The 57,393-nt window shown below is 72.4% G+C and carries 48 protein-coding genes and 1 riboswitch (1 of these 49 running past the window's edge); of the genes, 36 read left to right on the plus strand and 12 right to left on the minus strand.

Features of this window, described 5'->3' with window-relative positions:
- The 3 genes in view from E0F75_RS32710 to E0F75_RS32720 are tightly spaced (at most 33 nt apart) and all read left to right on the plus strand, a layout consistent with a single transcriptional unit that may run on beyond the window.
- On the plus strand, positions 1-484 hold the end of the coding sequence (locus tag E0F75_RS32710; protein WP_229314583.1) for an ABC-F family ATP-binding cassette domain-containing protein. Its footprint begins 1,127 nt before the window's first position; the window shows 484 of its 1,611 coding nt (coding positions 1,128-1,611); its start codon lies off the left edge, out of view; it ends in the stop codon at positions 482-484.
- A gap of 33 nt (positions 485-517) precedes the next feature.
- Positions 518-1,177, plus strand: coding sequence for a histidine phosphatase family protein (locus E0F75_RS32715; RefSeq protein WP_229314584.1), 660 nt, complete (start codon positions 518-520; stop codon positions 1,175-1,177).
- A gap of 12 nt (positions 1,178-1,189) precedes the next feature.
- Positions 1,190-2,098, plus strand: coding sequence for an ADP-ribosylglycohydrolase family protein (locus E0F75_RS32720; RefSeq protein ID WP_229314585.1), 909 nt, complete (start codon positions 1,190-1,192; stop codon positions 2,096-2,098).
- A gap of 55 nt (positions 2,099-2,153) precedes the next feature.
- Here E0F75_RS32720 and E0F75_RS32725 read toward each other — a convergent pair whose 3' ends face one another.
- Positions 2,154-3,707 carry an MFS transporter gene (locus E0F75_RS32725; protein WP_229314586.1) on the minus strand — a complete coding sequence of 518 codons (1,554 nt, stop codon included), beginning with the start codon at positions 3,705-3,707 and terminating at the stop codon, positions 2,154-2,156.
- A 133-nt stretch (positions 3,708-3,840) separates the two neighbouring features.
- Here E0F75_RS32725 and E0F75_RS32730 point away from each other — a divergent pair, with 133 nt between their 5' ends.
- The 3 genes from E0F75_RS32730 (at position 3,841) to E0F75_RS32740 (ending at position 6,035) form a co-directional block, all read left to right on the plus strand.
- A complete protein-coding gene (locus E0F75_RS32730) occupies positions 3,841-4,458 on the plus strand; it encodes a TetR/AcrR family transcriptional regulator (protein WP_229314587.1) in 618 nt (205 codons plus the stop codon).
- Between the two features lie 127 nt (positions 4,459-4,585).
- Positions 4,586-5,296, plus strand: coding sequence for a ribonuclease HII (locus tag E0F75_RS32735; RefSeq protein ID WP_229314588.1), 711 nt, complete (start codon positions 4,586-4,588; stop codon positions 5,294-5,296).
- Positions 5,297-5,402: 106 nt separating this feature from the next.
- Positions 5,403-6,035 (plus strand): hypothetical protein, encoded by a 633-nt coding sequence (locus tag E0F75_RS32740; protein WP_229314589.1) that lies wholly within the window; start codon positions 5,403-5,405, stop codon positions 6,033-6,035.
- Between the two features lie 57 nt (positions 6,036-6,092).
- Here E0F75_RS32740 and E0F75_RS32745 read toward each other — a convergent pair whose 3' ends face one another.
- Entirely contained in the window at positions 6,093-6,722 is a 630-nt protein-coding gene (locus E0F75_RS32745) for a hypothetical protein (protein WP_229314590.1), read from the minus strand.
- Positions 6,723-6,950: 228 nt separating this feature from the next.
- Entirely contained in the window at positions 6,951-9,134 is a 2,184-nt protein-coding gene (locus E0F75_RS32750; protein ID WP_229314591.1) for a RecQ family ATP-dependent DNA helicase, read from the minus strand.
- A gap of 141 nt (positions 9,135-9,275) precedes the next feature.
- On the opposite strand from E0F75_RS32750, the gene E0F75_RS32755 reads away from it, so the two are divergent.
- The 5 genes from E0F75_RS32755 to E0F75_RS32775 all read left to right on the plus strand — a co-directional run bounded on the left by E0F75_RS32755 (position 9,276) and on the right by E0F75_RS32775 (position 16,876).
- Positions 9,276-10,694: a DUF4192 domain-containing protein gene (locus E0F75_RS32755; RefSeq protein ID WP_229314592.1), complete on the plus strand. Its 1,419-nt coding sequence runs from the start codon at positions 9,276-9,278 to the stop codon at positions 10,692-10,694.
- Between the two features lie 115 nt (positions 10,695-10,809).
- Positions 10,810-12,900 (plus strand): glycogen debranching N-terminal domain-containing protein, encoded by a 2,091-nt coding sequence (locus E0F75_RS32760; protein ID WP_229314593.1) that lies wholly within the window; start codon positions 10,810-10,812, stop codon positions 12,898-12,900.
- A 109-nt stretch (positions 12,901-13,009) separates the two neighbouring features.
- Positions 13,010-13,849 (plus strand): NUDIX domain-containing protein, encoded by an 840-nt coding sequence (locus E0F75_RS32765; protein ID WP_229314594.1) that lies wholly within the window; start codon positions 13,010-13,012, stop codon positions 13,847-13,849.
- 122 nt (positions 13,850-13,971) lie between these two features.
- Positions 13,972-15,828 carry an ATP-binding cassette domain-containing protein gene (locus E0F75_RS32770; protein WP_229314595.1) on the plus strand — a complete coding sequence of 619 codons (1,857 nt, stop codon included), beginning with the start codon at positions 13,972-13,974 and terminating at the stop codon, positions 15,826-15,828.
- A gap of 160 nt (positions 15,829-15,988) precedes the next feature.
- Positions 15,989-16,876: a FadR/GntR family transcriptional regulator gene (locus E0F75_RS32775; protein ID WP_229314596.1), complete on the plus strand. Its 888-nt coding sequence runs from the start codon at positions 15,989-15,991 to the stop codon at positions 16,874-16,876.
- A 216-nt stretch (positions 16,877-17,092) separates the two neighbouring features.
- Here E0F75_RS32775 and E0F75_RS32780 read toward each other — a convergent pair whose 3' ends face one another.
- Positions 17,093-17,323, minus strand: a complete 231-nt coding sequence (locus E0F75_RS32780) for a hypothetical protein (protein ID WP_188266940.1) — start codon at positions 17,321-17,323, stop codon at positions 17,093-17,095.
- Between E0F75_RS32780 and E0F75_RS32785 the strand changes: the two genes are divergently transcribed.
- Both E0F75_RS32785 and E0F75_RS32790 read left to right on the plus strand, forming a co-directional pair.
- Entirely contained in the window at positions 17,256-18,803 is a 1,548-nt protein-coding gene (locus E0F75_RS32785) for an RNA polymerase sigma factor (RefSeq protein WP_229314597.1), read from the plus strand. The genes E0F75_RS32780 and E0F75_RS32785 overlap by 68 nt on opposite strands.
- Before the next feature lie 169 nt (positions 18,804-18,972).
- On the plus strand, positions 18,973-19,791 hold the full coding sequence (locus tag E0F75_RS32790; protein ID WP_229314598.1) for a serine protease: 819 nt from the start codon (positions 18,973-18,975) through the stop codon (positions 19,789-19,791).
- Between the two features lie 114 nt (positions 19,792-19,905).
- Here E0F75_RS32790 and E0F75_RS32795 read toward each other — a convergent pair whose 3' ends face one another.
- Positions 19,906-20,136 carry a hypothetical protein gene (locus E0F75_RS32795; RefSeq protein WP_015036683.1) on the minus strand — a complete coding sequence of 77 codons (231 nt, stop codon included), beginning with the start codon at positions 20,134-20,136 and terminating at the stop codon, positions 19,906-19,908.
- Positions 20,137-20,568: 432 nt separating this feature from the next.
- Here E0F75_RS32795 and E0F75_RS32800 point away from each other — a divergent pair, with 432 nt between their 5' ends.
- The 5 genes from E0F75_RS32800 (at position 20,569) to E0F75_RS32820 (ending at position 26,959) form a co-directional block, all read left to right on the plus strand.
- Entirely contained in the window at positions 20,569-22,686 is a 2,118-nt protein-coding gene (locus E0F75_RS32800) for a type IIA DNA topoisomerase subunit B (RefSeq protein WP_229314599.1), read from the plus strand.
- A gap of 96 nt (positions 22,687-22,782) precedes the next feature.
- Positions 22,783-23,991: a sensor histidine kinase gene (locus E0F75_RS32805; protein ID WP_229314600.1), complete on the plus strand. Its 1,209-nt coding sequence runs from the start codon at positions 22,783-22,785 to the stop codon at positions 23,989-23,991.
- Entirely contained in the window at positions 23,988-24,785 is a 798-nt protein-coding gene (locus tag E0F75_RS32810) for a response regulator transcription factor (protein WP_267499841.1), read from the plus strand. Before E0F75_RS32805 ends, E0F75_RS32810 begins: the two co-directional genes overlap by 4 nt.
- A 99-nt stretch (positions 24,786-24,884) precedes the next feature.
- Positions 24,885-25,370, plus strand: a complete 486-nt coding sequence (locus E0F75_RS32815) for a DUF485 domain-containing protein (RefSeq protein WP_229314601.1) — start codon at positions 24,885-24,887, stop codon at positions 25,368-25,370.
- Complete coding sequence (locus E0F75_RS32820; RefSeq protein WP_229314602.1) at positions 25,367-26,959, plus strand: cation acetate symporter; 1,593 nt, start codon at positions 25,367-25,369, stop codon at positions 26,957-26,959. Before E0F75_RS32815 ends, E0F75_RS32820 begins: the two co-directional genes overlap by 4 nt.
- Before the next feature lie 110 nt (positions 26,960-27,069).
- Here the strand turns inward: E0F75_RS32820 and E0F75_RS32825 are convergent, their stop codons facing one another.
- Together E0F75_RS32825 and E0F75_RS32830 are read right to left on the minus strand one after the other, a co-directional pair.
- Positions 27,070-27,759 carry a response regulator gene (locus E0F75_RS32825; RefSeq protein WP_229314603.1) on the minus strand — a complete coding sequence of 230 codons (690 nt, stop codon included), beginning with the start codon at positions 27,757-27,759 and terminating at the stop codon, positions 27,070-27,072.
- Positions 27,756-29,504 carry a sensor histidine kinase gene (locus E0F75_RS32830; RefSeq protein WP_229314604.1) on the minus strand — a complete coding sequence of 583 codons (1,749 nt, stop codon included), beginning with the start codon at positions 29,502-29,504 and terminating at the stop codon, positions 27,756-27,758. The genes E0F75_RS32825 and E0F75_RS32830 overlap by 4 nt, the downstream gene beginning before the upstream one ends.
- Positions 29,505-29,625: 121 nt before the next feature.
- On the opposite strand from E0F75_RS32830, the gene E0F75_RS32835 reads away from it, so the two are divergent.
- Positions 29,626-30,690, plus strand: a complete 1,065-nt coding sequence (locus E0F75_RS32835; RefSeq protein WP_229314605.1) for a GTP-binding protein — start codon at positions 29,626-29,628, stop codon at positions 30,688-30,690.
- Positions 30,691-30,837: 147 nt separating this feature from the next.
- Here E0F75_RS32835 and E0F75_RS32840 read toward each other — a convergent pair whose 3' ends face one another.
- Positions 30,838-33,297 carry a DNA topoisomerase (ATP-hydrolyzing) subunit A gene (locus E0F75_RS32840; RefSeq protein WP_229314606.1) on the minus strand — a complete coding sequence of 820 codons (2,460 nt, stop codon included), beginning with the start codon at positions 33,295-33,297 and terminating at the stop codon, positions 30,838-30,840.
- A gap of 181 nt (positions 33,298-33,478) precedes the next feature.
- Between E0F75_RS32840 and E0F75_RS32845 the strand changes: the two genes are divergently transcribed.
- From E0F75_RS32845 to E0F75_RS32860, 4 genes are all read left to right on the plus strand, one after another.
- Positions 33,479-34,837, plus strand: a complete 1,359-nt coding sequence (locus E0F75_RS32845) for a pitrilysin family protein (protein WP_229314607.1) — start codon at positions 33,479-33,481, stop codon at positions 34,835-34,837.
- Between the two features lie 26 nt (positions 34,838-34,863).
- Positions 34,864-36,231: a pitrilysin family protein gene (locus E0F75_RS32850; RefSeq protein ID WP_229314631.1), complete on the plus strand. Its 1,368-nt coding sequence runs from the start codon at positions 34,864-34,866 to the stop codon at positions 36,229-36,231.
- 200 nt (positions 36,232-36,431) lie between these two features.
- Positions 36,432-36,597: riboswitch (cyclic di-AMP (ydaO/yuaA leader) on the plus strand.
- 12 nt (positions 36,598-36,609) lie between these two features.
- Positions 36,610-37,380: a M23 family metallopeptidase gene (locus E0F75_RS32855; RefSeq protein WP_229314608.1), complete on the plus strand. Its 771-nt coding sequence runs from the start codon at positions 36,610-36,612 to the stop codon at positions 37,378-37,380.
- Positions 37,381-37,604: 224 nt separating this feature from the next.
- Positions 37,605-38,288 carry a GntR family transcriptional regulator gene (locus E0F75_RS32860; protein WP_229314609.1) on the plus strand — a complete coding sequence of 228 codons (684 nt, stop codon included), beginning with the start codon at positions 37,605-37,607 and terminating at the stop codon, positions 38,286-38,288.
- A 143-nt stretch (positions 38,289-38,431) separates the two neighbouring features.
- Here E0F75_RS32860 and E0F75_RS32865 read toward each other — a convergent pair whose 3' ends face one another.
- Positions 38,432-38,713 carry an HPr family phosphocarrier protein gene (locus E0F75_RS32865; protein ID WP_015036698.1) on the minus strand — a complete coding sequence of 94 codons (282 nt, stop codon included), beginning with the start codon at positions 38,711-38,713 and terminating at the stop codon, positions 38,432-38,434.
- A 243-nt stretch (positions 38,714-38,956) separates the two neighbouring features.
- Here E0F75_RS32865 and E0F75_RS32870 point away from each other — a divergent pair, with 243 nt between their 5' ends.
- From E0F75_RS32870 to E0F75_RS32895, 6 genes are all read left to right on the plus strand, one after another.
- Positions 38,957-42,082, plus strand: a complete 3,126-nt coding sequence (locus tag E0F75_RS32870; RefSeq protein ID WP_229314610.1) for a bifunctional GNAT family N-acetyltransferase/acetate--CoA ligase family protein — start codon at positions 38,957-38,959, stop codon at positions 42,080-42,082.
- Positions 42,083-42,122: 40 nt separating this feature from the next.
- Positions 42,123-42,719 (plus strand): DUF5998 family protein, encoded by a 597-nt coding sequence (locus E0F75_RS32875; protein WP_030325407.1) that lies wholly within the window; start codon positions 42,123-42,125, stop codon positions 42,717-42,719.
- Positions 42,719-43,924, plus strand: coding sequence for an alkaline phosphatase family protein (locus tag E0F75_RS32880; RefSeq protein WP_229314611.1), 1,206 nt, complete (start codon positions 42,719-42,721; stop codon positions 43,922-43,924). The genes E0F75_RS32875 and E0F75_RS32880 overlap by 1 nt, the downstream gene beginning before the upstream one ends.
- A 59-nt stretch (positions 43,925-43,983) precedes the next feature.
- Complete coding sequence (locus tag E0F75_RS32885; protein ID WP_229314612.1) at positions 43,984-44,631, plus strand: thymidine kinase; 648 nt, start codon at positions 43,984-43,986, stop codon at positions 44,629-44,631.
- A 103-nt stretch (positions 44,632-44,734) separates the two neighbouring features.
- Positions 44,735-45,169 carry a hypothetical protein gene (locus E0F75_RS32890; protein WP_229314613.1) on the plus strand — a complete coding sequence of 145 codons (435 nt, stop codon included), beginning with the start codon at positions 44,735-44,737 and terminating at the stop codon, positions 45,167-45,169.
- A gap of 220 nt (positions 45,170-45,389) precedes the next feature.
- Positions 45,390-45,809 (plus strand): hypothetical protein, encoded by a 420-nt coding sequence (locus tag E0F75_RS32895; RefSeq protein ID WP_229314614.1) that lies wholly within the window; start codon positions 45,390-45,392, stop codon positions 45,807-45,809.
- Positions 45,810-45,884: 75 nt separating this feature from the next.
- On the opposite strand, the gene E0F75_RS32900 is transcribed toward E0F75_RS32895, so the two are convergent.
- On the minus strand, positions 45,885-48,932 hold the full coding sequence (locus E0F75_RS32900; protein WP_229314615.1) for a BTAD domain-containing putative transcriptional regulator: 3,048 nt from the start codon (positions 48,930-48,932) through the stop codon (positions 45,885-45,887).
- Between the two features lie 193 nt (positions 48,933-49,125).
- On the opposite strand from E0F75_RS32900, the gene E0F75_RS32905 reads away from it, so the two are divergent.
- On the plus strand, positions 49,126-50,514 hold the full coding sequence (locus tag E0F75_RS32905) for a helix-turn-helix domain-containing protein (RefSeq protein ID WP_229314616.1): 1,389 nt from the start codon (positions 49,126-49,128) through the stop codon (positions 50,512-50,514).
- Between the two features lie 84 nt (positions 50,515-50,598).
- Positions 50,599-51,522, plus strand: a complete 924-nt coding sequence (locus tag E0F75_RS32910; RefSeq protein WP_229314617.1) for an ornithine carbamoyltransferase — start codon at positions 50,599-50,601, stop codon at positions 51,520-51,522.
- A gap of 90 nt (positions 51,523-51,612) precedes the next feature.
- On the opposite strand, the gene E0F75_RS32915 is transcribed toward E0F75_RS32910, so the two are convergent.
- On the minus strand, positions 51,613-51,825 hold the full coding sequence (locus E0F75_RS32915; RefSeq protein WP_229314618.1) for an MbtH family protein: 213 nt from the start codon (positions 51,823-51,825) through the stop codon (positions 51,613-51,615).
- 157 nt (positions 51,826-51,982) lie between these two features.
- A complete protein-coding gene (locus E0F75_RS32920) occupies positions 51,983-52,252 on the minus strand; it encodes a hypothetical protein (RefSeq protein WP_229314619.1) in 270 nt (89 codons plus the stop codon).
- Between the two features lie 261 nt (positions 52,253-52,513).
- Between E0F75_RS32920 and E0F75_RS32925 the strand changes: the two genes are divergently transcribed.
- From E0F75_RS32925 to E0F75_RS32945, 5 genes are all read left to right on the plus strand, one after another.
- Positions 52,514-53,089, plus strand: coding sequence for a cobalamin B12-binding domain-containing protein (locus E0F75_RS32925; protein WP_229314620.1), 576 nt, complete (start codon positions 52,514-52,516; stop codon positions 53,087-53,089).
- Positions 53,086-54,393, plus strand: coding sequence for a methylaspartate mutase (locus tag E0F75_RS32930; protein WP_229314621.1), 1,308 nt, complete (start codon positions 53,086-53,088; stop codon positions 54,391-54,393). The genes E0F75_RS32925 and E0F75_RS32930 overlap by 4 nt, the downstream gene beginning before the upstream one ends.
- Positions 54,390-55,412 (plus strand): asparagine synthetase A, encoded by a 1,023-nt coding sequence (locus E0F75_RS32935; protein WP_229314622.1) that lies wholly within the window; start codon positions 54,390-54,392, stop codon positions 55,410-55,412. The genes E0F75_RS32930 and E0F75_RS32935 overlap by 4 nt, the downstream gene beginning before the upstream one ends.
- Positions 55,409-56,704, plus strand: coding sequence for a glutamate synthase-related protein (locus tag E0F75_RS32940; RefSeq protein WP_229314623.1), 1,296 nt, complete (start codon positions 55,409-55,411; stop codon positions 56,702-56,704). Before E0F75_RS32935 ends, E0F75_RS32940 begins: the two co-directional genes overlap by 4 nt.
- 105 nt (positions 56,705-56,809) lie before the next feature.
- Positions 56,810-57,393, plus strand: a 584-nt coding sequence (locus tag E0F75_RS32945; RefSeq protein ID WP_229314624.1) for an AMP-binding protein, incomplete at its 3' end; no start/stop codon positions are given.

Genomic DNA, 57,393 nt, shown 5'->3' on the forward strand with positions numbered 1-57,393 from the left:
TGGCGGCAACGGTGCGGGGAAGTCCACGCTGCTGCGGCTCATGGCAGGGACGGTCGGCCCCGACGCCGGGGACGTCCGGCGCGCCGGACGGATCGGGTACCTGGCCCAGGACGTCACGGTCCGGCGCCCGGAGGAGCGGCTGCTGGCCTGTTTCGGACGCGGGCTCGCCCTCGCCGAGGACGAGCGGGCCGAACTGCTCCTGTCGTACGGACTGTTCCGCCCGGCCGACCTGAGTGTGCCGGTCGGCGGTCTCTCCGCGGGCCAGCTCCGCCGACTCGCGCTCGCCCGGCTGCTGGCCAGGCCCGCCGACCTCCTCCTGCTCGACGAGCCGGGCAATCACCTGGCCCTGGGGCTCGTGGAGGAGCTGGAAGCCGCGCTGGAGCAGTGGCCCGGGGCCCTTGTGGTGGTCTCGCACGACCGTGCGCTGCGCCGCCGTTTCACCGGGCACATACGCCGGATGGACTCCGGACGCCTCCTCGGTTGAGCCCGTCCAGTACCGGCGATCTAGGGTCGGGGTATGGCACGACCGCGGCGCATCGTTCTCGTACGGCACGGAGAGTCCGAGGGCAATGTCGATGACACGGTGTACGAACGGGAGCCCGACCACGCCCTGCGGCTCACGGAGACCGGGTGGCGACAGGCGGAGGAGACGGGGGAGCGGCTGCGGGACCTCTTCGGGGACGAGGCGGTGAGCGTCTATGTCTCGCCGTACCGCCGCACCCACGAGACCCTCCGTGCCTTCCGGCTGCCACCGGAGCAGGTCAGGGTGCGGGAGGAGCCCCGGCTGCGGGAGCAGGACTGGGGCAACTGGCAGGAGCGGGAGGACGTACGACTGCAGAAGGCCTATCGGGACGCGTACGGGCACTTCTTCTACCGCTTCGCCCAGGGCGAGTCGGGGGCGGACGTGTACGACAGGGTCGGGGCGTTCCTGGAGAGCCTCTACCGCAGCTTCGAGGCGCCCGACCATCCGCCCAACGTCCTGATCGTCACCCACGGGCTGACCATGCGGCTGTTCTGCATGCGCTGGTTCCACTGGACGGTCGCGGACTTCGAGTCGCTGTCGAACCCCGGCAACGCCGAGACCCGCATGCTCCTGCTCGATGCGGACGGCCGGTACCGACTGGACAGGCCGTTCGAACGCTGGCGTACCCCGGAACCGTACGGCCCTACCGGATAGAGTGGCAGACCGATGACCGCTGACTCCTCATTCGACCGGCGCTTCGACCGCGCCCTGGCCAGCCTGCGCGGGCTGTCCGTGGGAGACGCCCTGGGCTCCCAGTTCTTCGTACCCGCCAACTATCCCCTGCTGAAGCGGCGCGAGCTGCCCGACGGCCCCTGGCAGTGGACCGACGACACCGAGATGGCCTGCTCCGTCCTGGCCGTCCTCGCCCGCCACGAACGGATCGACCAGGACGCCCTGGCCATGTCCTTCGCTCAGCACCACGACTTCGACCGGGGCTACGGCCCCGCGGTCAACCGCATGCTCCGGCTCATCCGGGAGGGGGGCGACTGGCGGGAGCTTGCCGCCGCGCTCTTCCAGGGGCAGGGCTCCTGGGGCAACGGCGCCGCGATGCGGATCGCGCCGCTCGGAGCCTGGTACGCGGACGACCCGGAGCAGGCGACGCACCAGGCCGAGATCTCCGCCTACACGACGCACCAGCACCGTGAGGCCGTGGTGGGTGCCATGGCCGTCGCCGCCGCGGCCGCCCTGGCCGCCGACCCGGCCGGGCCGCCCACTCCGGAGGCGCTGCTCGACGGAGTCATCGCCCTGGTGCCGCGGAGTGCGGTCGGGGCGGGCCTGCGCAGGGCCCGCGACATGCTCGACTACGGCGACGCGGGCACGGTCGCCGCGGTCCTCGGCAGCGGCCGGCGGACGAGCGCACACGACACGGTTCCGTTCGCGCTCTGGTCGGCGGCCCGTGGTCTCGGTGACTTCGAGCGGGTGTTCTGGACGACCGCCCAGGTCGGTGGCGATGTCGACACGACCTGTGCCATCGCCGGAGGCGTGGTGGCCGCGGCGGCGACCGGCGTGCCGCCGGCGGAGTGGCTGCGGCAGACCGAGGACCTGCCGGAGTGGGTTCCGGTCGAGACGGCCTGAAACAGCATGATGGCCCCTGAGCCCCGGAAGGGATTCAGGGGCCATCGGCGCCTTCTCAGGCCACTGGCCCGGCGGCCTCCGCCCGGCCGCTGAGCGCTTCCAGGTCGCTCTTGCGGACCCGGATCACCAGGACGGCCGTCACCAGCGCGATCAGCACCATCGCGACGGCGGCCGTGAACGCCGACGAGATGCCCGAGGTCAGCACCTCGTGGCCCCAGGGCGGGGGCAGCTCCTGCGTCTTCATCGCCTCGGCCTGCTGCTGGGGCGTCGAGTTCGCGAGGAAACCGGGCATCTGCTTCTCGCCCTCCTCACGGCTCGCCGTGCCGAAGATCGTGACCAGGATGGACAGGCCCAGCGAACCACCGACCTGCTGGGTGGCGTTGAGCAGGCCCGACGCGGCTCCCGCCTCGTGCTGGGCCACTCCGGAGACGGCCGTGAGCGTGAGCGTCACGAAGTTGAGGCCCATGCCGAAGCCGAACAGGATCATCGGGCCGAGGACACCGCTCGCGTAGCTGCTGTCCGAGCTGATGAACGTCAGCCAGAACAGACCCGCGCCGGTGATCGCCGCACCGCTCACCATGAACGGCTTGGGGCCGAGCACCGGCAGCAGCCGCTGGGCGAGTCCCGCGCCCGCGCCGATCGCGAAGGTCACGGGAAGGAAGGCGAGTCCGGACTGGATCGGGGTGTAGCCCAGGACGTTCTGGACCCAGAGCACGATGAAGAAGAACATGCCGAACATGGCAGCCGCCAGGCTGAGCATGATGATGTACGTGCCCGAGCGGTTACGGTCCGCGAACATCCGCAGCGGGGTGATCGGTTCCTTCGCGCGCGACTCCACGACTGCGAAGGCGACGAGAAGGATGACCGCCGAGACGAAGGAACCGATGGTCAGCGCGTCCTCCCAGCCCTTCTCGGACGCGCGGATGAACCCGTAGACCAGCGCCGCCATACCGAGTGTCGAGGTCGCGGCTCCCACGATGTCGAACCGGCCGGGGTGACGCTCGGACTCTGCGATGTAGCGCGGGGTCAGGAAGACGATCAGCAGACCGATCGGGACGTTGACGAAGAGGACCCAGCGCCAGTCCAGCCACTCCGTGAGGACGCCGCCGGCGAGCAGGCCGATGGCGCCGCCACCGGCGGACACGGCGGCGAACACGCCGAACGCCCGGTTGCGTTCCGGCCCTTCGGGGAACGTCGTGGTGATCAGCGCGAGCGAGGTGGGCGAGGCGATGGCGCCGCCGACCCCCTGCAGGGCCCGCGCGGCAAGCAGATGCCAGGGTTCCTGGGCGAAGCCGCCGAGCAGCGAGGCGAAGGTGAAGAGCAGGATGCCGGCCATGAACACCCGGCGGCGCCCCAGGATGTCTCCGGCCCGTCCGCCGAGGAGCAGCAGACCACCGAAGGTGAGCGTGTAGGCGCTGAGCACCCACGACAGATCGGTGGTCGAGAAGGAGAGCGCGTCCTGGATGTGCGGCAGGGCGATGTTCACGATGGTGGCGTCGAGGACGACCATCAGCTGGCAGGCGGCGATGACCGTCAAGGCGATACCCGGCCGTCCTCCGGCGCGAGCTGGTCCGTCCTTGGTCTGTGTGTCGACCGGAGAAGTTGTCACTATGGATCCCCCACGGAAGAATTAGTGAACGCACCCGTTCACTGTTCATCACGGTAGTGAGTCCCCCGCAGTGAACGCAACCGTTCACTGCGCACTGCCGACGACATGACACCGCCTCAACGGAGAGATCCTGATGGTTACTTCGCGCTCCACGGCCGCCGCCCGGCCGGCAGGGGTGACGCTGCGACGCCGTGGTCCCGTACTCGAACGGGCCATCCTGGAGGCCGCGCTCGAGCAGCTCGGCAGCGTCGGCTGGAACGGTCTGACGATGGAAGGTGTCGCGGTCGGCGCGCAGACGGGCAAAGCAGCGGTGTACCGGCGATGGCCTTCGAAGGAAGACCTCGTCGCTGACGCGCTCCAGGCCGGACTTCCGGCCCTCGACGAGGCCCCGGACCTGGGAAGCGTGCGCGAGGAGCTGTACGAGCTGTGCCGCCGCGTCCGGGACGTCATGTACTCCAAGCCCGGCTTCGCCCTGCGTGCCGTCCTTCACGAATGCGACGCCGAGGCCGCCGAGAGGTTCCACGGCCTGATCGTCACCGGCGTCGTCGAGCCCTCGGCCCGACTCTTCCGGGATGTGCTGCGCCGCGGAATTGCAAGGGGTGAGGTGCGTGCGGACGCGAATAACGACCTGGTGGTCGACGTCGTACCGGCGATGATGATGTATCGCTCAAAGGTGTGCGCGAGCGAATGGCCGGACCGTGAGATCGCCGATTTGATCGACCGGATCATGGTGCCGCTGCTGCGCGCCTGACCTGGGTCGGGCGGCCTCCGAGGGGTGATGCGCACGGGCCCGGGGGTGCGCTGCGACAGCCCCTCGGGCGCCCGACGGGAATCCGGGTATCGCACCCGGCACCAAGCGGCGTAACCTGTCAGGCGCCATGCCGTACGAACCACCCACCCACACCGTAGAGCGATCGCTCCGAGCCACCACCGGCGCCAAGATCGTTGCCGGCGTCGACGAGGTCGGACGCGGAGCGTGGGCCGGCCCCGTCACCGTGTGCGCCGCCGTCACCGGACTGCGCCGGGCGCCCGAAGGGCTCACCGACTCCAAACTGCTCACCCCCAAGCGCCGTACCGCGCTCGCCGCGGAGCTGGAGCACTGGGTCACGGCGTACGCGCTGGGCGACGCCTCTCCGCAGGAGATAGACGAGCTCGGCATGACCGCCGCGCTGCGGCTCGCGGCCGTCCGTGCACTCGAAGGCCTCCCCGTGCGGCCCGACGCGGTGATCCTCGATGGCAAGCACGACTACCTCGGCAGCCCCTGGCAGGTCCGTACGGTGATCAAGGGTGACCAGTCCTGCATCGCCGTTGCCGCCGCCTCCGTGATCGCCAAGGTCCGGCGGGATGCCGCGATGGCGGAGCTGGGCATCGATGGCGAGAACTACGCGGCGTACGCCTTCGGTGCCAACGCGGGCTACCCTTCGCCGGTCCACAAAGCGGCGCTCGAAGAGCTGGGGCCCACCCCGCACCACCGTCTCTCCTGGTCGTACCTGGACGCGATGCCCAGGTGGCGCCACCTCAAAAAGGTCCGCCTCTCCGCCGAGGCGGTCGCGCTGGAAAGCGGGGGCCAACTCGGCTTCGACTTCTGAACTTCCGGTCGCGGGACCCTCCTCAAGGGCCTCCCATGCGGCCGGGGTGCACATCTGTGCCCACCCGCCGGTGCCTCGCGCAGCGGCGTTTGATAGACATCCACTCATGCCTCTCATCCCCGAGGAGCCTCAGATTCACGAGAGCGCCCAGGGTCCCCGCGCCACCGCGGCCGCCGGCCGCCCCGCGTCGACCCCCCGTCCCGTACCCGGCCCGCGTACCGCGGCCTCACCGCGTCCCGGACGCCCCGTTCCCGGCCCTGCCAGGCCCGCGGCGCCGCGCCCGCACCCCGGTCCCGGGCCGTCTCCGGCGAACGCCCCGGAGAATCGTTCCGATCAGCGATCCACGCCGCAGCTCCAGCTGATCCCGGCCTCCGTCGACGGCGCACTCGACGCCGCCGAAGAGGCCCTGGACCTGCTCCTGGAGAACGGCCGGGCGCCGGGCGAGGTCCTGGTGCTCACCACCGGCGACCCGCACCCGTGGGCCACGCACGAGCTGTCCTTCGGCGAGGCCGCCTACTGGGCCCAGCAGGACACCGGTGACGACGTGTTCTTCGCGCACGCCGCCGCCGTGGAGCGGGCGACCCCCCGCCCCGTGGTGATCGTCGCCGTCAACGGCGGAGACGACGCGGCGGCCGCCAAGGCCCTGCCGTCGGCCATGGACCGCGCCGGAGCCCTGCTCGTCGTCTGCGGTGACCCGCAGCGCGTCACGGCGCTCCTCGGAGCGGGCGCCGGAGTCTGACCGACTGCCCTTCCGCCGGACCGCACCCGGTCCGGCGGGGGCCGACGTCGTCCGCGATCAGCGCGCGGCGGCCCGACGCAGGGGCTCGGTCGCGCCGCTCGCGGTTCTCGGCGTCAGCCGGCCGAGCTCGGCCGACCCCTCGCCGAGCGGCAGGGGAAGGGAGTCGGAGCTCGGACGACGGCCGCCGCGGCCTTCACCGAGCACCTGCCAGCCCGCCCGGGTCAGCGTGATGTACGCGCCGCAGCGGAGACCGTGCAGGGTGCAGGCGTCGCGGAGCCCCCACATCCAGGCTCCGTCCTCCTCGGTCCAGCGCTCGTCGCCCTCGCGGCAGTACATCAGCACCGCGGTCCGTACGGGGGTGCGCCTGCGGAGGTCGTGCGGAATGACCCGCCGCAGATGTGCGAGCAGTGCGTTGCGGAACTCCCAGCCGTCCGCCGGAGTGGGGCGACGGACGAACGAGGCGCTGGCGGCGATCCGTTCCTCGTGGTCCAGGATCGCGAGGACCGCCATCGAGGGCGTCGGTGTGTGGCGCGAGTGCAGTCCGCCGACGACCTCACGCGGACTGCGCAACAGGGGGATCCCCGCCGCGGCCCACTCGGCCGGTTCGAGTATCCGAGCGAGGCGGTTGGCGGACTCGGACGACGATCTGAGCGAGGCGGCTGTGGGCGGAGCGAATCCGAGGGTCACGGTCCTCCCTTCGGATACGCGCCCGCGAGGCGGGCAAGGTCGGGTGAGGGCGCACCACAGCACAGCCCGTCCGGACCGCTGGCGGGGCGTGCGAGGCGGTTTCCCAATTCTTGCTGGCCCGTGGGCGAGCGGCAACGAGCAATTGAGGCCGCTGACGGGATTGCGTCGGTATGCCTTTCATATCCCTGCCCAGTTGCCCATTGTTCACTCCCCGTTTCCCCTCCCGTTTCACCCCTGGACGGCAAGTACCAGCGGATACACCCCTTCCGCTCCGGCCCGTCGCAGCAGGCGGGCCGCCACCGCCAAGGTCCAACCGCTGTCGGACAGATCGTCGACGAGGAGTACCGGCCCGCCCGCCGCGGCCAGCCGCTCGCCCAGTTCGGCGGAGACCGTCAGGGTGCGCTGCAGTCCCACCACCCGCTGGGCGCTGTTGGTCCGGGACAGTCGTACATCCTCCGCCTCGGGCGCGTACTCCACGGCTCCGAGCAGGGGCATTCTGCCGATCTCGGCGATCCGATGTCCGAGTGAACCCACCAGTCGAGGCCGCCGGTGGGAGGCGACCGTGACCACACCGGCCGGCCGGGCGGGCGCGTCGGGCGCCCCGGAGGCCCAACCGCCGGGCCCCTTCGCCCAGTCGGTGAGCACATGCACCACCGCCTGCACGACATCGTCCGGAACCGGACCATCGGCGGCGCTGTCGGCCAGCAGCGGACGGAGCCGGTTGCCCCAGCCGATGTCCGAGAGCCGACCCAGGGCCCGGCCGCCGAAGGCCTGCTCGCCCGCCGGGATACGACCCTTCAGATCGACCCCGACGGCCGCGAGTCCGGTCGGCCACATCTTCCGGGGCTCGACTTCCACACCCGGCCGGCCCAGCTCGCCCTTGGCCGCGTCAAGCGCCGCGTCGGAGACCTTCGGATCGAACCGGCTCCCCGCGCAGTTGTCGCAGCGACCGCACGGCGCGGCCTCCTCGTCGTCCAACTGACGGCGCAGGAACTCCATCCGGCACCCCGACGACGCCGCGTAGTCGCGCATCGCCTGCTGCTCGGCCGCCCGCTGGCGCGCCACCCAGGCGTACCTCTCGGTGTCGTACACCCAGGCACGGCCCGTGCTCTCCCACCCGCCCTTCACCCGTCGCACCGCGCCGTCCACGTCGAGGACCTTGAGCATCGTCTCCAGACGGGTCCTGCGCAGCTCCACCAGGGGTTCCAGCGCGGGCAGGGACATCGGCCTGCCCGCCTGGGCGAGCACGTCGATCGTGCGGCGCACCTGCTCCTCCGGGGGGAAGGCGACCGAGGCGAAGTAGCGCCAGATCGCCTCGTCCTCCTGCCCGGGCAGCAGCAGCACCTCGGCGTGCTCCACACCTCGCCCGGCACGGCCGACCTGCTGGTAGTACGCGATCGGGGAGGACGGCGACCCGAGGTGCACCACGAAACCCAGGTCGGGCTTGTCGAAGCCCATGCCGAGGGCGGAGGTCGCCACGAGGGCCTTGACCCGGTTGGCCTGGAGATCGTCCTCCGCCTGCTGCCGGTCGGCGTTCTCCGTGCGGCCCGTGTACGAGGAGACCGTGTGGCCGCACTGGCGCAGATAGGCCGTGACCTCGTCCGCCGCGGCGACCGTCAGCGTGTAGATGATGCCCGAACCGGGCAGCTCGTCGAGGTGGTCGGCCAGCCAGGCCAGCCGGTGGGCCGCGTCCGGCAGCCGGACCACGCCCAGACTCAGACTCTCCCGGTCCAGCGCGCCGCGCAGAACCAGGGCGTCCGTACCGGCGCCCGTACCGAGCTGCTCGGCCACGTCCGCCGTCACCCGCGCGTTCGCCGTGGCCGTGGTGGCGAGCACCGGAACCCCGGACGACAAATCCGCCAGCATCGTGCGCAGCCGGCGGTAGTCGGGCCGGAAGTCGTGCCCCCAGTCCGAGATGCAGTGCGCCTCGTCGACCACGAGAAGCCCGGTGGCGGCAGCTAGCCGGGGAAGCACCTGGTCACGAAAATCCGGATTGTTGAGCCGCTCGGGGCTCACCAGGAGCACATCCACCTCACCGGCGGCCACCTCCTCCTGGACCGTGTCCCACTCCTCCGTGTTCGACGAGTTGATCGTCCGGGCGCGGATACCCGCCCGAGCGGCCGCCTCCACCTGGTTGCGCATCAGCGCGAGCAGCGGGGAGACGATCACGGTCGGGCCGCTGCCGCGCTCACGGAGCAGCGAGGTCGCCACGAAGTACACGGCCGACTTGCCCCAGCCCGTCCGCTGCACCACAAGGGCCCGGCGCCGGTCGGCGACCAGGGCCTCGATGGCCCGCCACTGGTCCTCGCGCAGTCTCGCCGTGCCGGTCGGGTCCGAGACGAGACGGGCGAGCACGGCATCGGCGGCGGTCCGGAGCGCGGCGCGGTCTTCCAGGGGGTCTGCGTGGGTCATGACTCCATGCAACCCGATGCCTCGGACATCGCGCGAATGAGCGCCGAACCTGTGGACAACTCGACAGGTCGACGGAAGCCCCGTTCCGGGAGTTATCCACAGGGGTTTCGGATTTCGGGAGATCACGAGACCGTCCTGACCATGAACGCGAATCACCACGAATCCAGCGACCTCTCCCGTACCCGGATCACCCTGCGCGGTCCGGCGGAACTGGCCGACGCCCTGCCGTTCGTGCTGGGCTTCCACCCCACCGACTCCGTCGTCCTGGTCGCCCTCCACGGCGAGCACGGCCGCTTCGGAGGACGCGTCAGGCTGGGCATTCCCCGCTCGCCCCGCGAATGGGCGTCCACCGCCGATCACCTCGCCGAATGCCTCGTCGAGGGAGGCAGCAGGAGCGGCACCCGACCCGACGGCATCGTCGTCTTCCTCTGCCAGGACCCCGCGGCAGGCGAGACGGGCCGCAGGGTCATGGAGCGGCTGCGCCCGTTCGCCCAGCGGCTGCGCACGGCGTGCGGCGCCCTCGACATCCCGGTCTACGAGGCCCTCTGCATCTCCGACGGTCTCTACTTCTCCTACTGCTGCCCCGACGCCCGCTGTTGCCCGCCCGACGGCACACCGCTCGCCCTCAGCGGTACGACGGTGATGGCGGCGACCGCGGCGTACGCCGGAGTCCAGGTGCGGGGTTCGCTGCGGGACATGGAACGGCGGTTCCAGCCCTCCGGCGGCCCCCGGGAGGAAGAACAGCGCGCGGCACTCGACGCGAGCGCCGCGGCGATCGTCCCCCGGATCCTCGAGGCCGCCGAGGGCGAGGGGCGGGCGGAGGTGCGCGAGGCGACGCTGCGCCTCGCACGGGCGGTCCTCCGCCGGTTCGTCAACCCGACGGGGGAGGCCGGGCCGACCGGCCAGAGCGGCGGCTCGACCGCCCCGAGGGCCGTGAGGGGGAGCGTCGCGGGCACCGCCGAGAGCGACGCGTCCGACGACGCCCTGGTCGAGACCGGCGAAGCGGCCGCGCTGATCCTCGGTCTCCAGGACCGGGTCACCCGGGACCGCGCCGCCGAATGGATGGAGGGCTGGGAGGGCACCGCCGCCCTGCGCCTCTGGCGCGTACTTGCCCGGCGCTGCGTCGCCCCCTACCAGGAGCACGCCGCCGCACCGCTCACCCTCGCGGGTTGGACGGCCTGGTCCACCGGTGACGAGCCGACCGCCCGGGTCGCCCTCGGACTCGCGCTCGACATCGACCCCGAGTACGTCTTCGCCCGGCTGCTGCACCAGGCGTGCAACGAAGGGCTCGACCCCGAGTCGCTCCGCTCCTGTCTGCGGACCGAGCGGGACAGCCGGATCGCTTCGGACCAGGCCGCTTCGGGGGCATCCCCGCAGGTCCGGACGCGCGTCGCCCGCCCGCAGAGCAGCCGGCAGACCTTGACGAAGGCCGGTCGCCAGACGGGTGGAGCGGAGCGCCGTTCCTCGGCCGGTGTCCGGCCCGGCGGGCCCGCCGCTGGCAAGCCGGGGAGCGGAGGTCCGAGGCGCGGTGGGCAGCGCGGCACCAGGAGCGGCCGATGACGACCGTGACCCGGCCGCCTGTCGGCGCGTTCAGCTCTCTGGCGGAGTCGTCCGAACCGTCCCGCCGACCCTTCGCCGGCCGCCCGGTCCGCACAGAGAGCACCCCGCACCCGCCATGGCCCTCAGTCCTGTCCCGGCCCCCGGCCGCCCCACCGGACCCCCGATCGGCCACGTGCCCGGCCGCCCCACGGGGCGCCAACCCGGGGCCGGCGTCGGTACCGGCGCCGCGCGCGCGGCGCGGCCCGCGGAGCTTCCCTCGGTGCACGACGCGCTCCTCTGCGTGGCCCTGCCCGCCCTCGCGGTCTGCGCGGAGCACGGCCAGCTCACCGGCGAGGGGCCCGAGGGCGTGTACGCGGCGGGGCGAAGGCTCCTCTCCCGCTGCGTCCTGCGCGTGGCGGGGCGCGAGCCCGTCGCCCTCCAGGGCCGCATGGCGGCCGCGGACCGGGCGGTGTTCCTCGGAGTCCTCCGAGTCCCCGGGGACATGGGACCCGATCCCGGACTCACCGTCGAACGCACGCGGAGCGCCGACGGCAGCGAGCGGATCACCCTGCGCAGCGCCGTCGCCCGCCCTCTCAGGCTCCCCGTGGAAATCGCTCTGGGGTCGGATCTCGCGGACCTGGGCGCGGTGGCGTCAGGCCGGCCCGGACCCGAGCTCACCGCGAGCGTCCACGGCACCGGCCTGCGCTGGACCGGCGACGGCGGACGATCCGTCACCGTCACGGCGGACCCGCCGCCCATGGACGCCCTGGCGGCGGCGGGCGTTCTCCGCTGGGAGGCCGAGCTGGCGCCCGGGGGCACGTTCACGGTCCGGTTGCGGGTACGCGACGGCTCGCCAGGACGCCCCACCGGTTCCCCGGGCGGTGCCGGGCGGCCCGGAGGCCACGTCCTCGCCGAAGCCCTCGCCGAGGGCGACGACCCCCGTCCCGGGGAGCTGCTGCGCGCCTCCGTCGAGGACCTGCGGGCCCTGCTCCAGCGCGACCCGGCGCACCCGGCGGACGTCCACCTTGCCGCAGGCGTCCCCTGGCGCTGCGGACCCGTCACCGCCGAGGCGCTCTGGGCGGCCCGGATGGCTCTGCCCCTCGGCACCCGGCTCGCCGTCACCACCCTGCGCGCCCTCGGGCGCACCCAACTCTCCGGCGGCGGAACCGAGTCCGGCCGCATCCCGGGACCCCTCAGGGACGCCGGCCCGCACCTGCCGCCCCGCTGCACCGGCATCGAGGCCACCCTCGCCTATCCGGTCGTGCTCGCCGAGGCCCGCCGCTGGGGGCTGCCGGCGGCGGACCTCGAAGAGCTGCTGCCCGTGGCGGAGCGCTGCCTCGACTGGCTGCGCCGGACGGCCGGCGCGAGCGGGCTCGTGCCGGACCCGGGGCCCGCCGGGCCCTGGCGCGCCGAGACACAGGCACACGCGCATCGCGCGGCGCTGCTCGGAGCGGACCTGCTCGACGCCTGCGGCAGGCCCGGGGGAGGCGCACTGCGCGATGCGGCAGGGACGCTGCGCGAGCGCTTCCGGCGGGAGTTCTGGCTCGACGACCGGGCCGGCGGCCGACCCGCCGTCGCCCGCGGACCGGACGGCCGGACCTGGCCCCAGCTGGGTGGCTGGGCCGCGCATCTGCTCGACACCGGACTGCTGGGCGGCGGCCGACTCGCCCACGGGCTGCTGGACAGGACGGAGACCGAACAGGTGGCGAGACTGCTCGGCACCCCTGCCCTGGACTCCGGCTGGGGGCTGCGCAGCCTGGGTGCCAAGGAGCCGGGACACAACCCCTTCGGCCACCGTGCGGGTGCGGTGCGGGTGCACGAGACGGCGGTCGCCGTGGCAGGACTCGCCGCCCTCGGCCACGAGAAGGAGGCAGCCTCCCTGCTCCGTGGGCTGCTCGACGCGGCGGAGGCCTTCACGTACCGGCTGCCCGAGATGTACGCCGGGGAGCAGCGCACGGCGGGTGGGCGGCCGGTGCCGCACCCTGCCGCGTGCCGGCCGGCGGCCGTCGCGGCCGCCGGAGCCGTCCACGCGCTGCTCGCCCTCGCCGGAATCCGGCCGGACGCGCCGGGCCGGTCCGTGTCGACGCATCCCCTGCGGTCGGCGCCGCTCGGAGCGATCCGGTTCTCGGGGATCGTGGTCGCGGGTGAGCCGTTCGCCGTGCGGGTCGGCAGGCTCGGTCTCGGTATGGTCGAGGAGGCCGCAGAGGGCCTTCAACTGGGGGTGTGACGGGATGCCGGGCACAGACACGACGGAAGCCTCGCGGCAGGGCGCGGAAGTCAGCGCGGATGCTCCTGAGGGGCGTGCTTATCGTCAGGAAGACGACTATGATCGCGGCATGCCTCCCTACGACCCGTCGGCCTTTCCGCCCTTCGCCGTGACCGTCGATCTGGTCGTGCTCACCGTGCGCCGCCATGCGCTCTGCACCCTGGTCGTGCGACGGGGAGAGGCGCCGTACCAGGGGCGCTGGGCGCTGCCCGGCGGCTTCGTGCGCGAGGACGAGGACCTCAGCGGTGCCGCCGCGCGTGAGTTGGTCGAGGAGACGGGCCTCTGCGCCCATGACCCGGCCGCCCCACCGCCCGTACCGAGTAACGGCGCGCACCTGGAGCAGCTGGCGACGTACGGGGCGCCCGACCGTGACCCCCGCATGCGGGTGGTCAGCGTCGCGCATCTGGCGCTCGCCCCGGACCTTCCCGCACCGCGGGCCGGTGGCGACGCGAACAGTGCCCGCTGGGCGCCCGTCGAGGAGCTGCTCGGCGAGGACGTGCTCGCCGGGACCGCGGAGGCGACCGGAGCGGCCCATGCCGCCGGCGGTGCCGGGGGCTCGGGTGACGCCGGTGGCGACGGGAAGGAAGGCGGCCCGGTGGCGCTGGCCTTCGACCATGCCCGGATCCTCGCCGACGGGGTGGAGCGCGCCCGCTCCAAGATCGAGTACTCCTCCCTGGCCACCGCTTTCTGTCCGCCGGAGTTCACGGTCGGAGAGCTGCGGCGCGTCTACGAGGCCGTCTGGGGTGTGGCCCTGGATCCGCGCAACTTCCACCGGAAGGTGACCGGCACGCCCGGCTTCCTCGTTCCGGCCGGTGGGACCACGACTCGTCAGGGCGGGCGCCCGGCCCAGCTCTTCAGGGCTGGTGGGGCCACTCTCCTCAACCCGCCGATGTTGCGCCCCGAGGTCTGACAGACCGGTGCTTCCGGCGCTCCTGGGCGCCGACCCTGCACCGAAAGTCCGAAATGTAGCGTTATCTTGCTGCGGTAGCGCCGCCCTGCCGCGGAGCGGTGTCACCTACCGCGAGAGAAGCGATGCTCCAGGCAATCGGACTGACCAGCACTCCCCGCCGCGATCGCCCGCCCGCCGTGGACGATCTGACCTTCGAGGCCCGGCCGGGTGCCGTGACCGCTCTCCTCGGCGCCGCGGGCTCCGGCAAGACCACCGCGCTCCGGCTCATGCTCGAACTCGAGCCGGGCCGCGGGATCACCTACTTCCGGGGTCGGCCGCTGCACCGCATCGCCCACCCTCCGCGCGAGGTCGGCGTCCTCCTCGGCGACATCCCCGGGCACCCCTCCCGCACACTCCGGGGCCAGCTGCGGATGCTCTGCGCCGCCACGGGGGTTCCCGCCTCACGGGCCGGGGAACTCACCCGGGCCGTCGGCCTCGACGGCCTGGAGCGCCGGCGGATCGGCACCCTGCCGATCGGGGCCGATCGCCGACTCGGCCTCGCCTCCGCCCTGTTGGGTGACCCTCACACCCTGCTGCTCGACGAGCCGGGCGCCGGCCTCTCCGTACCCGAGAGCGCCTGGTTGTACGAGCTGCTTCGGGCCCACGCGGACGACGGGGGAACCGTGCTGTACACCACGGCGGACCCCAAGGACGCGGTCCGCAACGCCGACCGGGTCGTCACGCTCGACGGTGGGCGACTCGTCGCCGACCAGGAGGTCACCGAGTTCGCCCGTACCCGGCTGCGCCCCCGTGTCGCCGTCCGCACCCCGCAGGCCGCACGGCTCGCCGCGGTCGTGACCCAGGAGGCCAGGGCCGCCCGCCGGCCGGTCGAGGTCGTCGCCGAGGACGGCAACCGGCTGTCCGTCTACGGGAGCGACTGCGCGGCCGTCGGCGACACGGCGTTCCGTCACGGCGTACCGATCCACCGGCTCGCCGCGGAGACCGGCGACACCGCTGACACCTTGCCCGTTCGGCGCACTCCGGCGGGAGGGAGTCGCCTGGAGTCCGCCTCCGGACCTGGCGCCTCCGGACCTGGCGCCTCCGGACTTGGCGCCTCCGGACTTGGCGCCTCCGGACCTGGCGCCTCCGGACCCGGCGCCTCCGGACCCGGTGACCCCGTGCCCCGCGACCCTGCTGCCAGGGAGCAGGGTCGCGCCCGGAGGCCCGCCCGCTCGCCCCTGCGGCCGGTGCGGTACGAGATCCATCGCCTCCTGGGTGTGCCGTCCACCCCGCTCGTCGTGATGGCCGTCCTGCTCGGCTCCGTGACCCTCGCCCTGTTCCTCGGGCGGGGCGGGAGCGCCGCGCTGCCCGCGGTCCTGGCCGGCTGGCCCGCCCTCTCCCCGCTGCCGCCCGCGGCGCTCGGGGCCGGACTGCTCGGCGCCTTCTCCTTCGGTGAGGAGTACCGCTATCCCGCGCTCACCACGGGCCGGGGAGCCGTGCCGCGCAGGCCCGGCCTGCTGCTGGCGAAACTGGCCGTCGCGGCGGCCGTCGCCCTGGTGCTCGGGGCGGCCGTCGTCGTGGTGGATCTTGAGGTTTTGCGGTTCGTCTACGGCGGAGAGTTGGTCTCCGTACCCAAGAACTGGCCGACTCTCTGTACGAGTTGGCTGGGGCTGATCGTCGGCTGCGCCTGGGCCGGAGTCCTCGGTGCCGGGGTGTTCCGGGCGGCGGCGGCCGGTGTGGCGGCGGTTCTCGCGGTACCGGTCGCCTTCGTCCCGCTGCTCCAGAAGGTGCTGACCGGACCCTCGGTGCGGTCGGTCGCCGGACTCCCCTCGCGGCTCCGGGAGTTCGCCGGTCCGCAGTGGTCCCCGGCGGTGGATCGCTGGCTGGCGGGAGGGCTGCGGGTGCTCGGGCAGCCCGCGGGAGTGGCTCTCTCGTTGATGTTGACCGGGTTGCTCTGCGCCTATGTGTTCACCGGCCTTCGCCGTAAGGCGCGTTGGTGATCACTTGTGGACCGAAAGGTTCCGGTTCGGAGTCAACTCCCCTGAAAACTGCCTGTTATGTCCGATTAATCGTCAATTGTGTAGGGGGTGCCGATCACCCTTTCGTGTGCTTTTCACCAAAGACCTCAAGGGTCACGGAAGCAGCGCCGACAAAGGATGCGTGAGTACCCTTGCGCACACCATGATGACCGCCGCCCGCTCCGTCGACTCCGGCCTCGGCGCCCCGGGCGATCTCGACCGCTACCCCTTCGCGGAGGCGCCCGCCGCCGGCCGTGTGGGCCCGCCCTCCTGGGAGGGGGTGGACACCGACCTGGGCCGCGTCGGCCGCCGGAGCGCCGGCAACCGGGGGCGCGGGTTGCACGGCCAGCTCGTCCAGCAGCTCGGCCAGATGATCGTCTCCGGCGATCTCGGGGCCGACCGCCCGCTCGTCCCCGAGGAGATCGGCCAGCGGTTCGAGGTCTCGCGCACCGTCGTCCGCGAGTCGCTGCGCGTGCTCGAGGCCAAGGGGCTCGTCAGCGCCCGCCCGAACGTCGGCACCCGCGTCAGGCCCGTCAGTGACTGGAACCTCCTCGACCCCGACATCATCGAATGGCGCGCCTTCGGCCCGCAGCGCGACGACCAGCGCCGTGAGCTGAACGAGCTGCGCTGGACGATCGAGCCCCTGGCCGCCCGCCTCGCCGCCGGGCACGGTCGCGAGGACGTGCAGCAGCGACTCGCCGACATGGTCGAGATCATGGGCCACGCGTTCGCCCAGGGGGACGGCATCACGTTCTCCCGCGCCGACACCGAGTTCCACTCGCTCCTCATCCAGCTTGCCGGGAACCGCATGCTGGAGCACCTCTCCGGCATCGTCGGCTCGGCGCTCCACGTGTCCGGCGGCCCCGTCACGGGCTGCGACCGCCCGAGTGAGGCCTGCCTCGCGCACCACGCGCGGATCGTGGACGCGCTCGCCACGGGCGACGCCCTCGGCGCGGAGACGGCCATGCGGGCCCTGCTCACGGTCCAGCCCGAGGTGGAGCGGGTCGTCCCCGCCCCCCGCGAACACTGACCCGCGGGCCGTGGCCGGGAGCGCGGAGGTGCGGGCATCGCGCGCCGCCGGGTCCGAGCGGCGCCCGGGGAGCCCGGAAGGGTCTCCCCGGCCGATGCCAGGATTCCGGCGGCGTGAATGTACGCTGATATATTCCTCTGCGTTGATTTGTCGCACATGAGGTGTGACTCGGGCCACGAAGATTGGGCGTAACACTCCTCCGAGCCGTGCGATGACCTAAGAGGTGACAGCCGAGGAAGGAATACAGCAGCCGATGGAGGCGCTGTGCAGTTCCCCGGTCCAGCCCGCGCCGTCGGCACATTCCCCGTCGACGGTCGTCGGCTCCAGCCCGATCCAGGGCGGGGCCGGAAGCCGTTTCCATCGTTCCGAGAGGTTGTTCGTGTCGGCCAGCACATCCCGTACGCTCCCGCCGGAGATCGCCGAGTCCGAGTCTGTGATGGCGCTCATCGAGCGGGGAAAGGCTGATGGGCAGATCGCCGGCGATGACGTGCGTCGGGCCTTCGAGGCTGACCAGATTCCGCCAACCCAGTGGAAGAATGTTCTGCGCAGCCTCAATCAGATCCTCGAGGAAGAGGGTGTGACGCTGATGGTCAGTGCAGCGGAGTCGCCGAAGCGTGCCCGCAAGAGCGTCGCCGCGAAGAGCCCGGCCAAGCGCACCGCCACCAAGACCGTCACCGCCAGGACGACCGTGACGAAGACGACCGTCACGGCCGCCTCGGCCTCCGCGGCAGAGGGCGTCGACCCGGCCGACGAGGCCGGATCCGCCGCCAAGAAGGCGGCCGCGAAGAAGACCGTCGCCAAGAAGACGGTGGCCAAGAAGACCGTCGCCAAGAAGACGGCGGCCAAGAAGACCACGTCCAAGAAGGACGCCGACGAAGCCGTCGAGGGCGAAGAGCTGCTCGAGGACGTCGCGCCCGGTAAGGGCGAGGAGGAGGAGACCGAGGGCGAGAGCAAGGGCTTCGTCCTGTCCGACGACGACGAGGACGACGCTCCGGCGCAGCAGGTCGCCGTCGCCGGCGCCACCGCCGACCCGGTCAAGGACTACCTGAAGCAGATCGGCAAGGTCCCGCTCCTCAACGCCGAGCAGGAGGTCGAGCTCGCCAAGCGCATCGAGGCCGGCCTGTTCGCCGAGGACAAGCTCGCGAACTCGGACAAGCTCGCGCCGAAGCTCAAGCGCGAGCTGGAGATCATCGCCGAGGACGGCCGCCGGGCCAAGAACCACCTCCTGGAGGCCAACCTCCGTCTGGTGGTCTCGCTGGCCAAGCGCTACACCGGCCGCGGAATGCTCTTCCTGGACCTGATCCAGGAGGGCAACCTGGGTCTGATCCGCGCGGTCGAGAAGTTCGACTACACCAAGGGCTACAAGTTCTCCACGTACGCCACCTGGTGGATCCGTCAGGCGATCACCCGCGCCATGGCCGACCAGGCCCGCACCATCCGTATCCCGGTGCACATGGTCGAGGTCATCAACAAGCTCGCGCGTGTGCAGCGTCAGATGCTCCAGGACCTGGGCCGTGAGCCCACCCCGGAGGAGCTGGCCAAGGAGCTCGACATGACCCCTGAGAAGGTCATCGAGGTCCAGAAGTACGGCCGTGAGCCGATCTCCCTCCACACCCCGCTGGGTGAGGACGGCGACAGCGAGTTCGGCGACCTGATCGAGGACTCCGAGGCGGTCGTTCCGGCCGACGCGGTGAGCTTCACGCTGCTCCAGGAGCAGCTGCACTCCGTGCTCGACACGCTCTCCGAGCGTGAGGCCGGCGTCGTCTCGATGCGCTTCGGTCTCACCGACGGCCAGCCGAAGACGCTGGACGAGATCGGCAAGGTCTACGGCGTGACCCGCGAGCGGATCCGTCAGATCGAGTCGAAGACCATGTCGAAGCTGCGTCACCCGTCGCGCTCGCAGGTGCTGCGCGACTACCTCGACTGATCCGTACCTCGCCAGTCCGTGAGAGTGACGGACGCGAGGCAGGAGCGGTACGCGGAAGGGCCCGGTTCCCCGAGGGGGAGCCGGGCCCTCCGGCTGTGTGCGGTGTGCACCGCGCGGTCGTGTGCTGGACTCTGGGTGAAGCGACATCACCGGAGAGTCAGGAGGCTCCATGCGTGGTTCCCTCACCCGAGCATTGTCGGGTGCTCTTGGCCTGATCGCGGCGGCGGCGGGACAGCTGGCCACCGCCGTACCCGTGGCCGCCGACAGCGTCGTGGTGGGCGGCCGGCAGGCCCAGATCACGGACGCGCCCTGGGTCGTGGCGCTGTCCAGCCGTGACCGGTTCGGGGGTACGCGCGCGGGGCAGTTCTGCGGGGGCGTGCTCGTGGCGCCGACCAAGGTGCTCACGGCGGCCCACTGCCTGGGGCGTGAGGCCCTCGGCGGCGAACCGTGGGAGGTGCGCGACTTCGTGGTCATCGCGGGCCGCGCCGCGCTGCTTGGGCAGGGCGGGCAGGAGGTGCGGATCTCGGACACCTGGGTCAATCCCGACTACGACCCGACGACGAACTCGGGCGACGTCGCGGTACTGACGCTGGTGAGCGCGCTGCCGCAGTCGTACGTGATCGGCGTCGCCCGCACGGGAGACGCGGCGTACGCGCCGGGCACGGAGGCGGACGTCTACGGCTGGGGCGACACGACCGGCAGCGGGACCTATGCCTCCACCCTGCGGACGGCGCGGGTCCAGGTGCTGCCGGACAGCGCGTGCGAGCGGGCGTACCCGGGAGGGTTCGGCGTCCCGTACCGGCGCACCACGATGCTGTGCGCGGGCGACCCGCGCGGCGGCAGAGACGCGTGTCAGGGCGACAGCGGAGGCCCGCTCGTGGCGAAGGGGCTTCTCGTCGGCCTGGTGTCCTGGGGCAGCGGCTGTGGGCAGGCGGAGAACCCGGGGGTCTACACCCGTGTCTCGGCGGTGCTGCCGGAGAACTTCTGAGCCACGTCGGACAGTGGCGGTACGAGAACGGGCGGCCACCCCCCTTGGGATGCGGGGGTGGCCGCCCGTTGTCCGGTCATTGGCCGGATCTGGGCTCGTCGTGGATGCGAGGCGTCAGTGGTCGTCGCCCTGCGTGCGGGCCGGCACGTCCGTCAGGCGGTCCGTCTCATCCTGTATCTCAACGGCGATCTTCTTGAGTTCCGGCTCGAACTTACGTCCGTGGTGGGCGCAGAAGAGCAAGTCACCTCCGCTGGTCAGGACGACACGCAGGTAAGCCTGGGCGCCGCAGCGGTCGCAACGGTCAGCGGCCGTCAGGGGGCTCGCGGGGGTCAGAACAGTAGTCACGTCGCCTCTTCTCTAGCTCGACGAGCTGTCGTACCAGGGTCAACATCCAACCAGGCCGAAAACGTTCCCGCTCGCGGCTTTTCCTTCAAACTTCTTCGCAGGTGGCTGTCTGCTGCCGGTTGGCGGCGAATGAGCCGTATTGCGTCGCTCTACGGATTTCGCGTTGCTTGTGTCGGTCAGTCCTCCCGGCGTGGTTGCCGGTTGTTCATGAGGACGTGCCCGGAGCCTAAATGGTTCATGCGCGGAAGGGAACGTGATGTTCGCGTCACCCCATCGAGGGATCGAACATCCATGCGACGCTGGACTAGCATGAGGAATCGGGGAGGGTGGCGTAACAACGGCTCTACCAGGCATCGGTACCCTCTGACGGGTGACCGACGCCGGGCCTTACCCCACTGGGCCAGATTTCAAATTCAGCGAGGAGCGAACCGCGTGACCGCCGAAACGTCCGTGCCGTCCAGTGCGCTGCTGACCGCAGACCGTGACGCTTCCAACTACACCGCGCGGCACCTGCTCGTACTCGAAGGGCTCGAAGCGGTCCGCAAGCGCCCGGGTATGTACATCGGGTCCACCGACAGTCGCGGCCTGATGCACTGCATCTGGGAGATCATCGACAACTCCGTCGACGAGGCCCTCGGGGGCTACTGCGACCACATCGAGGTCGTCCTCCACGACGACGGCTCCGTCGAGGTCCAGGACAACGGCCGGGGCATCCCGGTCGACGTGGAGCCGAAGACCGGACTCTCCGGAGTCGAGGTCGTCATGACCAAGCTGCACGCCGGCGGAAAGTTCGGTGGCGGATCGTACGCCGCGTCCGGCGGTCTGCACGGCGTCGGCGCCTCCGTGGTCAACGCCCTGTCGGCCCGCCTCGACGTCGAGGTCGACCGGAACAGCGCCACGCACGCGATCAGCTTCCGCCGGGGCGTGCCGGGCATCTTCACGGAGCAGGGCCCCGACAGTCCCTTCGACCCGGGCAACGGCCTGCGCAAGGGCAAGCGCGTCCCCAAGAACCGCACCGGCACGCGCGTGCGCTACTGGGCGGACCGGCAGATCTTCCTCAAGGACGCCAAGCTCTCCCTGGAGACGCTGCACCAGCGCGCCCGGCAGACCGCCTTCCTCGTGCCCGGCCTCACCATCGTCGTCCGCGACGAGCGGGACCTCGCGGGGATCGGCAAGAGCGAGGAGACCTTCCGCTTCGACGGCGGCATCAGCGAGTTCTGCGAGTACCTCGCGCAGGACAAGGCCGTCTGCGACATCCAGCGCCTCACTGGCCAGGGCACCTTCAAGGAGACCGTCCCGGTCCTGGACGAGCGTGGCCACATGACCCCGACCGAGGTCACCCGTGAGCTCGCCGTCGATGTCGCCCTGCGCTGGGGCACCGGCTACGACGCGACGGTCAAGTCCTTCGTCAACATCATCGCCACCCCCAAGGGCGGCACCCACGTCTCGGGCTTCGAGCAGGCCATCACCAAGACGGTGAACGAGGTGCTGCGCTCCTCGAAGATGCTGCGCGTCGCCGAGGACGACGTCGTCAAGGACGACGCCCTGGAGGGGCTCACGGCCGTCGTGACGGTCCGCCTCGCCGAGCCGCAGTTCGAGGGGCAGACCAAGGAGGTCCTCGGTACGTCCGCGGCCCGCCGGATCGTGGCGAACGTGGTCGCCAAGGAGCTCAAGGCCTTCCTCACCTCCACCAAGCGGGACGACAAGGCGCAGGCCCGTGCCGTCCTGGAGAAGGCCGTCGCCGCCGCCCGGACGCGCATCGCGGCCCGCCAGCACAAGGACGCGCAGCGCCGGAAGACCGCGCTCGAGTCCTCCTCGCTGCCGGCCAAGCTGGCCGACTGCCGCAGCGACGACGTGGAGCGCAGCGAGCTCTTCATCGTCGAGGGGGACTCGGCCCTCGGTACGGCCAAGCTCGCCCGCAACAGCGAGTTCCAGGCCCTGCTGCCGATCCGCGGCAAGATCCTCAACGTCCAGAAGTCGTCCGTCTCGGACATGCTGAAGAACGCCGAGTGCGGGGCGATCATCCAGGTCATAGGAGCGGGCTCGGGCCGCACCTTCGACATCGACGCGGCCCGATACGGGAAGATCGTCCTCCTGGTCGACGCCGACGTCGACGGCGCCCACATCCGCTGCCTGCTGCTCACGCTCTTCCAGCGCTACATGCGGCCGATGGTCGAGGCCGGGCGGGTCTTCGCCGCCGTGCCCCCGCTGCACCGGATCGAGCTCGTCCAGCCCAAGAAGGGCCAGGACAAGTACGTCTACACGTACTCGGACAACGAGCTGCGCCAGACCCTGCTGGAGTACCAGCGCAAGGGCGTCCGCTACAAGGACTCCATCCAGCGCTACAAGGGTCTGGGCGAGATGGACGCCGACCAGCTCGCGGAGACCACGATGGACCCGCGTCACCGCACCCTGCGCCGGATCAACATCGGCGACCTGGACGCGGCGGAGCAGGTCTTCGACCTGCTCATGGGCAACGACGTGGCGCCCCGCAAGGAGTTCATCACCGGCTCCGCGGCGACCCTCGACCGCTCGCGCATCGACGCCTGAGCGCTCCACCCGTGGGTGGAGCCACACGCTCCACCCACGGGCCGATCACACGGCCTTCGACTCTCCGTAGCATTGATGTGACGGAGGGGGACAGGCATGAACGAGAAGCGCGAGCGGACGGACACGAGGACCGGCACGGCCCAGGAGGGCTCCTGGAGCTCCTGGCCCTCACGGGAGGCGCTCACCCGCCTGGGAGTGCCCCGGGGCCGGATCGTCCTGGACTACAGCATGATCACGGCCCTGAGCGTCTGGGTGCTCGTCGGCTGCTACACCTCGGGAGGGTTCGACGGCTGGTACGCGCCGTTGCCGCCCCTCGGCTACGGGCTCTGTGTGGCGGCGGCGCTCGGCTACCACCACACGACCCTCGACCACCGGCCCGCGGCCTCGCTGGGGCTGCTCGGGGTGATAGCCCTGGGCGGCCTCGGGGCCTACGCGGCCGGGGCGCCGACGCCCGCGACCGTGTTGTGGATAGTCGTCTCGATCATGGCGATGGAGCGGCTTCCGCTGCCCTTCGGCCTGGCCACCGTGGCCGTGCTCGTCCCCGGCTTCGTGGAGGCAGACGAGACCGGGATCCTGGGGGCTGGCCTCACGACCGGGACCGTGCTGCTCGCGGGCTACTCGCTCCGGCTGGATGCCCATGCCCGCGGCGCCGGTTTCCAGCTGCTCGCCCAGGAGCGGCTCGCCCGGGAGGCCGAGGCCGCGTCGGCCGCGCTGGCCGAGAGAGCCAGGATCGCCCGCGAGATACACGACGTGCTCGCCCACAGCCTCTCCGCCCAGATGGTGCACCTGGAGGTCGCACGGCTCCAGATCGAGGCGGGTGCGGATCGGAGCGAGGTCCTCAAGCTCGTCACCTCGGCCCGCTCCATGGCCAGAGAGGGGCTCGCGGAGACCCGGCACGCGCTGTCGGCACTGCGCGGTGACATGCTGCCCGTCGAGGAATACCTGCGGGAGCTGGCCCGGGAGGACCGCGCCGAGGTCGATGTCAGCGGAGAGCGTCGGAACCTGCCGGCCGAGGCCTCCCAGGCGGTGCGGCGTGTGGCGCAGGAGGCTCTGACGAACGTGCGCAAGCACGCCCCCGGCGCCCGGACCCGGATCCGGTTCGCCTATGAGGCCGATGAGATCTCCCTGGAGATACGTGACTCCGGGCCACCTCCCGCGGCCGAGGGAGAGGGGTACGGGCTCGGCTCGTCCGGCAGCGGGTACGGACTGCTCGGGATGAGGGAGCGGGCCGAACTGCTCGGCGGCAGTCTGGACGCGGGGCCGGACGGGCCGGGATTCGCCGTACGGCTGCGGGTGCCGGCATGAACGCCGACGAGAGGGCCGTGGGTCTGCCCCGGCTGGAGGACGTCGATTCCTGGGAGGGAGCTCGGGCGGTGCGGGTGGTGGTGGCCGACGATCAGGCCGTGGTGCGTGAGGGGATCGTGATGCTGCTCGGGCTGCTTGCCGGGGTCGAGGTCGTCGGGTCCGCCCGGGACGGGGAGGAAGCGGTCGCGCTGACCGCCGAACTCGCGCCCGACGTGGTCCTGATGGACCTGCGCATGCCGCGCTGCGACGGTGTCGAGGCCACCCGCCGGATCCGTGAGCGGCACCCCGGGACGGAGATCGTGGTGCTCACCACCTACGCCGACGACGAATCACTCTTCCCGGCGCTGCGGGCCGGGGCGCGCGGGTACCTGACCAAGGACGCGGGCGGGGAGGAGATCGCCAGGGCCCTGCGGGACGTGACCGACGGGCGGGCGGGACTTTCCCCCACGGTGCAGCGGCGGTTGCTGGAGCAGCTGTTGGACCGGGGCGAGGGGCCCGAGCGGGCGGGGCCGTCGGGTGGGACCGGACCGGGGACGGCGGATCAGGCGGCTACCGCCGGGCCCGTGGTCCCGGGAGCCGATGGGCTCACCGAGCGGGAGACTGAGGTACTCGTGCTCGTGGCCGACGGGCTCTCCAACCAGGAGATCGCCGGGCGGCTGCGGATCTCCACGGCCACCGTGAAGACCCATATCAACAATCTCTTCGCCAAGACGGGGGTGCGCGACCGGGCGCAGGCCGTGCGGTACGCATATCAGCACGGTCTGGTCAGGGCACCTGGGCGGAGAGTCACCTGATGGGGTGAACAGCGAGAGGAGAAGAGTCCGGGATCTTCCCGCTCTGTCCATCCTTGGGCACGCGGCCGAAACGGTTCGCTTGACAAGGAGAGTTGGCCGGTGGAGCAGGTGGACAAGCAGGAGGGGCTCGACGCTTCGGCGGCGCCCTTCGACGACCCCTGGTACGACGCGACGGCCTCCGGCCGGGACGAGCGCGCGGGGGTCGGGGCTCCCGGTGACGGCCGCCCCGACGCGGTGCCGCGACAGCGGGTCCACAGCGCGGCGGAGATCTATCTGGAAGTGCAGCGGAGTCCTGCCTTCCAGGAGGTGCGCAGCCGCTACCGCCGGTTCGTCTTCCCGGCCGCCCTCGCGTTCCTCCTCTGGTACCTCGCCTACGTCGTGGCGGCGACCGCCGCTCCAGGACTCATGGCGCGGCAGGTCGTCGGGGTGGTGAACGTGGCGATGGTGGCGGGGCTCGGGCAGTTCCTCACGACCTTCCTGCTGACCTGGGCGTACGCGCGCCACGCGCGGCTTCGCAGGGACCGGGCCGCGCTCGACCTGCGCTGGGACACCCAGGAGATGACCCGAGGGGTGGCGCAGCCGTGACCGCGAACCACCAGACCCTGGCGCTCGTGCTGTTCTGCGTCTTCATCGCCGTCACCCTGGGGATCACCACCTGGGTGAGCCGCAACCGGCGTGGTTCGGCCGAGGAGTTCTACGCCGGGGGCCGGCTCTTCTCGCCCCTGGAGAACGGATTCGCCATCGCCGGCGACTACATGTCGGCGGCCTCGTTCCTCGGCATCTCCGGGCTGATCGCCCTCTACGGCTACGACGGCATGCTGTACTCCGTCGGGTTCCTGGTCGCCTGGCTGGTCGTGCTGCTGCTCGTGGCCGAACTGGTCCGCAACTGCGGGCGGTTCACCCTCGCCGACGTCGTCGCCGCGCGGATGTCCGAGCGCCCGGTGCGGATCGCCGCGGGCACGTCCTCGGTGGCCGTCTCCGTGCTGTACCTCGTGGCCCAGATGGTGGGAGCCGGAAGCCTGGTCGCGCTGCTGCTCGGCGGCACCAGCGAGGCGGCCCGCTCCTGGACGGTGATCGGCGTCGGCGCGCTGATGGTGATCTACGTGTCGCTCGGCGGCATGCGGGCCACCACCTGGATCCAGATCGTCAAGGCGGTCCTGCTCATGGCGGGCACGATCGCGCTCACCGTCCTGGTCCTGCTGCGGTTCCACGGGGATGTGAACAGCCTGCTCTCCACGGCGGCCGAACGCAGTGGCCACGGCCTGGACTTCCTCGCCCCCGGGCTCCGCTACGGCGGCGACTGGACGGCCCGCCTCGACTTCATCAGCCTCGGCCTCGCCCTGGTGCTCGGCACGGCGGGACTGCCCCACATCCTGTCGCGCTTCTACACCGTGCCGACCGCCCGGGCCGCCCGCCGATCGGTCGTCTGGTCCATCGGGCTCATCGGCAGCTTCTACCTGATGACCATCGTGCTGGGCTTCGGCGCGGCCGCCCTGATCGGTCCCGACGAGGTCCGCGCGTCCAACGCGTCCGGGAACACCGCCGTACCGCTGCTCGCCCTCGACCTCGGCGGCGGCGCGGGCTCCACCGGTGGCACCGTGCTCTTCGCGATCGTCGCCGCCGTCGCCTTCGCGACCATCCTCGCCGTCGTCGCGGGGATCACCCTCGCCTCCTCGGCGTCCGTCGCCCACGACCTGTACGCCTCGCTGCGCCGCCGGCACGCGAAGCAGTACAGCGAGGTGACCGTGGCCCGGATCGCCGCCGCGGGGATCGGCGCGGCTGCGATCGGCCTGGGGCTGCTCGCCCGCGACCTCAACGTGGCCTTCCTCGTCGGGCTGGCCTTCGCGGTCGCGGCCTCCGCCAATCTGCCGGTGCTGCTCTACTCGCTGTTCTGGCGGAGGTTCACCACTCGGGGTGCGGTCTGGTCGGTGTACGGCGGTCTGATCCCGGCGGTGCTGCTCGTTCTGGTCTCGCCGGTGGTCTCCGGCAGTCCCGAATCGCTGTTCCCCGGTGTCGACTTCCACCTCTTCCCGCTGCAGAACCCGGGAGCGGTCTCCATTCCGCTGGGCTTCCTCGCCGGGTGGATCGGGACCGTGACGTCGACCGAGCCGCCCGACGAGGCGCGGCACGCCGAGGCCGAGGTCCGGTCGCTGACCGGCGCCGGCGCCGCCTGACGAACCCCGGAACCAGGCCTCCACCGGCGGACGGGCATCAGCCGGTGGAGGGCGCGGTGGGCCTCTGCTCGGAGGGCGAGGCGGGCCTCAGTCGGTGGGTGCGGTGGGCCTCAGCCGGTGGGCGGCGAGGTCGCCCAGGCGTAGCGGTGTTCCGGGCGGCCCGTCTCGCCGTACCGGAGCGACAGGCGGACCCTGCCGGTGCGTTCGAGGAGCTTGAGGTAGCGCTGGGCGGTCTGGCGGCTGACGCCGGCCCGCTCGGCGATCTCCTGGGCCGACAGCGGCCCGCCGGCGGCGAGCAGCACCTGGCGGACCAGCTCGGCCGTCGTGGGGGAGTGGCCCTTCGGCAGGTCCGGGGCCACGGAGCCCGCCGAAAGGACCCCGAAGATCCGGTCCACCTCGGCCTGCTCCGCCTCGCCGCCGCTCTCCAGGGTGCGGCGGAGCGTCGCGTACGCCTCCAGCTTGGCGCGCAGCCCGGCGAAGTTGAACGGCTTGACCAGGTACTGGAGGGCGCCGTGCCGCATCGCCGCCTGCACGGTGGCCACGTCCCGGGCCGCCGTCACCATGATCACGTCGCACTGGTGGCCACGCGCGCGGAGCTCCCGTACGGCAGCCAGCCCGTTCTCGTCGGGCAGGTAGTGGTCCAGGAGGATCAGGTCGACCGGCTGCTCGTCCAGGGCGGCGAGAGCCTCGGCGGTCGAGTGGGCGGTGGCGGCGACGCGGAAGCCGGGCACCTTGGCGACGTAGGCGGCGTTGATCCGGGCGACCAGCACGTCGTCGTCGACGACGAGGACGTCGATCATCGGGCCTCCTCGACGGGCCCCGGAACCGGCCCAGGGACCGTCGTGTCCGGTTCGGGCTGCGGCCTCCGGACCGTCGTGTCCGGTTCGGGCTCAGGCCCCCGGACAGCCAGGTCCGGCGCCGGCTCGGTCAGGGCGTCCGGGAGGACGACCGTGAACTCCGCGCCCCCGTCGAGCCCGTCGGTCACCCGCGCGGTGCCGCCCCGCCGCTCGGCGAGCCGGCGCACCAGGGCGAGACCGAGGCCGCGCTTTCCGTGCGACGGAAGCGCCTTCGTCGACCAGCCCTCGGTGAAGATCAGCTCGCGGCGCTCCTCGGGAACCCCCGGGCCGCTGTCCGCGACCCGCAGCACGACCGTACGCCCCTCGGTGCGGAACGAGACGTCGATACGGGCGCCCGGGGTGCCCGCGACGGCGTCCAGGGCGTTGTCGACCAGGTTGCCGACGACGGTGACCAGCTCGCGCGGGTCGACGAGCCGGTCCGGCAGCAGCGAGTCGGGGGCGAGCCGCAGCGAGGCGCCCCGCTCGGCGGCGACGGTCGCCTTGCCGACCAGGAGCGCCGCGAGGAGCGGGTCGTGGACCTTCTCCGTGACCTGCTCGGCGGTGGCCCGGTGCACGCCGACCACCTCGGTGACGAACTCGACCGCCTCCTCGTGCATCTCCAGCTCCAGCAGCCCCAGGAGGGTGTGCATCCGGTTGGCGTGCTCGTGGTCCTGGGCACGCAGGGCGTCGATCAGGCCCCGGGTGGAGTCCAGCTCGCGCCCGAGCCGCTCCAGCTCGGTGCGGTCGCGGAGGGTCGCCACGGCGCCGCCGTCGTCCGTCGGCATCCGGTTGGCGATGAGCACCCGGTGCCCACGGACGGTGAGCAGGTCCTCGCCCGTCACCCGGCCCGCCAGGACGTCGGCGGTACGGCCCCGGCCCAGGACCTCGTCGAGCGGCCGGCCCGCCGCCTCGGGGCCGAGGCCCAGGAGCCGCTGCGCCTCGTCGTTCATGAGCCGGACGGAGCCGTTGCGGTCCAGGGCCACGACCCCTTCGCGGATGCCGTGCAGCATGGCCTCGCGTTCGGCGAGCAGCGCCGAGATGTCGGAGAAGGCCAGGTCGTGGGTCTGCCGCTGAAGGCGCCGGGAGATCAGGTACGCGGCCAGGGCGCCGGCCGCGAGTGCCCCGCCCGCGTAGGCGAGGAGGCCCGGGATCGCGGCGAGGAGCCGGTCGCGGACGCTGTCGTACTCGATGCCGACCGAGACCGCGCCGACGATCCGCCCGTCCGCGTCCCGCAGCGGCGTCTTGCCGCGTGCCGAGCGGCCCAGGGTGCCGCTGTCGATCTCCATCACCTCGCGCCCGGCGAGGACGTCGGTCGGATCGGTGGAGACGCGCCTGCCGATCGCGGCGGGATCGGTGTGCGACCAGCGCACCCCGCGCGTGTCCATGACGACGACGTACTCGGCGCCCGTGGAGGTCCGGATCCGCTCGGCCTCCGTCTGCACGGGCCCCCGCGCCGACGGCCGCGTACCGGTGAGGTCCGCGGCCAGCCGGGGTGACGCCGTGGTCCCCGCGATGGCCAGGGCGCGCCGCATCGCCTGGTCGTCCAGCTGGGCGCTGAGCGGGGCCAGGAAGAGGCCGGTGGCGAGGACCGTGACACCGGTCGCGATGGCCAGCTGCATCAGCAGGACCTGCGAGAACACCCGCTGCGGCCAGCCGAACCGCCGACGGCGCGCACGCGGGCGCGGGGGGCTGGTCTGTGCGGGGCTCATGCCGGAAACGGTAAGCGGCCACGCCCCGGGACCGGAAATGGCGTCGGCGCGGGTGTCCGTGCGGAAACCTATTCTGGGGATCCCACAGCCGTGGGACCCGAAGGAACCGGAGGCACGTCCCTTGACCACGCAGCAGATCCCCGTCGTCGTCCTGGCCGGGTTTCTCGGCGCGGGGAAGACCACGCTCCTCAACCATCTGCTGCGCAGCTCACGGGGGACCCGTATCGGCGTCATGGTCAACGACTTCGGCGACATCGGCATCGACGCGATGAGGATCGCCGGGCAGGTCGGCTCCACCGTCTCCCTCGGCAACGGCTGCCTGTGCTGTGCCGTCGACGCGAGCGAGCTCGACGAGTACCTGGAGGTCCTCACCCGCCCCGAGTCGCGGCTCGATGTGATCGTGATCGAGGCGAGCGGCCTCGCCGAGCCGCAGGAACTGGTCCGGATGGTCCTCGCCAGCGAGAACGAGCGGATCGTGTACGGCGGGCTCGTCCAGGTCGTCGACGCGGCCGAGTTCTCCGCGACCCGGGAGCGGCACCCCGAGACCGACCGGCACCTGCCGATCGCCGACCTCGTGGTCGTGAACAAGACCGACCGGGTCTCCGGGGCCGAGCTGCTCGCCGTCCACGAGACGGTGGGGGGTCTTGCCGGGAAGGCCGTGGTCGTCGACGCCACCCACGGGCGGATCGACCCGGAGCTGCTCTTCGACCGGGTGGTTCCCGAGGGGGAGATCGAGGGGCAGATGTCGATCGAGGACATCCTGTACGGGGAGGGCGACGGTGACGGTGACCCGCGGGCCCACACCCACGCGTCGTACGAGACCGTCTCCCTGACCGCTGCCACTCCGCTCCACCCGCGCCGGCTGATGGCCTTCCTCGACGCGCGGCCCGAGGGTCTCTACCGGATCAAGGGCTTCGTCGACTTCGGCGCCGCCGATCCGGACAACCGCTACGCCGTGCACGCGGTCGGCCGGTTCCTGCGCTTCTACCCGGAGCGGTGGCCCGAGGGCGAGGAGCGGCTCACCCGGCTCGTCCTGATCGGGTCCGGCGTCGACGCGGCCGGTCTGGGCAAGGAGCTGGCGGAGTGCGAGCAGAACGGCCCGCAGGACACCCCCGACGACACGAGCATGTGGGGTGTCCTGCGGTACGTGCAGCGCACGGAGGACGAGCCGGAGGCGGCGTCCTAGGGCGCCCCGGAGGCGTCCTGGGACCAGGACGCCTCCGGGGTCTCTGCCAGCGCCCGGCGGGCGGATCAGGGCCGGGGCCGCGGCTATCCGGCCCTGATCCGCCGGACAGGCCCTAGACCGCCGGACGCCTAGACCGCCGGACAGGCCCTAGACCGCCGGGCTCGCCACCACGTCCACCGGGTGGGCGAGCGGGGTGCCCGAGCCGTCGCGGCGGGGGTCGACGTCCGGGAGTTCCACCGGGGTGCCGGTCTTCTGGGCGGCGCGGGCCGGGGTGGTGCCCGCCCAGGCCAGGATCAGGACGTCCTCGCCCTTCAGGAAGCGCTGGCAGCGGACGCCGCCGGTCGCGCGGCCCTTGCGCGGGTACTGGTCGAAGGGCGTCAGCTTCGCCGACGTACCCGACGAGGAGTCGAGCGTGCCAGTGGAGCCCGCGACGGTGAAGACGACGGCGTCCGTCGCCGGGTCGATCGCCGTGAACGAGATCACGTCGGCGCCGTCCGTCAGCTTGACGCCCGCCATACCGCCGGCCGGTCGGCCCTGGGGCCGTACCTGCGCGGCCGGGTAGCGCAGGAGCTGGGCGTCGGAGGTGATGAAGACCAGGTCCTCCTCGCCCGTTCGCAGCTCGGTCGCGCCGACGATCCGGTCGCCCTCCTTGAGGGTGATGACCTCCAGCTCGTCCTTGTTCGCCGGATAGTCCGGGACCACACGCTTCACCACACCCTGGAGGGTGCCCAGGGCGAGCCCCGGCGAGGCCTCGTCGAGGGTGGTCAGGCAGACCACTGTCTCGTCCGCCTCCAGGGACAGGAACTCGGACAGCGGCGCGCCGCCCGCCAGGTTCGGCGCGGACGCCGTGGCCGGGAGCTGCGGCAGGTCGATCACCGCGATCCGGAGCAGTCGGCCGGCCGAGGTCACCGCGCCGATGTCACCGCGCTGGGTGGCGGCCACCGACGACAGGATCACGTCGTGCTTGACGCGGGTGGCGTCCGGGTCGACCGGGGGCAGCTCCGCCGTCGCCGTACGGGCGAGCAGTCCGGTCGAGGAGAGCAGCACACGGCACGGGTCGTCCGCGACCTCCAGGGAGACGGCCGCGACGGGCGCGCCCGCCGACTCGAGCAGGACCGTACGCCGGTCCGTGGCGAACTTCTTGGCGACCGCGGCCAGTTCCGCCGAGACCAGCTTGCGCAGCTCCGCGTCGGAGTCGAGGATCCCGGTCAGCTCGTCGATCTCGCCGTTGAGCCGGTTCTGCTCGGTCTCCAGCTCGATCCGGTCGAACTTGGTGAGGCGGCGCAGCGGGGTGTCCAGGATGTACTGCGTCTGGATCTCGCTGAGCGAGAAGCGCTCGATCAGGCGCTCCTTGGCCTGTGCCGAGTTCTCGCTCTCGCGGATCAGCCGGATGACCTCGTCGATGTCGAGCAGGGCGACGAGCAGGCCCTCCACCAGGTGGAGCCGGTCGCTCTTCTTGGTGCGGCGGAACTCGGAGCGGCGCCGGACGACCTCGAAGCGGTGGTCGAGGTAGACCTCGAGGAGTTCCTTGAGGCCGAGCGTCAGCGGCTGGCCGTCCACCAGCGCCACGTTGTTGATGCCGAAGGACTCCTCCATCGGCGTCAGCTTGTAGAGCTGCTCCAGGACGGCCTCGGGCACGAAGCCGTTCTTGATCTCGATGACCAGGCGCAGGCCGTGGTTGCGGTCGGTCAGGTCCTTGACGTCCGCGATGCCCTGGAGCTTCTTGGAACCGACCAGGTCCTTGATCTTGGAGATGACCTTCTCGGGGCCGACCGTGAACGGCAGCTCGGTCACGACGATGCCCTTGCGGCGCGCCGTCACCGTCTCCACGCTCGTCGTGGCGCGGATCTTGAACGAGCCGCGACCCGACTCGTACGCGTCCTTGATGCCGGAGAGGCCGACGATCCGGCCGCCGGTCGGCAGGTCGGGGCCGGGCACGAAACGCATCAGCGTCTCGAGGTCGGCGCCCGGGTGGCGGATCAGGTGGCGGGCGGCCGCGACGACCTCGCCGAGGTTGTGCGGGGGCATGTTGGTCGCCATGCCGACCGCGATGCCCGACGCGCCGTTGACCAGCAGGTTCGGGTAGGCGGCGGGCAGTGCCACCGGCTCCCGCTCCTGGCCGTCGTAGTTCGGCGTGAAGTCGACCGTGTCCTCGTCGATGGACTCGGTCATGAGCAGGGCGGCCGGGGCCATCCGGGACTCGGTGTACCGCATGGCGGCCGGCGGGTCGTCGTTGCCCAGGGAACCGAAGTTGCCGTGGCCGTCGACCAGCGGGAGACGCATGGAGAAGGGCTGCGCCATGCGGACCATGGCGTCGTAGATCGACGCGTCGCCGTGCGGGTGGAGCTTGCCCATCACCTCGCCGACGACGCGGGCGCACTTGACGAAGCCGCGGTCGGGGCGGAGCCCCATCTCGCCCATCTGGTAGACGATGCGGCGCTGGACGGGCTTCATGCCGTCCCGGGCGTCCGGCAGGGCACGCGAGTAGATCACCGAGTACGCGTACTCGAGGAAGGAGCCCTGCATCTCGTCGACAACGTCGATGTCGAGGATTCGCTCCTCGAACGCGTCGTCCGGCGGCGGTGTCTTCGTGCTGCGGCGGGCCATCGCGGCTGCGGCTCCTTCACCAACAAGGTTGATCTGACGCGGACCATTGTGGACTGTGCCACCGACAACACCGACCGCGACCCGGAAGAGGGACATCTCCGGGGGACGGGAACTTCGCCAGGTGTCGGCGCGCTTGCATACAGTGGCAGGACTTTTTCACATCGCGATCGAAGGGACGTACATGCCCATGGGTCACACGGCCACGGCCGAGGCCGGCTCCGGCGGCCTGACAGCGACCGAGCACCGGTTGGCGAACGGCCTGCGTGTGGTGCTCTCGGAGGACCACCTGACCCCGGTCGCCGCGGTCTGCCTCTGGTACGACGTCGGCTCGCGGCACGAGGTCCCGGGCCGCACGGGCCTCGCCCACCTCTTCGAGCACCTGATGTTCCAGGGCTCGAAGCAGGTCCACGGGAACGGGCACTTCGAGCTCGTGCAGGGCGCCGGCGGCTCGCTCAACGGCACGACGAGCTTCGAGCGCACCAACTACTTCGAGACCATGCCCACGCACCAGCTGGAGCTCGCGCTCTGGCTGGAGGCCGACCGCATGGGCTCGCTGCTCGCCGCCCTGGACGACGAGTCCATGGAGAACCAGCGGGACGTCGTCAAGAACGAGCGCCGCCAGCGCTACGACAACGTGCCGTACGGCACGGCCTTCGAGAAGCTGACCGCCCTGGCCTACCCGGAGGGGCACCCGTACCACCACACGCCGATCGGGTCGATGGCCGACCTGGACGCGGCCACCCTGGAGGACGCGCGGAACTTCTTCCGCACGTACTACGCCCCGAACAACGCCGTGCTCTCGGTCGTCGGCGACATCGACCCGGAGCAGACCCTCGCCTGGGTCGAGAAGTACTTCGGCTCCATCCCCGGCCACGACGGCAAGCCCGCACCGCGTTCCGGCGAGCTGCCCGAGGTCATCGGCGAGCAGCTGCGCGAGGTCGTCGAGGAGGAGGTCCCGGCCCGCGCGCTGATGGCCGCCTACCGGCTGCCGCACGACGGCACGCGCGCGTGCGACGCCGCCGACCTGGCCCTGACGGTCCTCGGCGGAGGCGAGTCCTCCCGGCTGCACAACCGCCTGGTCCGCCGCGACCGCACGGCCGTCGCCGCCGGCTTCGGCATGCTGCGGCTCGCCGGCGCGCCCTCGCTCGGCTGGCTGGACGTCAAGACCTCCGGCGGTGTCGAGGTCCCGCAGATCGAGGCGGCCGTCGACGAGGAGCTCGCCCGGTTCGCCGCCGACGGCCCCACGCCCGAGGAGATGGAGCGCGCGCAGGCCCAGTTGGAGCGCGAGTGGCTCGACCGGCTCGGCACCGTCGCGGGCCGCGCCGACGAACTGTGCCGGTTCGCCGTGCTGTTCGGCGACCCGCAGCTCGCGCTGACCGCCGTGGACCGCGTCCTGGCGATCACCGCCGACGAGGTGCAGGCCGTCGCCGCGGCCACGCTGCGCCCCGACAACCGCGCGGTGCTGGTCTACGAGCCCCTGGCGACCGAACAGGGCGAGAACGCCGACGGCGACGACGAGGAAGAGGGAGCGGGCCAGTGACCGACGCCGCCGCATCTTTGACGAGCATGGACTTCCACCCGCAGCCGACGCCCGGCGTCGCCCGGCCCTGGGCCTTCCCGGCCCCGGACCGTGGCGCCCTGGACAACGGCCTGACGGTGCTCACCAGCCACCGCCCCGGCCAGCAGGTCGTGGCGGTGGAGATCTTCCTGCCGGCCCCGCTGGACGCCGAGCCCGCCGGTCTCGACGGCGTCGCCACCATCATGGCCCGCGCGCTCTTCGAGGGCACGGACCAGCAGAGCGCCGAGGAGTTCGCGGCCGAGCTGGAGCGCTGCGGCGCCACGCTCGACGCGCACGCCGACCACCCGGGCGTACGGGTCTCCCTGGAGGTTCCCGTCTCCCGGCTGCCCAAGGCGCTCGGTCTCGTCTCCGAGGCCCTGATCGCGCCGGCGTTCCTCGAGACCGAGGTCGAGCGCCTGGTGCGCAACCGCCTCGACGAGATCCCGCACGAGACGGCCAATCCGTCCCGCCGCGCCGCCAAGCAGCTCTCCAAGGAGCTCTTCCCGGCCGAGGCCCGGATGTCCCGGCCGCGCCAGGGCACCGAGGAGACCGTCGAGGCGATCGACGCCGCCGCGGTCCGCGCCTTCTACGAGGCGTACGTCCGGCCGGCCACGGCCACCGCCGTGGTCGTCGGCGACCTCACCGGTGTCGACCTGGACAAGGTCCTCGCCGAGACCCTGGGCGCCTGGACCGGCGAGCCGGCCGAGCCGCTCCCGATGCCGCCGATCACCGCCGACGACACCGGACGGGTCGTCATCGTGGACCGTCCCGGCGCCGTCCAGACCCAGTTGCTGATCGGCCGGGTCGGACCCGACCGCCACGACAGCGTCTGGCCGGCCCAGGTCCTGGGCACGTACTGCCTCGGTGGCACCCTGACCTCGCGGCTCGACCGGGTCCTGCGCGAGGAGAAGGGCTACACGTACGGCGTGCGCGCCTTCGGGCAGGTGCTCCGCTCGGACGGCCGGGGGAACGGCGCCTCGATGCTCGCCATCAGCGGTTCCATCGACACGCCCAACACCGGTCCGGCTCTTGACGACCTGTGGAAGGTGCTGCGGACGCTGGCCGCGGAGGGTCTCACCGACGCCGAGCGGGAGACGGCCGTGCAGAACCTGGTGGGGGTCGCGCCGCTCAAGTACGAGACCGCCGCCTCCGTCGCGGGGACGCTCTCCGACCAGGTCGAGCAGCACCTCCCGGACGACTACCAGGCCCAGTTGTACGCCCGGCTGGCCGAGACCGGCACGGTCGAGGCGACCGCGGCCGTGGTCAGCGCCTTCCCCGTGGACCGGCTCGTCACCGTGCTCGTCGGCGACGCGGCGCAGATCGCGGAGCCGGTGCGCGCGCTCGGGATCGGTGAAGTGACCGTCGTGACCGGCTGATTCACGCCGCCGACACGGCAATGGAGGGCCCCGACGGCATAGTTCGTCGGGGTCCTCCCCTTTGTCCGTATTGAGGTCAAGGGTGGCCGTATGCCCTGTGGCATGTCTTACAAAATGCGTGTCCGGTTGGTGATTGAAAGACGATCCGCATAGCGTCGGTGCGTCTGTTCGTCAGTTGCACGTGCCGCACCCGCGGCATCGGACAGACATCGCCGAGTCCCCGTCAGGCGCGAGCCTGGGGAGCCGGGGACCCACACGTAGTCCCTGGGGTGAATCGGGCGCCTTCGTCTCGTACGGAGGGGCTCGTAGGAGACCTTCCTGCTCCGAACCCGTCAGCTAACCCGGTAGGCGAGAGGGAAGGAAAGGATCAGCCCCTACATGGCGTTCACCCGTGCCACCGGGAAGCATCGTGCTCCGAGCCGGATGGCGCGCCGCGGCGTGGGCCTCGCCGGCGCGGCGACGCTCGCCACCACCGGCGTCATCGGAACCCTCGCTTCCCCGGCGCTCGCCGCCGACACGGACAACCGCTCGCTCGAGGACACCGGTCTCATCAAGGTGATCACCGAGGACTCCCTCGCCGAGCGGATCGATGCCCAGGCCGCCGCCCAGGAGCAGGAGGCCTTCGAGGTCGCCGCCAAGGCGAAGGCCAAGGCCGAGGCGAAGCGCAAGGCCGAGGCCCGCGCCAAGGAGATCCGCGAGGCCGAGCAGCGCGCGGCCCGTGAGGCCGAGCGCCGGCGCCTGGCCTCCTTCCAGCTGCCCGTCGAGGGCACGTACGTGTCCACCGGCTACAAGACCGGCGGCTCGCTCTGGTCCTCCGGCAGCCACTCCGGCATCGACTTCCACGCCGCCTACGGCAGCAACGTCGTCTCTGTCGGCTCGGGCACCGTCGTCGAGGCCGGCTGGGGTGGCGCGTACGGCAACAACATCGTCATCCGCATGAACGACGGCACGTACACCCAGTACGGTCACCTCGCCTCCATCGAGGTCTACGTCGGTCAGAGCGTCGAGCCGGGTGAGCGGATCGGCGTCTCGGGCTCGACCGGGAACTCGACCGGCCCGCACCTCCACTTCGAGGCGCGGACGACGTCCGAGTACGGCTCCGACATCAACCCGATCTCGTACCTGCGCGCCCGCGGCGTCAACGTCTGATCCAGGACGGATCCAGGACGCCCTCGCGCGGGGCCGGCGGTTCGTCGCCCCCTCGCATCGCAAAAGCCCCGGCTCGTACAGAGCCGGGGCTTTTCGTCGGTCGCGGCACATCGATATTCCGCCGGGGCATCGGAAATTCCGGCGCGCTGCAATAGAGTCGCAGATCGGGCGCAGAACAGGCGCCGTCGGAATTGACTCGCGCAGACCAAAGGCGGAGGTCGGACATGCGCATTCCCGCGCACTCGGTATGCACGGCGATCCGGGACGACATCGTCTCCGGCGTCTTCGAGCGGGGCAGCCGGCTGACCGAGGAGCAACTGGCCCGCCGGTACGGGGTCTCCCGCGTCCCGGTCCGCGAGGCCCTGCGCACCCTGGAGTCCGAGGGCTTCGTCGTCTCCCGCCGCCACGCCGGGGCGCATGTCGCCGAGCCCACCGACCAGGAGGCCGCCGATCTGCTCGACATGCGGGCGCTGCTCGAACCGCTGGGGGCGGCCCGCGCCGCCCAGCGGCGCACGGAGGCCCATCTCAAGGTGCTGCGCGGTCTGGTCAGGCTGGGGCAGGAGCGGGCCAGGCGCGGGCAGGGCGAGGATCTGCGCTCACTCGGCGGCTGGTTCCACGAGACCCTCGCGCAGGCCTCCGGGAGTCCGGCCCTGACGGCGCTGCTGACCCAGCTGCGGCACAAGATCGCCTGGATGTACGCGGTCGAGCAGCCCGAGCGGCCGGTGGACGCCTGGGCCGAGCACGGCGCGATCGTCGACGCCGTGGCCCGCGGTGACGCCGAGCGGGCGCGGACGCTGACCGCGCTGCACGCGGAGCGCGCGCAGTCGCTGCACCGCCTCAAGAGGCCGGACCGCGGCCGTGTGAGGGTTTCGCAACACGCAGTCAACACGGCGAGTTCCCGGAATTAACGCACGCATCGTATACATGGAATAGGAATTCGGCGCCGCTGCTCCGTGCTGCCCTGAAAGAGGGCCAGTGGAAAAGCGAAAGGCCGCCACCGCCGGAATTCCGGCGGTCACGGCCTTTCGTCGTGCAGAGGGGTCGACCCGGATCAGACGGTCTCGGGAAGCTCATCCAGACCCTCGGCGACCAGCTTCGCCAGACGGTCCAGAGCGGCCTCGGCGCCGTCGGCCTCCGAGGCGAGGACGATCTCCTCGCCGCCCTGCGCGCCCAGGCCGAGCACCGCGAGCATGGAGGCGGCGTTCACCGGGGTGCCGTCGGACTTGGCGATCGTCACCGGAACGCCGGAAGCCGTGGCGGCACGGACGAAGATGGACGCGGGGCGGGCGTGCAGGCCCTCGGCCCAGCCGACGTTGACGCGGCGCTCAGCCATGGTGTTGCCCTTCAAGTCTCAAGCGGGTTGTCTAGACCAGTCTCTCACGGGATGCTGCGTGCTCGTGCCGACCTTCGGCCCGGATCGGACCGCCGTTCGGCCCTCCCCCGCCGTGCGCGGCGTGCTCCCTACCTTGCACGGCGGACCCCCGCCGCGCGAGCGGTGCCACCGCCGTGTCGCGGCCGGTTTCGTCGCCGTGTCGCGACCCGTGCCACCGCCGTGTCGCGGCCGTAGGCTGACCCCATGCAGAGCGCGTCGGACCAGCTGCCGGAGCACGACTACCCCGACCACTGGGAAGCGGACGTGGTGCTCCGCGACGGCGGCACCGCGCGCATCCGGCCCATCACGGCCGACGACGCCGACCGCCTCGTCAGCTTCTACGAGCAGGTCTCGGACGAGTCGAAGTACTACCGCTTCTTCGCTCCCTACCCGCGGCTGTCCGCCAAGGACGTGCACCGCTTCACCCACCACGACTTCGTGGACCGGGTCGGCCTCGCGGCGACCGTGGGCGGCGAGTTCATCGCCACCGTGCGCTACGACCGCATCAACGACCGGGGCCTGCCCGCCTCCGCACCGGCCGACGAGGCCGAGGTCGCCTTCCTCGTCCAGGACGCCCACCAGGGGCGCGGTGTCGCCTCCGCCCTGCTCGAACACATCGCGGCCGTCGCGCGCGAGCGGGACATCCGGCGCTTCGCCGCCGAGGTGCTCCCCGCCAACACCAAGATGATCAAGGTGTTCACGGACGCGGGCTACACGCAGAAGCGCAGCTTCGAGGACGGGTCCGTGCGGCTCCACCTCGACCTCGAACCCACCGACCGCTCCCTCGCCGTGCAGCGCGCGCGGGAGCAGCGGGCCGAGGCCCGCTCCGTGCAACGCCTCCTCACGCCCCGGTCCGTCGCCGTCGTCGGCGCCGGGCGCGCACCCGGCGGCGTCGGCCGGACCGTCCTCCGCAACCTCCTCGGGGCCGGGTACACCGGACGCGTGTACGCGGTCAACGCCGCGCTCACCGGGAAGGACGGGCCCGTCGAGTTCGACGGCGTCCCCGCCCACTCCTCCGTCGCGGCCATCGGCGAGCCCGTCGACCTCGCGATCGTCGCCGTCCCCGCCGAACGGGTGCCGGAAGTCGTCGCCGACTGCGGCGAGCACGGAGTCCAGGGCCTGGTCGTGCTCTCCGCCGGATACGCCGAGAGCGGGGCCGACGGGCGCGAGCGGCAGCGCCAGCTGGTCCGGCAGGCCCGCTCGTACGGCATGAGGATCATCGGGCCGAACGCCTTCGGGATCATCAACACCGCCGCCGACGTCCGGCTCAACGCCTCCCTCGCCCCGCAGATGCCGGCCGCCGGGCGGATCGGGCTCTTCACCCAGTCCGGCGCCATCGGCATCGCCCTCCTCGCCGGACTGCACCGGCGGGGCGCCGGGCTCTCCTCCTTCATCTCGGCCGGCAACCGCGCCGACGTCTCCGGCAACGACTTCCTCCAGCACTGGTACGACGACCCCGGCACCGACGTCGTCCTGCTCTACCTGGAGTCGATCGGCAACCCCCGGAAGTTCACCCGGCTCGCGCGCCGCACCGCCGCCGTCAAGCCGGTCGTCGTCGTCAAGGGCGCCCGGCACAGCGGCAGCGCGCCGCCCGGCCACCGCGTGCCCGTCACCCGCATCCCGCACGCAACGGTCTCCGCGCTGCTCCGCCAGGCCGGCGTCATCCGCGTCGACACCGTCACCGAGCTGGTGGACGCCGGACTGCTGCTCGCCGCCCAGCCGCTGCCCGCCGGTCCCCGGGTCGCGATCCTCGGCAACTCCGAGTCCCTCGGCCTCCTCACGTACGACGCCTGCCTGACGGAGGGGCTGCGCCCGCTGCGGCCGCTCGACCTCACCACGGCGGCGGAACCGGCGGACTTCCGGGACGCCCTCGTGGCGGCGCTCGCGGACGAGACCTCCGACGCGGTCGTCGTGAACGCGATCCCGTGGGTCGGCGAGAACGGCGCCACCGAGTTCGGCGACGGAGAGGTCCTCGCGGCCTCCCTCCGCGAGGCCGTCGCCTCCGCCCAGGCCCCCACGAAGCCGGTCGTCGTCGTCCATGTCGAGATGGGCGGCCTCGCGGAGGCCCTCGCGGTCGCCACGAGCACGCGCCCGACGGCGCCGGGACGGGGCGCGGCCGCCGCCCCGGGACCCCGCCCGACCGGACTCCCGACCGAACCGGGGACCGGGCCCGCCGGCCCCGGGATCGACCCCGGGGCGGGGCCCACCGACCCCGGGTCCGCGCCCGGGTCCGAGCCCGGCGCCGGGCCCACCGGCCTCCGGCCCGCGCCCCGCGCAGCAGGCCCCTGGCCGGCCGGCCGGGGAACGGGTGGCGCCGTGTCCGCCCCCGGCGCCCCGGGAGCGACCCCGCCCGCCCCGGGAGCGACCCCGCCCGCGGGGGCGCCTGCCCCCGCGTCCGCCGCCGGGGCCGTCGCCGCCGACGGCGACCCGGCCTCCGCGCCCGTCCCCGTCCCGCCCGCCACCATCCCCTCCTACCCCGCCGCCGAGCGGGCCGTGCGGGCGCTGGCCGAGGCCGTCCGGTACGGGCAGTGGCGGCGGCAGGCCGCCGAGCCCGGACGGGTGCCCGAGTACGAGGACATCGACGAGCCGGGGGCCGCCGCGCTCATCGAGCGGGTGCTCGGCGGCGACGACGCCGACCCGCGCGGTGTGACCCTCGACACCGCGCAGGCGGGGGAGCTGCTCGCCCGCTACGGCATCGCCGTCCTGCCCACGCTGCCCGCGCCGACCCCCGACGCCGCCGTCGCGGCCGCCGGCCGGCTCGGCTACCCGGTCGCCCTCAAGACGACCGCGCCCCACCTCCGCCACCGCCCCGACCTCGGGGGCGTACGGCTCGATCTGGCGTCCGAGGAGCAGCTCCGTACGGCGTACACCGAGCTGACCGAGGTCCTCGGCAAGCCCGAGGAGCTCCAGCCGGTCGTCCAGGCGATGGTGCCCCGTGGGGTCGACACCGTCGTCCGCTCCGCCATCGACCCGGCCGTCGGCGCGGTCCTCTCCTTCGGCCTCGCGGGCGCCGCGTCCGAACTGCTCGGCGACACGGCCCACCGGCTGGTGCCGGCCACCGACCGGGACGTCGCCGAACTGGTCCGCTCCCTCCGCACCGCCCCGCTGCTGTTCGGCTGGCGCGGCTCCGCCCCCGTCGACACCCCGGCCCTCGAAGAGGTCCTGCTCCGGGTGTCCCGCCTGGTCGACGACCACCCCGAGGTGGTCGCCGTCTCCCTGGAGCCGGTGGTCGTGGCACCGCGCGGACTGTCCGTCCTCGGCGCCACCGTCCGGCTGGCCCCGCCACCGCCCCGAACCGACCTCGGCCCGCGCAGCCTGCCGAGCTACTGAAGGGCCTGAGGGGGGCCCACAGCCCCGTAGGATGGATTCCATGGCGAAGACCGGTACGACGACCCAGGGGCTGCGCGCGGCGATCGAGCGCAGCGGCTACTACCCGGCCCTCGTGGCCGAGGCGGTGGAGGCCGCTGTCGGCGGCGAGGCCGTCGCGTCGTACGTCGTGCACCAGGAGACCACCTTCGACGCCAACGAGGTCCGGCGCCACGTCACCGTCCTCGTCCTGACGCCGCACCGCTTCATCGTCAGCCACACCGACGAGCAGGCCGCCGACACCAGCTCCCCGACGCCGTACGCCACGACGTCCACCGAGTCCGTGAAGCTCGACCGGATCTCGTCGGTCGTCGTCAGCCGCGTCGTCGCCAACCCGGAGTCGTACACCCCGGGCACGCTGCCCCGCGAGGTGGTCCTCACCATCGGCTGGGGTGCCGTCTCCCGCATCGACCTGGAGCCCGCCGCCTGCGGCGACGCCAACTGCGACGCCGACCACGGCTACACGGGCAACGCCACCGCCGACGACCTCAGCCTCCGGGTGAGCGAGGCCGGGGACGGCCCGGACACCGTCCGGCAGACCCTCGTCTTCGCCCAGGCCCTGTCCGAAGCCATCGCGGCCACCGCCGCCCCCACCCGCTGATGGTGCAGCCGACCGCCGTGACCCACGGCTGGCCCGACGACCCGGTCCCGCTCGCCCCGCACACCGCGCCGGTCCCCGAGTACACCTTCGGCTCCCTCGGTGACGTGCTGCCGACGCTCGTCGCCGGTCAGGGCGTGCCCGGGTGCGACGCCCGGATCGCCGAGCTCTCCCCGGCCGACCGGAACTGCGTCTTCCTGATCGACGGACTCGGCTGGGAGCAGATCAAGGCCCACCCGGACGAGGCCCCCTATCTGACCTCGCTCCTCGGCTCCTCCCGCGGGGGCACCGGCCGCCCGATCACCGCCGGCTTCCCCGCCACCACGGCGACCTCGCTCGCCTCCGTCGGCACCGGCCGCTACCCCGGTACGCACGGGCTGCCCGGCTACACCGTGCGCAACCCCGACACCGGCGAGCTGATGAACCAGCTCCGCTGGAAGCCGTGGACCGCGCCGCACGTCTGGCAGCCGTACCCCACCGTCTTCCAGCTCGCCCACGAGGCCGGGATCCACACCGCCCAGGTGTCCTCGCCGATCTTCGAGCAGACCCCGCTCACCAAGGTCGCGCTCAGCGGCGGAAGGTTCCACGGGCGGCTCTCCGGCGAGGAGCGCATGGACTTCGCCGCCGAGCAGCTCGCCGCCGGCGACCGCTCGCTGGTCTACACGTACTACAGCGAACTCGACGGCGCCGGACACCGCTTCGGCATCGAATCCGACGCCTGGCGCGGCCAGCTGATGTTCGTCGACCGGCTCGTGCAGCGGCTCGCCGAGCAGCTGCCGCCCCGCTCGGCGCTGTACGTCACGGCCGACCACGGCATGGTCGACATCCCCTTCGACGAGCAGCACCGCATCGACTTCGACGAGGACTGGGAGCTCCGCGCGGGCGTCGCCCTCCTCGGCGGCGAGGGACGTGCCCGGCACGTCTACGCGGTGCCCGGCGCCGAGGCGGACGTCCTCACCTGCTGGCGCGAGGTGATCGGCGAGCAGTTCTGGGTCGCGAGCCGCGACGAGGCGATCTCGCTCGGCTGGTTCGGGGACGAGGTCGACGAGCGCGTGTACGGGCGGATCGGCGACGTCGTCGCCGCGGCCCACGACGACGTGGCGATCACCGCCTCCGTGAACGAGCCCCACGAGTCCGCGATGGCCGGCATGCACGGGTCCATGACCCCTGCGGAGCAGCTCGTCCCGCTGCTCGAAGTCCGCTCCTGAACCCTCCGGACCCCCGGACACCCTTCCCCCTCCACGACCTGAAAGGTCCCCGTCCCGTCATGCCCGAGCTGGTCTTCTTCTCCGGAACCATGGACTGCGGGAAGAGCACCCTGGCACTCCAGATCGCCCACAACCGTGACGCGCGAGGGCTCCAGGGCGTGATCTTCACCCGTGACGACCGGGCGGGCGAGGGCAAGCTCTCCTCCCGGCTGGGCCTGGTGACGGAGGCGGTCGAGGCACCGCAGGGCATGGACCTGTACGCGTACCTCGTCGCCCAGCTCTCCCAGGGCGGCAAGGCCGACTACGTGATCGTCGACGAGGCCCAGTTCCTCGCCCCGGAACAGATCGACCAGCTCGCCCGGGTCGTCGACGACCTCGGTCTCGACGTCTTCGCCTTCGGCATCACCACCGACTTCCGGACCAAGCTCTTCCCCGGCTCGCAGCGGCTCATCGAGCTGGCGGACCGCATCGAGCAGCTCCAGGTCGAGGCGCTGTGCTGGTGCGGCGCCCGCGCCACGCACAACGCCCGCACGGTGGGCGGCGAGATGGTCGTCGAGGGCGAGCAGGTCGTCGTCGGCGACGTGAACCGCCCGGCCGAGGAGATCGGTTACGAGGTGCTGTGCCGGCGGCATCACCGGCGCCGGATGACCTCCGCGTCGGCCCACGCGGGGGCCCTCTCCCCGGACGTGCTGCCGGTCAACGGCTGATCCCTCGCGGGGCCGGGCCCGTACGGCGGGACCGGAGCGGGAGAGAAACGGTATCGGGGCGCTCGACTCTGGCGGAGTAGTTCTCTGCAGGAGGAGTCTTTCGATGAAACATCCCCCGGACCGGATCGACGTGGCCGAGGGGCTGCGCCACATCCTTCAGGAGCTGTCCGCCATCGAGCGGTCGGTCGAGGGTGAACGCGCGGGCCTGCCGGATGCCCGTACGGACGGAGAGGGGTCCTGGGACGGGCCCGAGTTCACCGTCGAGACCGTCAGCGACAACAGCATGCACACCGTGGTGGACATCAGGGCGCTGCGCGGCCCCGGCCGGCTCCCGCCCGACGGTGCCGGGCCCGACGAGGAAGAGGTCGCCGCGCTGCGCGCGACCGTGCGCGCGCTGCTCGATCTGGCGGACATCGGATCCGGGCAGGCGTGTACCACCGTGGTCCTCACCGAGCGGGGGCCACGGGTGGTCAGTTGCCGGCTCGGCGGCGGCGCGACCGTGTTCGCGCGCGAGCCGGGGCCGGGGGCCCCGGGCTGAGCGGGGCCGCCGGGCCGAGCGGGGCCGCCGGGGTCGTCCGGGGCGGGCCGAGCGGGATTCGGTAGGAGGGCTGTACCCGGGCTGACCTGGCGTTCCCGGGTGCGTTCCCGTGCCGTACCGGAAGGCGGTATCGACGCGGGAACGGTCCGGGAACGGGTCACCGGAGAGTACGTGGTGTCGGGAAGCAGAACCGGAGAAACCACGTAAAGGGGATATGGCCATGGGACGCAAGTCGACTGGATTCGCCGGGATCGTCGTCGCCGCCGCTCTCGCCCTCGGGTTCGGGGTCACGGTGGAGGCGGGTCACGGGCAGAGCCGGCCGGTCGGCGTCCAGGTCCAGGCCGATGACCAGGGTCCGACGGTGATCGGCAAGGGTGGCGTGGTCCAGGCCGGCGCGACCGACGACCAGGGCCCGACCGTCATCGGCAAGGGTGGCGTGGTCCAGGCAGGTGCCACCGACGACCAGGGTCCGACGGTGATCGGCAAGGGTGGGGTCGTCCAGGCCGGCGCGACCGACGACCAGGGCCCGACCTTCATCGGGTCCCGGGTCGTCCAGGCCGGTGCCACCGACGACCAGGGCCCCACCGTGATCGGCAAGGGTGCGCCCGCCGCCGGCGGTCAGAGCGTCTTCGCCGCCTGATTCCCGCTCCGAACACCCGCTACGTCGGTACGTCGCTGCTTCGGCTACGTCGGTACGTCAGCGACGTCGGTGACGTCAGCTACGACGGCGTTCCGCCGGGACGCCCATCTCGCCGAACAGCTCCTCCGCCGACCGCTCGTTGCGCGCCGCCTCCTCCGAGAGGCCGAGGGCGGCCTGGGCGCGGGCCATGCCGGACAGGGCGTAGGCCATCTCGATGCGGAAGTCGAGGGAGTGCGCCACTTCGTGGGCGCTCTCGTGCAGGCCGAGCGCCGCCACGTACTCCTTGCGCTTGTACAGATAGCGGCCGACGGTGTTCTCGACCTTGGCCCGGCGCAGTGGAGAAACGTTTGGCCCGATGGTTTCCATGGCCCGGTCCGCGTAGCGGACGGCCTGCTCGTCCCTGCCGAGACGCTGGGCGACCTCCGCGAGGAGCGCGAGGGCAAGGGCCACCTGCCCCGGGTCGCTGTTCTCGGTGCACAGCGCCCGCGCCCGCGCGAGGCACGTGTCGGCGGCCTCGTCGTCGCCGAGGCAGGCGTGCGCGAACGCCAGGTCCGTGAAGGCCACCAACTTGTTCTCGTGCTGGCCCAGTTCGTCGCAGAGCGCGATCGCCCGACGGGCCGCCGACGCCGCCTCCTCGTGCCGCCCCCACTGCTCGTACAGGGTGCTGAGCAGGGTGAGGCTCTCCGCCTCCGCCCGGCTTGCGCCCAGCTCCCGCTGGTGCGCGATCGACTTCTCCAGATGGGACAGCGCCTGCGGGAACCGGCCGAGCAGACTGTTGAGCTGGCCGAGGGCGCCCTCGCTGTGGGCCAACGTCTGTACGTCCCCGAGTCGTTCGGCGACGTCCCGGCCCTCCGTGGCGACCTCGATGCCCTCGGCGAAGCGGCCCAGCTTCCAGCACGCCACGCCCAGATTGGACAGGCTCACACCCAGCAGCGGCAGTTCCCCGAGCCGGCGCGCGGCGGCCACCGCCAGGAGCCCCATCGAGCGGAACTCCTCCAGCTGGCCCCGCGCGCTGAGCTGGAAGGCCAGATTGCGGCTCAGGAACACGGTGTGGCGATCGTGTCCGAGCCGGTCGGCCAGGCCCACCGCCCCGAGCAGCGACCCCTGCTCCCGCGCGAACCACTGCTCGGCCTGCTCGCTCTCCGCGAACCGCGGCAGCCGCGTGAGCCACGCGTCCGTGTCCTCCACCTCCGCCACCTCGGTGGGAATGCGGCGCCGGCCCGGGAACATGACCTGGCAGGCCGACTCCGTCGTCGCCAGGTAGTAGTCGAGCAGCCGGCGCGTCGACGCGGAGTCGTCCTCCTCCGTGGCCGTCGACCTGAGACTCTGCGCGAAGCTGCGCACCAGGTCGTGGAAGGTGTACAGGCCGATCTCCGGCTGCTGCAACAGATGGACGTCCAGGAGGAGTTCGAGGATGTCCTCGGCGTCGGCCGGATCGGTCTCCAGAAGAGCGGCCGCCGCGTACACGTCGAGCTCGCCGCCGGGATGCAGCGCCAGGCTGCGGAACGCGGTCCGGCAGTCCTGCTCCAGGGCCTGGTACGACAGACGCAGGGTGGCGGCGACGCTGCGCTGCCCCGAGCTCAGCTCGTCCAGCCGGCGCGTCTCGTCGCGCAGCCGATCGGCCAGGTAACGCAGCGTCCAGCGCGGCCTGTTGCGCAGCCGGGCGGTCGCGATCCGCAGCGCCAGGGGGAGGTGACCGCACAGCCGGGCCAGCTCGGCCGCCGCCTCCGGCTCCGCCGCGTACCGCCGCTCGCCCAGCGTCTCCGCCATCAGCGCCGCGCACTCCGCCGGCGACATCACGTCGATCGAGATCCACTGCGCCGAGTCGAGGTCCACAAGACGGGCCCGGCTGGTGACGAGGACCAGACAGCCGGGCGTGGTCGGCAGCAGCGGTCGTACGCCGTCGGCGTCGGCGGCGTTGTCGAGGAGCAGCAGCAGCCGCTTCCCGGTGACGGTCGACCGCCACAGCGCCGTACGGCCCGCGAGGTCCTCCGGGATGCGCGCACCCGGTACGCCCAGGGCCCGTAAGAGACTGTCGAGCGCTCCGCCTGCGGTCACCGGCTGCTCGCCGGGCGTGTAGCCGCGCAGGTCGATGTAGAGCTGGCCGTCGGGGAACTCGGAGGCCAGGGAGTGCGCCGCGTGCACGGCGAGGGAGGTCTTGCCGCTGCCGCCCATGCCGTCCAGGGCCACGATCCGGGAATGCCGCGCGCAGTCCCGGCCGGCCGAGTCGAGCAGCTCCCGCAGTTCGTCGCCGCGGCCGGTGAAGTCCGCCAGGTCGTACGGCAGGGTGCACGGGGCCTCGGTGGGCGCCGCCTCCGGCAGGGCGACCGGGGCCGCGACGGGCGGGGGAGCGGGGGCGGCCAGCTCCGGGCTGTCGCGCAGGATCCCCTCGTACACCCTGGTCAGCCGGGGGCCCGGGTCGACGCCCAGCTCCTCCACCAGGAGCTCACGGACCCGGCTGTACTCCTCCAGGGCCTCGGCCTGTCTGCCCGAGCGGTACAGGGCCAGCATCAACTGGGCGCGCAGCGACTCGTGCAGGGGGTGGGCCTGCACCAGATCCCGTAGATCGACGACGAGTTCCGCCGTCTCGCCGAGACCCAGGCGGAGATCGAAGAGCTGCTCCGCGGCGGCGAGCCTGCGCTCCTCGAGCGCGGTGGCCGCCGCCTCGATCACCGGGCCGCCCGCCCCCGACAGGATCGGACCCCGCCAGAGGCCGAGGGCCCGGCGCAGCGCCTCCACCGCGTCCACCGCCCGGCCCTCGCCCGGGGCGTCCCGGGCCGATTTCACAAGACTGCCGAACTCCGTCAGGTCGAGCTGCTCCGGAGCGAGGACCACCCGGTATCCGGGGCCGTCGGTGACGATGACCTCGCTGCCCGCGGGGATGCGCCGCCGAAGATCCGCGACCGCCTTGCGGACCTGGTGCGAGGCGGTCGCCGGCGGGTCCTCGGCCCAGGCCGACTCCACGAGCCGGCCGATCGTCAGCACCCGTCCCGGCTCCAGGAGCAGCGTACCCAGCACGCGTTCCTGGATGAGACCCCCCAGCCTCAGCCGGGAACCGTCGGCCCAGCCCTCAAGGGGGCCCAGCACGTTGAATCTCAGCGATTGCTCCTCGGCAGCGGTCATTGCCGCGAGCACCCCCCCAGGTCTCCCGGCCACGCCCTCGGCGCCGGTGATTGCGGATCCTAGCCCGTTCCCGTGACCCCCGGGAACGAGGCGGTACGGGATCGGTAAGCGGTCCCGCCACCGTATGACCCACGAGGCCGACTCCTTCACGGCCCTCGCGACTGAGGACCCCCATGCAGCAAGGAGACTGGTCATGACCGAACAGGCATCGCCGGACGGGCTCGCCGAGCAGCTGCGGGCGGCACGGCAGTGGGCCGGCATCACCCAGGAGCAGTTGGCCGGCCTGTCGACCGTCAGCGTGCGGGCCATCCGGGATCTGGAGCAGGGGCGGGTGCGGCACCCGCGCCGGGAGACGCTGCGGCTGCTCGCCGGCGCCATGCGGCTGAGCGACGCCCGCCGCGCCGCTCTGGAGCTGGCCGTCGAAGGGGCGGAGGCCGGCACGGTGATGCGCGAGGCGTACGGCGCCGAACTGGCGCCGCCGCCGCAGCCGTTGCGCAGACTCGTCGGCCGCGCCGAGGAACTCCGGGTCCTGACCGGTCTGCTGGCCACCGAGCACGAGCGGCTCCTCAGCGTGGTGGGCCTGGCCGGGGTGGGCAAGACCCGACTGGCCCAGGAGGCCGCCCTGTTGCTCCACGGCCGTGACCGGACCCCCGTCGTCTGGGTCGACATGACCGAGACCGCGCCGCCGGTGGCCGGGCCGGCCGGGACCCGCAGCCCGCGGTCCGCGCTGACGGGCTGGGCCCGCTCCCTGGCCCTCGGCGGCCGGGGCCTGGACGAACTCGCCTCCGTGATACGCGGCCGGGCCACCCTGCTGGTCCTCGACGGCCATGACACCGGCCCCCACCTCACGCCCCCGCTCCTCGAACTGCTGCACGTCTGCGAGCGGCTGAAGGTGCTGATCACCACGCGCGAGCCGCACCGCACCCCGGGCAACCGGATGCTGCCGCTCGGCCCGCTGCCCGTACCGGACCCGGAGCCGGGGGAGTCCCCGAGCGGGGCCGCAGCACCCGGCGTCTCCCTGACCGCCGGGGAGCCCGCCGTCGAGCTCATGCTGTCGTACGTGGGTCACATGCGCCCCGACCTGATGCCCGGCGACTCGCTGGTGCGCACGGTGTCACGGATCAGCCGGGCCCTCGACGGTGTGCCGCGGGCGATGGAGGCCGCCGCCTCCTGGCTGCTGCTGCGCTCTCCCGCGGAGCTGCTGCGGATCGCGCGGACCACGCCGCTCGACGTCGTGGACGACGTGACCGCCGGAGACACCGGCGGCGACGCGGGCGGCGAGGGACTCGCCGCGCTGCTCGCGGCGGCCGTGGCCCGGCTCGACGACGGGCCCGCGGCGCTGCTCGGCGACCTGAGCCTCCTTCCCGACGGCTGGAGCGCCGACCAGGCCGCCGCCGGTCTGTCCGCGACACCGGCCGCCGTGGTGCGCGACGTCCACGCACTGATGCTGCGCGGCCTCGTACGGCGCCTTCCCGGTGAGGAGGACGGAGCCCCGCGGTTCGGGGTGCTCAACCTGGTGCGGCAGCTCGCCGCCGAACGCGCCGCCTCGCTCGTACCGGCGACGGCCCTCGTCCCCTCCTGAACAGACCCCGCTCTCCCTCCGTCTCCTCCACCCGCTCCTCTTCTCCCTCCCTCTTCCCCTTCCTCGAAGAAAGGCCCGTCCGCCATGCGCAACCTGATCTCGCTCGCCGACCTGAAGCCCGAGCAGCTCGCCCGTATCGTCGCCCGTGCCGTCGAGTTCGGCACCGGCGGCGTCGACGACAAGCCGCTGGCCGGACGCCAGGTCGGTGTCTACTTCCGCAAGTCGTCCACCCGGACCCGGACGTCGTTCTGGAGCGGCGCCACCCGGCTGGGCGCCGACGTCATCACGTTCGGCCCCGACGAACTCCAGCTGACCACCGGTGAGACCGTGGAGGACACCAGCCGCGTCCTGGGCCAGTACCTCGACGCGCTCGTCGTCCGCACCAACGGCGACGTGGCGGAGATGCGCCGCCTCGGCGGCAGCCCGGACCTCGCCGTGGTGAACGCCCTCAGCCTCGACGAGCACCCGACCCAGGCGATCGCCGACCTGACCACGCTCGCCGAGCACTTCGGGAAGCTCGCCGGACTCCATGTGCTCGTCGTCGGCGAGGGCAACAGCTCCGGCGCGGCGCTCGCCCTGGCCGGCGCGCTCACCCCCGGGCTGCGGATCACCCTGCTGAGCCCCGAGGGGTACGAGGTGCCCAAGAGCACCATGGACCTCGTCGACGAACTGAGCGGCGGCGACCACCAGGTGCGCCGGATCACCGACCCGGCCGAGGTCGACGGGCCCGTCGACGCGGTCTACACGAGCCGCTGGCAGACCATGGGCGTACCGAAGGCGGACCCCGACTGGCGGGCGGCGTTCGAGGGGTTCGCCATCGACCGCGCGTTCTTCGAGCGGCACAGCGGCCCGGACACCGTCTTCCTGCACGACCTGCCCGCCGTCCGCGGCCAGGAGGTCACCGACGAGGTCCTCGACGGGGAGCGCAGCCTCGCGTGGCGGCAGGCCCACCACAAGATGACCGCGGCGATGGCCGTACTGGAGTGGTGCGTGGTCGGCGAGAACTGAGCGGCACAGGTCCGAAACGGACGGGGGCGGCGTCGGTACGGGTTCGGGGAACCCGGTACCGACGCCGCCCCCGCGTGTGCGCGACGGTCGTCAGCCGCCCATCGCGGCGACCACCGAACGGGGCCGCAGATCCGTCCAGTTGGCCTCGATGTACTCGGCGCACTCCTGCTTGCTGCCCTCCTCGTGGACCAGCTGCCAGCCCTCCGGGCGGCGGATCCGGGCGGGCCACAGCGAGTGCTGGCCCTCGTCGTTGGCCAGGACGACGAAACGGCCGTCGGCGTCGTCGAACGGATTGGTTGCCATGGCTTCACCTCTGTGGGTTCCGTGGAACGGGGATCCGGTGCCGCACCGGTGCCTCGACGCTACGAGACGGTGTCCGCCGGTTCGGGCAGCCGGGGCGGCAGTTGGGCGGCAGCCCGCCCGAGCCTCGTGCTCGGCGGCCGGCCCCCCGCGCGGGGTCCTATACGAGTACGCGGGAGACCTCGTTGGCGCGCGTGACGGCGATGCCGGTGGCGACCGCGGCGGCCCGCACGGAGCCGAGCGCCTCGCGCAGCAGTTCCGTGCGCAGCCGGGGCTGGTCCGCCAGCTCCGGCCGGTCGGCGTCGATCAACTGCACCGCCGCCTCCAGTACGGCGAACTTGGCCTCGCCCAGGGGCTCGTGGCGGTCGGCATCGGTCATGACGTCGCGCAGGGCCGCGGCCAGTTCCGCGGCGGGGGCGATCTGGGACATGGGTCCACTCCTCAGGGTTCTCGGACGCGCGTGCTCCCGCGTTCCGCTCCGGCCGACAGGGCTTCGGAGCGGCGGATTTCGACTGTAGGGCGGGCCGGGACGGCGGCGGCGACAGGCACCGGCAACTGCCGCCCGGCTGCCGCCCGGGGCGCCGGTCGGCGGGGTCCCGCGTTCCTACGATCGATGCCGAAGGGATGTTCCGAGCGATCCAGGACCTCCTTCTCCCACTTGTCATCCCACGATGTGGACGAAGAAGTGATGATGCAGACTGCGGAATGGGCGTCCCGAGAGCGATCCGGGCCGCTGGACGTCGTTGTCACCGGACTGCCGTCCGATGCGCACACCTGGAACCTCGTATTCATCCAGCTGCTGATCGAGGACCTGGGACACCACGTCATCAACCTGGGCCCGTGCGTCCCCCAGGACGAGATCGTCGAATCCTGCGGCAAGTACCAGCCCGACCTGCTCGTGGTCAGCACCGTCAACGGCCACGGCTTCCAGGACGCCGACCAGCTCATCCGGGCGATCCGCTCGCGCTGGGAGCTGGCCGGCCTGCCCGCCGTCATCGGCGGCAAGCTGGGCGTCCTCGGCGCCGAGCAGCGGGCCGGGCACGGCCGCCGGCTCCGTGAGGCGGGCTTCGACGCGGTGTTCCAGGACGGCCCGGAGCAGGGCCAGGACGCGGGCCTCGGCGCCTTCGAGGCGTTCATCGCCCGACTGGACGCCGAGCGCGGCCCGGCCGCCCCGCTCTCGGCCGACGGTGCTCCGGCCGCCGACCGCGTCCCCGCCGACCTCGCCCCGGTGGCCTCCGCCGCCCGCCTCGAAGGGGTGGCAGGGTGACGTCCTTCGGCCGGTTCGTGGCCGCGGCCCACGCGAGGGGGGCCCTCGTGGTCCAGCCCCGCATGGGCTTCTCCGAGCCCGCCCGGATGAGGACCGGGCTCGCGGCCACCAAGGCCGCCACGGACGCCGTCGCCGGCACCCTCACCATCGACAGCTACACCCGGGTCTGCGACGAGCCCTCGGCCGTCCGCGCCCTGGGCGACGGCATCCCGCTCAACGGCTACCCGATCACCTCCTACAGCCCGAGCACCTCGCACTGGGTCCTGGACGGACTCGCGGACGAGACCTTCCCCGTCCAGGTCCGGCACGGCTCGGCACGGCCCCAGCGGATCGTCGCCGCGCTCGCCCGGCTCGGCCTCACCGCGACCGAGGGCGGACCGGTCTCGTATTGCCTGCCCTACGGCCGTACCCCGCTGGAGGACTCCGTCCGCAACTGGCAGGAGACCTGCGAGCAGTTGGCCACCCTGCGCGCCGACGGTGCCGAACCGCACCTGGAGAGCTTCGGCGGCTGCATGCTCGGCCAGCTCTGCCCGCCGGGACTGCTCGTGGCGATCAGCGCCCTGGAGGGCGTGTTCTTCCACCGCGCGGGACTGCGGTCCGTCTCGCTCAGCTACGCCCAGCAGACCAACCCCGGGCAGGACCGGCAGGCGGTGCGCGCGCTGCGCCGGCTCGCGGCCGAACTCCTGCCGGACACCGACTGGCACGTCGTCGTCTACACCTACATGGGCGTCTACCCGAGGACCACGCGCGGAGCCCACGCCCTCCTGGCGGACTCCGCCGAGCTCGCGGTCCGGGCCGGCGGGCAGCGGCTCATCGTGAAGACCGCCGCCGAGGCCCACCGCATCCCGACCGTCGCCGAGAACGTCCGGGCCCTGCGCATCGCGACCGAGGCGGCCCGCCGGGCCGCCGCGACCGCGGGCGCCGAGGAGACCGACGACGCGGCCGACAACCCCGTCTACGCCGAGGCCCGCGCCCTCGTGGACGCCGTACTCGACCTGCACACCGACCTCGGCAGCGCGCTCCTGAAGGCCTTCGAGCGCGGCTACCTGGACGTCCCCTACTGCCTGCACCCCGACAACGCCGGCCGCTCCCGCAGCCACATCGACGCGGCGGGCCGGCTGACCTGGTCGAACATCGGGGCCATGCCCATCGGACGGGTCGCCGGACGCAGCGGCGCCCGGCTCACCGCGACCGGACTCCACGACGCGCTGACCTTCGTGCAGCGCCGATACGACCACCTCGACATCCGCACCGAGGACGTCGACCACACCCCCGTCGACGCCCCTCTCCTCCAGGAGGTATGACCATGACCGTCACCATCGCCGAGGCCGTGGACGAGGCTCTCCTGCCGTTCCCGTCCTCGCCCGACGCGCACCTGACCGATCCGCTCACCCGGGCCACCCTGCGCGTGCAGAGCCACATGCTCACCGCCACCCGCGCCTTCCTGACCGCCCGCGGCTTCCAGGAGCTGCTGCCGCCCATCATCGGCCCGGTCACCGACCCCGGCATCCGCGGCTCCAAGCAGGTGGACGTCGACTTCTACGGCCACAAGTACAAGATGATGACGAGCGCGATCCTCTACAAGCAGGCCTCGCTCCTCGCCTTCGACAAGATCTTCTACATCGCGCCCAACGTCCGGCTGGAACCCCTCGAGACGGCCGTCACGCACCGCCACCTCGCCGAGTTCCACCAGATCGACGTCGAGATCCGCGACGCCCGCCGCGAGGACGCGATGGACCTCGCCGAGCAGCTCGTCACCCATGTCGTCGCCGAGGTCGTCTCCCACATGCCGGCCGAACTCGACCTGCTGGGCCGGGACACCGACGCCCTGCGCGAGATCTTCGCGGGTGCCTTCGGACGCGTCGGCCACCAGCAGGCCACCGCCGAGCTGATCGGTCTCGGCCATCCCCAGGACCCGGCCGCCGAGATCGACTGGCAGGGCGAGGAGATCGTCTCCGCCCGCGCGGACCGCCCCTTCTTCATCACCGACTACCCCAAGGGCTCCCGCGGCTTCTACGACAAGGAGAACGCCGAACAGCCCGGCGTACTGCGGAACTTCGACCTCATCGCCCCCGAGGGGTACGGCGAGCTCGCCAGCGGCAGCGAGCGGGAGCACGACTACGCCACCCTCGTCACCCGCATGCGGGAGACCGGCGAGAACCCCGCCAAGTACGGCTGGTACCTGGACCTGGCCCGCCGCGGCATCCCCGCCAGCTCCGGCTTCGGCATCGGCCTGGAGCGCTTCACCCGCTACGTCACCGGACGGCAGGCCGCCTGGCAGGCCAGCGCCTACCCGAAGCTCCCCGGGGTGGTGTCGGCGTGAGCACCGCACTCGTCGCCGACGGCTTCCCCGAGGAGCAGGTCCGGCAGCGCGCCCGGCACGGCGCCGGGGCCGTCTTCCCCGCCGAGGCCGGCTACGGCACCGGACTGCTCGGCGCCGTTCCCGCCCCGTCCCCGGAACGGGCCGGGTACGACCCGGACGACGTGCTGGAGCGGATCCGGATCGTGCCGCCCGTCTTCATGCCCGAGCGGCTGAAGAAGCTCATCGACCTCGCCCGCGAGCCGCTCTACAGCGACGTCGAACTCGACACCGTCATCGGCGGGTTCACCAGCCGGCTGCCGCTGTACGTGTCGGCCTTCGGGTCCACCAGGGTCGCCAGCCACGACCTCGGCGAGGCCGCCGGACGGCAGGCCGGAGCGCTCGGCATCCCCCTGGTCATCGGCGAGAACGTCGTCCCCGTCAACGGCTACCGCAGCGCCGGCGAGGCCGGCGCCTCCCCGCTGCTCGGCCGGATCGCCGCCTATGCCGAGGCGGCCGACGACGAGCACGGCGGCGTCGTCGTCCAGCAGTCCACCGAGGACGCCGACGCCGAGGTGTGGAACCTCGTCTACAGCGACCCCGTCACGGAACCCCTGCTCGCCACCGGCCGCCTCGCCTTCGAGCTCAAGGTCGGCCAGGGCGCCAAGCCCGGCCTCGGCGGGCTCACCCTCCTCGACCGGGAGACCGCGGGCCAGGTCGCCGAGCAGTACTCCCTCGACGAGGTGTTCGGCGCCGGCAGCGGCCAGGTGCTCCGGGTCGCCAGCCCCGGCACCTTCACCGAGGAGATCCTGCGCCAGCAGATCCGCCTCATGCGCAACAACTTCCCCCGCGCCCGGGTGTGGGTGAAGCTCCACCCCGGCCGGGACGTGGCCCACGCCGCGGCCACCGCCTGGGCGGCCGGCGCGGACTCCGTCACCGTCGACGGCGCGGAGGGCGGCACCGCCTGGGCCCCCACCGGCTTCCTCACCCACGTCGGCCTGCCGCTCGCCGACTGCCTGCGCCACGTCGGCCGTACCGACCACTGCCTCCTCGCCAGCGGACGCATGTGGGAGGGCACCCGAGCCGTCAAGGCCCTCGCCCTCGGCGCCCGTGCCGTCGGCCTCGGCCGCGCCGCACTGCTCGCCGTCGACGAGGACCGCGAGGCCGGCCTGACCCGGCTCGTCGAAGCCCTCGCCCTCGAACTGCGGATGCTGACCAGCGCGGTCGGCAAGTACCACGTGAACGCCCTGGCCCCGGAGGACCTGCTCCTGCCGGACCGGTGGGAGCAGCCACCGGCCGCCCCCGGCGCCGCCTAGTCCGCCTCAGCACCACACACGCGATTCCCAGTCGTGGCCGTACGGGATGTCCGGCACGCCGCGAGACCCGTACCCGCCCGAACCTTCGAGAATGGTGTCGAGAAGATGTCTCACCAGCACTCCGTCCAGGCCCCCGCCGTCGACATCGACGCGTACAACAGCACCGCCGTGCGGCTCCCCGAGGGCGCCCTGCACGAGTTGTTCGCCGCCCAGGCCGCACGGACGCCGGACGCCGTGGCGCTGGTGTGCGGGGAACGCGAACTCACCTACCGCGACCTGGACTCGGCCGCCACGGCCCTGGCGCACCGTCTGCGGGACCGGGGCGTCCGGCCCGGCGACGGCGTCGGTCTCTTCCAGGACCGCTCCCTCGCGTACGTCGTCGCGATGCTCGCCGTGCTCAAGGCGGGTGGCGCGTACGTGCCGCTGGACCCGCGTCAGCCGGAGGAGCGGCGCGCGTTCATCCTCGCCGACACCGGGGCCGTACTCCTCCTCACCGACCGCGACGAGCGGGAGGCGGCCTTCGCCGGCGACCTGCCGGTGCTGCGGCTGACGGAGGACGTGACGGTTCCGGAGGGGGACGAGGTGGCCGCCCTCGACGTGGCCGTCCAGCCCGACCAGTTGGCGTATGTGATGTACACGTCGGGTTCGAGTGGTGTGCCGAAGGGTGTGGCGAACACCCATCGGAACGT

Source organism: Streptomyces sp. CB02980 (assembly GCF_014451325.2).
Taxonomy (GTDB): domain Bacteria; phylum Actinomycetota; class Actinomycetes; order Streptomycetales; family Streptomycetaceae; genus Streptomyces.

Bases quoted from the DNA above. Each gene is read 5' to 3' on its own strand.
- E0F75_RS32715 (WP_229314584.1), top strand. From the start codon at position 518: ATGGCACGACCGCGGCGCATCGTTCTCGTACGGCACGGAGAGTCCGAG.
- E0F75_RS32720 (WP_229314585.1), top strand. From the start codon at position 1,190: ATGACCGCTGACTCCTCATTCGACCGGCGCTTCGACCGCGCCCTGGCC.
- E0F75_RS32730 (WP_229314587.1), top strand. From the start codon at position 3,841: ATGGTTACTTCGCGCTCCACGGCCGCCGCCCGGCCGGCAGGGGTGACG.
- E0F75_RS32735 (WP_229314588.1), top strand. From the start codon at position 4,586: ATGCCGTACGAACCACCCACCCACACCGTAGAGCGATCGCTCCGAGCC.
- E0F75_RS32740 (WP_229314589.1), top strand. From the start codon at position 5,403: ATGCCTCTCATCCCCGAGGAGCCTCAGATTCACGAGAGCGCCCAGGGT.
- E0F75_RS32750 (WP_229314591.1), bottom strand. From the start codon at position 9,134: ATGACCCACGCAGACCCCCTGGAAGACCGCGCCGCGCTCCGGACCGCC.
- E0F75_RS32755 (WP_229314592.1), top strand. From the start codon at position 9,276: ATGAACGCGAATCACCACGAATCCAGCGACCTCTCCCGTACCCGGATC.
- E0F75_RS32760 (WP_229314593.1), top strand. From the start codon at position 10,810: ATGGCCCTCAGTCCTGTCCCGGCCCCCGGCCGCCCCACCGGACCCCCG.
- E0F75_RS32765 (WP_229314594.1), top strand. From the start codon at position 13,010: ATGCCTCCCTACGACCCGTCGGCCTTTCCGCCCTTCGCCGTGACCGTC.
- E0F75_RS32770 (WP_229314595.1), top strand. From the start codon at position 13,972: ATGCTCCAGGCAATCGGACTGACCAGCACTCCCCGCCGCGATCGCCCG.
- E0F75_RS32780 (WP_188266940.1), bottom strand. From the start codon at position 17,323: ATGAGCGCCATCACAGACTCGGACTCGGCGATCTCCGGCGGGAGCGTA.
- E0F75_RS32790 (WP_229314598.1), top strand. From the start codon at position 18,973: ATGCGTGGTTCCCTCACCCGAGCATTGTCGGGTGCTCTTGGCCTGATC.
- E0F75_RS32805 (WP_229314600.1), top strand. From the start codon at position 22,783: ATGAACGAGAAGCGCGAGCGGACGGACACGAGGACCGGCACGGCCCAG.
- E0F75_RS32810 (WP_267499841.1), top strand. From the start codon at position 23,988: ATGAACGCCGACGAGAGGGCCGTGGGTCTGCCCCGGCTGGAGGACGTC.
- E0F75_RS32825 (WP_229314603.1), bottom strand. From the start codon at position 27,759: ATGATCGACGTCCTCGTCGTCGACGACGACGTGCTGGTCGCCCGGATC.
- E0F75_RS32830 (WP_229314604.1), bottom strand. From the start codon at position 29,504: ATGAGCCCCGCACAGACCAGCCCCCCGCGCCCGCGTGCGCGCCGTCGG.
- E0F75_RS32840 (WP_229314606.1), bottom strand. From the start codon at position 33,297: ATGGCCCGCCGCAGCACGAAGACACCGCCGCCGGACGACGCGTTCGAG.
- E0F75_RS32845 (WP_229314607.1), top strand. From the start codon at position 33,479: ATGCCCATGGGTCACACGGCCACGGCCGAGGCCGGCTCCGGCGGCCTG.
- E0F75_RS32850 (WP_229314631.1), top strand. From the start codon at position 34,864: ATGGACTTCCACCCGCAGCCGACGCCCGGCGTCGCCCGGCCCTGGGCC.
- E0F75_RS32855 (WP_229314608.1), top strand. From the start codon at position 36,610: ATGGCGTTCACCCGTGCCACCGGGAAGCATCGTGCTCCGAGCCGGATG.
- E0F75_RS32860 (WP_229314609.1), top strand. From the start codon at position 37,605: ATGCGCATTCCCGCGCACTCGGTATGCACGGCGATCCGGGACGACATC.
- E0F75_RS32865 (WP_015036698.1), bottom strand. From the start codon at position 38,713: ATGGCTGAGCGCCGCGTCAACGTCGGCTGGGCCGAGGGCCTGCACGCC.
- E0F75_RS32870 (WP_229314610.1), top strand. From the start codon at position 38,957: ATGCAGAGCGCGTCGGACCAGCTGCCGGAGCACGACTACCCCGACCAC.
- E0F75_RS32875 (WP_030325407.1), top strand. From the start codon at position 42,123: ATGGCGAAGACCGGTACGACGACCCAGGGGCTGCGCGCGGCGATCGAG.
- E0F75_RS32880 (WP_229314611.1), top strand. From the start codon at position 42,719: ATGGTGCAGCCGACCGCCGTGACCCACGGCTGGCCCGACGACCCGGTC.
- E0F75_RS32885 (WP_229314612.1), top strand. From the start codon at position 43,984: ATGCCCGAGCTGGTCTTCTTCTCCGGAACCATGGACTGCGGGAAGAGC.
- E0F75_RS32890 (WP_229314613.1), top strand. From the start codon at position 44,735: ATGAAACATCCCCCGGACCGGATCGACGTGGCCGAGGGGCTGCGCCAC.
- E0F75_RS32895 (WP_229314614.1), top strand. From the start codon at position 45,390: ATGGGACGCAAGTCGACTGGATTCGCCGGGATCGTCGTCGCCGCCGCT.
- E0F75_RS32900 (WP_229314615.1), bottom strand. From the start codon at position 48,932: ATGACCGCTGCCGAGGAGCAATCGCTGAGATTCAACGTGCTGGGCCCC.
- E0F75_RS32905 (WP_229314616.1), top strand. From the start codon at position 49,126: ATGACCGAACAGGCATCGCCGGACGGGCTCGCCGAGCAGCTGCGGGCG.
- E0F75_RS32910 (WP_229314617.1), top strand. From the start codon at position 50,599: ATGCGCAACCTGATCTCGCTCGCCGACCTGAAGCCCGAGCAGCTCGCC.
- E0F75_RS32915 (WP_229314618.1), bottom strand. From the start codon at position 51,825: ATGGCAACCAATCCGTTCGACGACGCCGACGGCCGTTTCGTCGTCCTG.
- E0F75_RS32920 (WP_229314619.1), bottom strand. From the start codon at position 52,252: ATGTCCCAGATCGCCCCCGCCGCGGAACTGGCCGCGGCCCTGCGCGAC.
- E0F75_RS32925 (WP_229314620.1), top strand. From the start codon at position 52,514: ATGCAGACTGCGGAATGGGCGTCCCGAGAGCGATCCGGGCCGCTGGAC.
- E0F75_RS32935 (WP_229314622.1), top strand. From the start codon at position 54,390: ATGACCATGACCGTCACCATCGCCGAGGCCGTGGACGAGGCTCTCCTG.